Consider the following 56,064-nt stretch of genomic DNA (forward strand, 5'->3'; position numbering starts at 1 on the left):
AGCAGGACCACCGGGAGCGCCCGGTCGCGGGTGGCGAGGTCGCGGGGGTGCAGCGCGAGCGGGCTGAGGATGATGCCGTCGGTGAAGCGGGCGTCGAAGCCGTGCAGCGCGGCCAGCTCGCGCTCGCGGACGCCGCCGGTCTGGTGCAGGAGGACGGTCTGGCCGCGCTTGTCGGCCTCGGTCATCACATGCTTGGCCAGCTCGGAGAAGTAGGCGACGTCCAGCTCGGGCACAGCCAGGGTGATCATGCCGGTGCGGCCCTGGCGGAGCTGGCGGCCCGCGATGTTGACGCGGTAGCCGAGGGCGTCGATCGCCTCCCGCACCACTTCGCGGGTGCGGTCCGACACATGCTCGTAGTCGTTGATCACGTTGGAGACGGTCTTGGGCGAGACACCCGCGTACTCCGCCACGTCCTTGATCCTGGGTCTGGCCGCCACGCTGTTCATTCCTTCCGTCTGCCGTCCGCGATCGTACCGAGCATCACGAATCGGTTTCGGGCCGGATCTGGCACCGCCCCGGATATTTACAACGATGTAATCGCCATGGTGCCATGAGCCCCGCACGACAGCAGCAGCCCCCGGAGGCAAGGAGCACCATGCCCGTCCCGCACCACCAGGACCTGCCGCGGCCCGAATATCCGAGGCCGCAGTTCGCCCGTGAGGCCTGGCTCAATCTCAACGGTGAGTGGCAGTTCGAGACCGACCGCGCCGACACCGGCCTCGAACGAGGGCTGCGCGAGCGCGATCTGTCCGGGCGGATCACCGTGCCGTTCTGCCCGGAGTCGGAGCTGTCGGGGATCGGCGACACCGACTTCCTGGAGGCGGTCTGGTACCGCCGGACCGTGACCGTCCCGGCCGGGTGGACGGACGCCCGGGTGCTCCTGCACTTCGGCGCCGTGGACCACGACACGACCGTGTGGGCCGACGGCGTGGAGGTGGCGCGGCACCGCGGCGGCTTCACCCCGTTCACCGCGGACCTGAGCGAGGTCGCCGCGCCGGGGCGCGAGGTGACGCTCGTCGTACGGGCCCGGGACACCCGGCACGGCCCGCAGGCCCGCGGCAAGCAGGCCACCTGGTACGCCAACACGCACTGCCACTACACCCGCACGACCGGCATCTGGCAGACGGTGTGGCTGGAGCCGGTGCCGCGCACCGTCGCCCTCAAGCGCCCGCGCATCACGCCCGACCTGGCCTCCGGCTCGTTCTTCCTGGAGCTGCCGCTGACCGGCAGCGCGCCGGGCCACCGGGTCCGCGCGACCCTCAGCGACGCGCAGGGCACGGTCGTCACCGCCGAGGCCCGCGCCGACCTCGACCTCACCCCGCGCCTGGCGCTCACCCTGCCCGCGAACCGGCTGCGCGTGTGGGCGCCGCGGGACCCGCACCTGTACGACCTCACCTTCGAGGTCCTCGACGCGGAGGGCGGTGTGGTGGACCGCGTCACCTCCTACGCCGGTCTGCGCTCGGTCTCCATCGACGGCAAGCGGCTCCTGCTCAACGGCGAACCCGTCTTCCAGCGGCTCGTGCTCGACCAGGGCTACTACCCGGACGGGCTGATGACCGCGCCGAGCGACGCCGCCCTCGTCCGCGACATCGAGCTGGGTCTCGCCGCCGGGTTCAACGGGGCGCGCCTGCACCAGAAGGTCTTCGAGGAGCGGTTCCTGTACCACGCGGACCGGCTCGGCTATCTGGTGTGGGGCGAGTTCGGCGACTGGGGCTGCGAGGTCGGCGTCCGCGACGACAACCAGCGGCCCGACGCCTCCTACGTCGCCCAGTGGCTGGAAGCCGTGGAGCGCGACTACTCGCACCCGTCGGTCATCGGCTGGTGCCCGCTCAACGAGACGTACCAGCACCTGCACGACCGCATCACCCAGCTCGACGACGTGACGCAGGCGATGTTCCTGGCCACCAAGCAGGCCGACGGAACGCGCCCGGTCATCGACGCCTCCGGCTACGCCCACCGCGTCCCGCACACCGATGTCTACGACTCGCACAACTACGAGCAGGACCCGGCCGAGTTCGCGAAGATCATGGCCGGTCTCGCCGAGAACAAGCCGTTCGTGAACGCGGGGCCCGACGGCCGCCCGTGGTCCGTGCCGTACGCCGGGCAGCCGTACTTCTGCAGCGAGTTCGGCGGCATCTGGTGGGACGCGCAGGCCGCCGCCGAGGTGTCGGGCGAGGCGCGCGACGAGTCGTGGGGCTACGGCGAACGACCGCGCAGCGCCGAGGAGTTCGTGGAGCGGTTCATCGGCCTGACGGGCGTGCTGCTCGACGACCCGGACATGTTCGGTTACTGCTACACGCAGCTCACGGACGTCTTCCAGGAGCGCAACGGCGTCTACGCCTTCGACCGCACCGAGAAGGTCGACACCACGCTGCTGCGCGACGCCCAGCTCCGCCCCGCGGCCTTCGAGGGCCCGCGCTGACTTCGTCGTACCTGTTGTTTACATCGATGTATGTTCCGAGGTGACGGCGGCGGCCGGACGACGCCGCCGTTGCCCGGGGAAGGAGCCAGATGACCGGCACACCCGCACCCGTCGGTCGCCCCGCACTCACCAGACGACGCGCGCTGACGGCTGCGCTCGCCGCCGGGGCGACGGTCCTCGGCGCCGGAGCGCTCAGCGGCTGCGGCAGCGCGCTGGCGGCCGACGAGTCGACCGTCCGCCTGTGGGACCTGTTCAGCGGGGCCGACGGCGGCCTGCTCAACGACATGGTGAAGAAGGCGCGGCCCGACATGCCGGGCACCCGCATCGAGCGCACCGTTCTGGAGTGGGGCACCCCGTACTACACGAAGCTCGCCATGGCCTCGGCGGGCGGACGCGGCCCCGATGTCGCCGTCTCGCACATGTCGCGGCTCGCGGGGTACGCGCCCACCGGGCTCGTCGACCCGTGGGACCTGGACGTCCTCGCCGAGTACGGCGTGCGGCGCGAGGACTTCACCGACGCGGTGTGGTCCCGTACGCAGTACGAGGGGAAGACGTACGCGATCCCCCTCGACACCCACCCCTTCATCACGTTCTTCCACCCGGAGCCGGTGAAGAAGGCCGGGCTGCTGAAGGCGGACGGCTCGCTGGACGCGGACGCGTTCTCCTCGCCGGACAAGTTCCTCGCGGCGAGCAAGGAGCTGGCGAAGGCGTCGGGGAAGCAGGGCGTCGCCTTCGGGTACGTCAATGACACCGCGCAGGGCTGGCGGCTGTTCTACGGCCTGTACAAGCAGACCGGTGGCGTCTTCGAGGTGCCGCAGGGCGGCCCGGCCGAGGTGGACGTGGACCGGATGGCGGAGGTCATCTCGTTCATGGCCAAGCTGGTCGACGGCCGCGTCAACCCCAAGCGGCTCGACTACAACGCGGGCATGGCGGCGTTCAACAACAAGCAGACCGCGATGATCCTCTCCGGCGAGTGGGAGCTGGGCACGTTCCGGGGCGCGGACGAGAAGGTGGGCGCCGCCCCGTTCCCCACCGTCTTCGGCACCCCGGCCGTCTACGCCGACTCGCACTCCTTCGTGCTCCCGCACCACCCCAGCCCCGACACCGCACACCGTCGTCGTACGCACCGCGCGGTGGCCGCGCTCCTGAAGGCCGGACAGATCTGGGGAACGGCGGGCCACATCCCGGCCTACGTGCCGGTCACCAAGACCCAGGAGTACGCGGAGCTGCTGCCGCAGGCCCACTACAAGGCAGCGGCCGATCACGTCGTCCTCGACCCGGCGGCCTGGTTCGCCGGAGCCGGGTCCGACTTCCAGAACGCCATGTCGCAGGTGCTCCAGCAGGCCCTGCTCGACGGACTCGCCCCCGACCGTGCGGCGCGCGCGATGGTGCGGCGCCTGAACACCTTCCTCGCCAAGCCCAGCCCGGCCTGACCGGCCGCGCCCCTAGGAGGCACGACGATGTCCTCTTCTCCCCATGCCTCACCCCGGCCAGGGGTTCCCGCGGTGCGCCGGCTGCTTCCCCCCGGCCTGCTCTTCGCGCTGCCCTTCCTTCTCCTGTTCGCCGTGTTCATGCTCTGGCCGCTCGGCCAGGGGCTCTGGATGTCCCTCACGGACCGGGCCCTGTCCGCGCACACCCCGTCGTTCATCGGCGTCGACAACTTCACCGAGGCGTTCCAGGACGCCGAGATGTGGAAGGCGCTCTGGCACACGGTCCTTTTCACGCTCATCTCGACGGTCCCGCTGGTCGTGGTGGCGCTCGGGATGGCGCTGCTTGTCCACACCGGGGTGCCGGGCCAGTGGGTGTGGCGGCTGGCGTTCTTCGCCCCGTACCTGCTGCCCGTGGGCGTCGTCGGCCTGCTGTGGATCTGGCTGTACCAGCCCGACCTCGGCCTCTACAACCACCTCCTGGACAAGCTCGGTCTCGACGGGGTCGCCTGGCTGAGCAACGAGTCGGTGGCCATCTGGGCCATCGCCCTCGCCACCCTGTGGTGGACGGTCGGCTTCAACTTCCTGCTGTACCTGGCCGCGCTCCAGTCGATCCCCGACCACCTCTACGAGGCCGCGGCGATCGACGGCGCGGGCGCGTGGCGCCGCCTGTTCTCGATCACGCTGCCGCAGCTCAGCCGGATCACCGTGGTGATCACCGTGCTCCAGCTCCTGGCGTCCCTGAAGGTCTTCGACCAGGTCTACCTGCTCACCAAGGGCGGCCCGAACAACTCGACGCGGCCCATCGTGGAGTACGTCTACGACGTCGGCTTCACCGGTTACCGGCTCGGTTACGCCTCGGCGATCAGCTACATCTTCTTCGCCCTCGTCGTCCTCGCCTCCGCCGCCCAGTTCTTCGCACTCCGCCGCCGGGAGAAGTGACCATGACCGCAACCGACGCACCGGCCCGTTCGACCACCGAGCCGCACGTGCGCAGGCCCATCACCCCGCCGAGACCGCCGCGGCGCACCGAGCGCTCGCGCACGAACCTGACGCTCGGCGAGAGCCGCGTCGCCCGTGTGCTCGCGCTCGCCGTCCTCACGGTCGGCGCCCTGATCTGGCTCCTGCCGATGGCGTGGGCGCTGCTCACGGCGTTCAAGACCGAGCAGGACGCGAGCGACCCGCTGCACTGGCTGTGGCCGGAGCACGGGTTCACCTTCGACGGGTTCAGCGCCGTGTGGGAGCGTGGCGACCTGCCGCTGTGGATGCTGAACAGCCTCATCATCTCGGCTGCCGTCACCGTGATCACCGTGCTCGTCTCCGCGATGGCCGGCTACGCGTTCTCGCGCACGGTGTTCGCCGGGCGCCGCTGGCTGTTCGTGCTCACCATCGCGGCCGTCCTGGTGCCGCCGCAGATCCTGATCGTGCCGTGGTTCCAGCAGATGCTGACGCTGCACCTGCTCGACACGTACGCGGCGGTGATCCTGCCGCAGACGGTCGCGCCCGTGATGGTGTTCATCCTGAAGAAGCACTTCGACTCGCTGCCCAAGGAGTTGGAGGAGGCGGCCAGGATCGACGGCGCCGGGCACTGGCGGATCTTCTGGTCGGTGCTGCTCCCGCTGTCGCGGCCGATGCTCGCCGCCGTCGCGATCTTCGTGTTCATCGGCGCGTGGAACAACTTCCTGTGGCCGTTCGTGTCGACCTCCGACCCGTCGCTGATGACGCTGCCCGTCGGCATCACCACGGTGAAGGACGCGTACGGCATCCAGTACGCCCAGTCGATGGCGTCGGCCGTGCTCGCCGCGCTGCCGCTCGTGGTCGTGTTCCTCTTCTTCCAGCGGCACATCGTGAAGTCGGTGGCGACCACCGGTCTCGGTGGCCAGTGAGCAACAACGCGGGTGTGCCTGGGCCCCGTTGACAGCCCCGCACCCCTTCCCTACCGTCCTGAGAGCCGTGAGACTTACATCGATGTAAGGAGCCGCTCATGCGCATCCGGCCCCGTACCGCTCTGGTCACCGCACTTCTGGCGCTGCTCGTCGGACTGGTCTGCGCGCCGCAGGCCGGCGCGGCGAGACCGGCGCCCGAAGCGGCGGCGGCCGCCTCGGGTACCTTCCGGAACCCGCTGAACACCGGACCCGACCCGTATCTGGCCTACGCGAACGGGGCCTACCACCTCACCACCACCCAGGGCGACAGCATCAGGATGTGGCGCTCGCCGTCCCTGGCCACACTCCTCGACGCCGACCCGATCACGGTGTGGACGGACACCGACGCCTCGCGCAACCAGCACATCTGGGCGCCGGAGTTCTACCGCTTCGGCTCCCGCTGGTACCTCTACTACACCGCCGACGACGGCACCGACGACCATCACCGCCTGTTCGTCCTGGAGTCGGAGCGCGACGACCCGGCGGGCCCGTACCACTTCAAGGCGAAGCTCGCCCCGCCCAACCACGGAGACGACTTCGCCATCGACCCGGGCATCCTCCAGCACAACGGCCGCCTGTATCTCGCGTACAGCGGCATCAACCCGTACCAGCACAACGGGCTCAACATCGCGCCGATGTCGAACCCGTACACCGTCTCGGGCGACGCGGTCGCGATCAACGCGGCCGGGGGCTGCCCCGAGGTCCGCGAGGGCCCCGAGTTCCTCCACCGCAACGGACGTACGTGGATGACGTACTCCACGTGTGACACGGGCAAGCCCGACTACCAGGTCTGGCAGATGTCCCTGGCCGACGGCGCGGACCCGCTCGTGCCCGGCAACTGGGCGCAGCGCTCGGGGCCGGTGTTCTCGCGCGCCGACGACCGCGGCGTCTTCGGCCCCGGCCACCACGCCTTCTTCAAGTCGCCCGACGGCACCCAGGACTGGCTGATCTACCACGCCAAGACCACGTCGGTGAACACGTACTCCGACCGCACGACCCGCGCCCAGAAGATCACCTGGAACGCGGACGGCAGCCCGGACCTCGGGGCGCCGCTCGCCATGGGCGCGACCCAGGATTTGCCCTCCGGCGACCCCGGCTCGGGCAACCACTGGATCAATGACGACGGCCGCTCCAGCGGCGCCGGTTCGGTCGCGTACACCGGCACCTGGAACGCGGGGACCGGCTGCGCCGCCCAGTGCTTCTGGGGCGACGACCACTGGAGCGACCGGGCGGGCAACACCGCCACGTTCACCTTCACCGGCACCCGGATCGCCCTGCTCTCCGTGCGCGACACCGGCAACGGGATCGCGGCGATCAGCGTCGACGGCGGCCCTGAGCGGCGGGTCGACTTCTACGGCGCGATCCGCACCGGGGAGACGCTGCAGTACCTCAGCCCGCGCCTGGCCAACGGCAGCCACACGCTGAAGGTCCGGGTGACGGGTGAGCGGAACGGGTCGTCCAAAGCGGCGTTCGTGAGCGTGGACCGGGCCGAGGTCTACACGGACTGACACCCCGGCGATCGCACAGCCGAGCGACCACACAACCGTTTGAGTGGACGCGCCGGGCGCCCGTCACCCGGGGCCCGGCGCGGCAGTTGGGGTTCATGGACGCGCCCCGGCGACCCGTCGGGCGTGTGCGTCCTGAGCGGCGGCCACGGCACTGTGCGGGTGTGTTCGACGTGGCCGCCGCTTATGAGACGTTACGGTGCTCAGCCGCGCACGGGCTGGAGCTCCCGGTCCTCGTCCCCGGCGGGCCGGGGCCCGGCCAGGGACTTCTGGAGCTTCTCGCCCTCCACGTCGACGTTCGGCAGGGCCTTGTCCAGCCAGCGCGGCAGCCACCAGGCGGCCTTGCCGAGCAGCGCCATGACCGCGGGCACGATCGCCATGCGGACCACGAACGCGTCGAAGAGGACGGCGACGGCGAGGCCGAAGCCCATCATCTTGATCATGTCGTTGTCCTCCATGATAAAGCCGGAGAAGACGCTGATCATGATGACCGCCGCGGCGCCGACGACCCGGCCGCCGTGCCGGAACCCGGTCACGATGGCCTCGCCGGGGCGCGCCCCGTGGACGTACGCCTCGCGCATCCGGGTCACGAGGAAGACCTCGTAGTCCATGGCGAGACCGAAGACCACGCCGATCATGAAGATCGGCATCATCGACATGATCGGTCCCGGCTGGTCGACGCCGACCAGGCCCGCGAGCCAGCCCCACTGGAAGACCGCGACCACGGCGCCGAGCGCCGCCGCCACCGACAGGAGGAAGCCGAGCGCCGCCTTGAGCGGGACCAGGACCGAGCGGAACACCAGCATCAGGAGCAGGAACGCCAGGCCGACGACGAGCAGCAGGTACGGCACGAGCGCGTCGTTCAGGGTCTGCGAGAAGTCGATCGTCATGGCCGTCTGACCGGTGACCAGGACCTCGGAGTCGGTGTCCGCTCCCCAGCCCTCGGCCTGCGAGCGGATCTCCTTGACCAGTTCCTCGGTCCTGTGGTCGCTGGGTCCGCTCGACGGGACGACGGACATGATGGCGGTGTCGCCCGCCTCGTTGACCTGGGCGGGAGCGACCGCCGCGACACCGTCGACCTTGGCGAGCGAGGCGCCGACCGTCTTGGCGGCGGCCTCCGCGCCCTTGCCGTCGACGGTCACCATCAGCGGGCCGTTGAACCCGGCGCCGAACGACTCGGACAGCATGTCGTACGCCTTGCGCCTGTGTGCTGTCCCAGCCGGACGCTCCAGGCTGGTGGCCGGGACGGCGACGGTGCCGAGGCCGATCACGGCGACGAGCAGGACGGTCAGCGGGCGGCGCATGACGAAGCGGGACCAGCGGGTGCCCAGGTTCGGCTTGCCCTCGGGCGTGTCCGGCGCCGGGACGGCGGCCTCGCGGTCCTTGCGGCGCAGCACCTTCTTGCCCGCGAAGCCGAGCAGCGCCGGAATCATGGTGAGCGCGATGAGGACGGAGATGGCGACGGTCGCCGCGGCGGCCAGGCCCATCTTCGTCAGGAGCGGGATGTTCACGACGGACAGCCCCGCGAGGGCGACGATCACGGTGAGACCGGCGAAGACGACCGCGGAGCCGGCCGTGCCGACCGCGCGGCCCGCCGCCTCCTCGCGTTCGCGGCCCTCGGCTATCTCGGCGCGGTAGCGGCTCACGATGAACAGGGCGTAGTCGATGCCGACCGCGAGGCCGATCATCGTCGCGAGGGTGGACGTGGTGGAGGACAGCTCCAGGACGCTGCCGAGCGCCGTGATGCCGGAGATGCCGATGCCGACACCGATGATCGCTGTGAGCAGCGGCATCCCCGCGGCGACCAGCGAGCCGAAGGTGATGAGCAGGACGACCGCGGAGATCGCGATGCCGATGAGTTCGGCGCTGCCGCCCATCTCCTGCTCGGCCTCGACGGCGTCGCCGCCCGCCTCGACGGTGAAGCCCTCGGCGCGGGCGTCGTCGATGGCCTTGGTCAGCGCCTCGTGCGACGCGTCCGTCAGCTCGGTCGAGGGGACCTTGTACGCCACGGAGGCGTAGGCGGTCGAGCCGTCCTTGCTGACGGCGTTCGCCTTGTACGGGTCGGCGACGGAGGAGACGTCGGCACCCTTGCCGAGCGCGGTCACCAGCTTCCCGACGTCGGTCTTGGGCGCCGGGTCGGTCAGCTTCTCGCCCTGCGGGGCGCGGATGACGACGCGGGCCGTCGCGCCCTCGGCACCGGCCGCCGGGAACTTCTCGTCGAGCAGGTCGAACGCCTTCTGCGCCTCGGTGCCCGGCATCGCGAAGGTGTCGGCGGGCGGGGCAGGGGCGGCCGACGACGCGAAGCCGATCCCGCCGAGCAGCAGCACCCACAGCAGCGCCACATAGCGGCGGCGCCGGAAGGACAGCCGTCCGAGTTTGTACAAGAACGTAGCCACGGCGAAAGGGGCTCCCGTCGGGGTCGTGGGGCAGGATCGCTTCCATCGTCTCCGCTGCCCCGGGCCGTCGGGTAAGCCTCTGAGCCGGAGTACGGACCCGCGTTCGCGGTAGCGGCCGGCGGCGCGTGTCATACCCGGGGAGGAGTGATGTGTGGTGTGTGTAGAACCCCGGGAGCAGGCGTATGTACACCGCACAACCCGGATACGCAGGCAGAACACGTGTCAGTCAGGTATCCGCCTTCAGGTACCTGCTTTGACATACCTATGACCTCATACCTACCTTGAACCCATGCCCACCTCCCGTGCCGCCCGCAAGGACGTCGACCGCGTCGCCTCCGCGCTCGCGGTGTCCCTGCCGACGCTGCACAGGACCCTGGACCGCCGGATCCTCGGGGACTTCCCGCACGACCGGCTGCCCGAGGCGCAGATCGCGCTGCTCCGCCTGGTCGCGGAGCGGGACGGCATCACCGTGCGCGAGGCGGCGCACGAGCTGCTGATGCAGCCGAACAACGTCAGCGCGCTGGTCTCCCACCTCACCCGCGCCGGGCTCCTGGAGCGCCGCGGCGACGCCGCCGACCGGCGCGTGGCCCATCTGCACACCACCGCCGTGGCCCGGGAGCGGATCGCCGAGGCCGAGGGGATCGCCCGCCGCCACCTCGCGGCGGCGCTGCGCCATCTGACCGGCGGTGAGCTGGACGCGCTCGGCTCCGCCCTGGGTGCGCTGAACTCACTCGACACACATCTGCGGCCGACCGCGGGCTGACGCCCGCCGGTCCGCCGCGCCCGCGCCCTGCTCCCGTCACATCTGTGCCGGGGCGGGGCGCTTTCCGTGCCCCTCTTTCTTCATTCACCCTCGTCCCAGACAAGGCACACGTATGTCGTCCCCCTCTCTCCCCTCTGTCGCCCCCTCCCCCGCCCCGGTGTCCGCGCCACCGGACCCGGCGAGCACAGCGCCCTCGGGGCGGCGCGCCAACCCGTGGCTGACGCTGATCGCCGTAGCCTTCGGCCTGTTCATGGTCGGGCTCGACGGCTCGGTCGTCTCCATCGCGAACCCGGCGATCGGCCGCGACCTGAACGCCTCCACCGCGGGCCTGCAGTGGGTGACCAACTCCTACCTGCTCGCGCTCGCCGCCGCGCTGATCCTCGGCGGCAAGCTCGGTGACCGGTTCGGCCGGCGCACCGTGTACCTCGTCGGCGTCGCGGGCTTCACCGTGGCGTCGGTCGCCATCGGCCTGTCGGGCTCCATCGAGCTGGTCATCGCCTTCCGCGCCGCGCAGGGCTTCTTCGGCGCGCTGCTCATGCCGAACACGCTCGGCCTGCTGCGCGCGGTCTTCCCGCCGCGCAAGTTCGGCATGGCCGTCGGCATCTGGGCCATGGTCTCCTCGGTCTCCACGGCGCTCGGCCCGATCGTGGGCGGCCTGCTCGTCGAGCACGTCAACTGGGAGTCCGTCTTCTACATCAACGCGCCTGTCGGCATCGTCGCCATCATCGTCAGCGCGCTCGTGCTGCCGCAGAGCAGGAACGCGGCGGCGGCCGGGGAGAAGTTCGACGTCGTCGGTGTCGTGCTGCTCGCGCTCGGCATGCTGGTCGTGGTGTTCGGCGTGGTCAAGGGCGAGACCTGGGGCTGGAGTTCGGCGGGCACCCTCGGCGCGATCGTCGCCGGTGTGGCGCTGCTCGTCCTGTTCGGCTGGTACGAGTCCCGCGTCGCGCACCCGCTGCTTCCGATGCGGCTGTTCCGCAGCCCGGCGGTGACCGTCGGCACGGTCGTCACCGCGCTCAACTTCTTCGTCCTGCTCGGCGGCATCTTCTTCGTGATGCTGTACCTGCAGAACATGCGCGGGTTCTCCCCCGTCGAGGCGGGTGTCCGCACGCTGCCGCTGAGCCTCGCCTCTGTCGTCGCCTCGCCGCTGGGCGCCGCGCTCACCGACCGGTTCGGGCCGCGCCTCACGATGCCGCTCGGCATGGTGCTCCAGGGCGCGGCGTCGTTCCTGATGCTGACATGGTCGGCGGATTCGGGGTACGGGGCGCTGTGGCCGCCGTTCGTCGCGCTCGGCCTCGGTGTCGGCATGGTGATGTCGGCGTCGTCCGCCGCGATCGTGGGCAACGCGCCGGTCGAGGACGCGGGTGTCGCCGGTGGCTTGCAGGCGACCGCGCTCCAGGTGGGCGGCGCGCTCGGCACGTCCGTGCTCGTGTCGCTGATCAGCAGCCGGGTCGGCTCGACGCTCGGCTCGGAGCTGACTTCGGCGGGCGTGCCCGAGCGGGCCGCCGGGCAGCTCGCCGAGGCGAAGGACGCGGTGGCGATGGGCGCGGCGCCAGTCGCGGAGTCGATGCCCGCGCAGCTCAGGGCGGCGGTGGTCGAGGGCAGCCACGCGGCGTTCATGTCCGGCGTGCACGTGGCGGTCCTGGTGATGGGTGTGCTGTGCGCGCTTGGCGCGGTGGCGTCGGCGGCGGTGCTGCGGAGGCAGGGCGCCCCGCGCCACTGACCGGGGCTCAGAGCTGTTCCCGTACCCACCCGGGATCGGGGTTCGTGTGCGGGCGGTCCGCGACGAAGACGGTCGGCACCGTCTCGTTGCCGTCGTTGACCGCCCGCACGGCAGCCGCGCCCGCCGGGTCCCGCCAGATGTTCACCCAGTGCAGCCGGCGGGCCCGGCGGCCCAGTCGCAGTCGGAGCCGCATGCAGTACGCGCAGCCAGGGCGCCAGTAGACGACGGGGCGCCCGTCGGCCGCGCTGCGCCGCCGCGCCTCGTCCGAGCCGACCGACCTCGGGAAGATCAACGGCGAGCAGACCCCCGCGAGCACCAGGAACACCAGCGCGTACGCCACGGCCGGCCCGGTGTCTCCCCGCAGGGCCGGGCCGGTCGCGGCGAGGGCGCCGCAGAGCACGAGAATCATTGGCAGGATCAGGGCGCGCCTCATGATCCGCAGACTACGCGGCGGCCACCGGCCGCTCCGAGGCCCGGGGCGTCGCCTGCGGCGCTTTGCGCAGGGACGCGATGCCGATGAACACCATCGAGAAGATCCCGGTCAGGGCGAAGGCCGTGAAGCCCCAGTCGCCGTTGCCGGAGGCGAGGAGCTGGCCGCCGAGCCAGGGGCCGAAGACCGCGCCGAAGCGGCCCATGCCGGAGGTCCAGCCGACCGCCGTCGCCCGGCTCTCGGGCGCGGAGCGGATCGACACCGTCGCGTAGATCATGGTCTGGGCGCTGTTGAGGAAGACTCCGGCGAGGAAGACCACCACGAACGTGAGCGCGAGCGCCATGTGGATGCTCAGCAGGTAGACGCTGACGGCGGTGAGCAGGAACCAGATCGCGGAGATGCGCGGGGCGCCGAAGCGGTCGGCGGCGCGGCCCGCGACGAGCATGCCGACGATGCCGCCGAGGTTGAAGACGACGACGAACTGGAGCGAGGAGCCCAGGTCGTAGCCCTCGGCGCGCATCAGTGTGGGGAGCCAGGTCGCGACGCCGTAGACGAGGAGCAGACCGCCGAACGAGGCCAGCCAGTACAGCAGCGTCTGCACCCACTGGTGCGCGCGGAACAGGTCGGTCAGTGCGTCCCAGCGGCCCGCGCCCTCCGGCCGCCGCTCCTTCACGGCGGGCAGCTCCACGTCGTACGCGGTGGACAGGCGCCGCGCCTCCTCGGTGCGGCCCCGTGCGACGAGGAAGCTCAGGGACTCCGGCATGATCTTGGCGATCACCGGCACGAACAGCAGCGGAACGACGCAGAACCAGAACGCCGCGCGCCAGCCGAGCGGTTCGACCACCCAGGTCGCCACGTACGCGGAGAGGATGCCGCCCGCGTGGTGCGCGGTCATCAGGCCGCCGACGATCAGGGCGCCACGTCCGCGCGGCGCGTAGTCGGAGACCATCGTGATCGCGGTGGGGAGCAGACCGCCGAGCCCGATGCCCGCGAGGGTGCGGCCGAGGCCGAAGGCGGCGACGTTCGGGGCGAGCGCGCACAGTCCGGAGGCGAGCGAGAAGACGGTGACGCAGACGGCCATCATCTTCTTGCGACCGATCCGGTCGGAGACCGTGCCGGCCGTCAGGGCGCCGATCAGCATGCCGAAGGTGGCGTAGCTGCCCAGGTCACCGGCCTGGTCGGGGTCGAGGCCGAGCGCCTTCGACTCCAGCATGTGCGGCAGCACGGAGCCGTAGATGAACATGTCGAGGCCGTCGAAGAGGACGGCGAGCCAGCACAGGGCGAAGACCAGCCGGGCCATTCTCACGCCGCGGCGGGCGGCGGTGGGCGGGGTGGCGGAGGAGGACATCGTTGTTCCTCTCGTCAGGGTGGGGAGTCCCTGGAGCGATATGTGTGAGCGGCACGCTAGAAACGCGTGCCGCCCTTCGTCAACACTTTTGTTGACAATCTCAGGAACAGTCGAGGTTCAGACCCCTGCGGCGGGCCCCGCGGGCGGCTCCACGGGCGGCGTTCCGTGCGTGTGGAACGACTGGATCGTCTTCAGACCCCACGCCTGCCCCTTGGCGCGCTCCGCCTCGGTCCACGTGATCAGCGGCCAGTCGGGCGCGAGGACGAGGCGGGTGAGCGGGTTGCACAGCTCGATGCGGTTGCCGCCGGGCTCGTAGACGTAGAGGAAGAACGTCTGCTGGATGGCGTGCTTGTGCGGGCCCGTCTCGATGAAGACGCCGGAGTCGATGGCGAGGTCGGCGGCGCGCAGGATGTCCTCGCGGGTGTCGGTGGCGAAGGCGATGTGGTGCAGGCGGCCCTCGCTGCCGGTCCAGTCCTCGGTGTAGACGACGTCGTACGACTTGTTGCTGAAGGTCAGCCAGCGGGCCGCGATCCGGCCCGTGTCGAGGCGGATCTGCTCGGTGGGCCGGGCGCCGAGCACGTGCTGCTGGAACTCGGCGTTGGCGAGCACGTCGGCGGCGAGGAAGTTGACGTGGTCGAGGCGGCGCACGCCGACACCCCGGTTGGGCTTGGCCTGCGGCTGGTTCTTCAACGCCGGCCGCAACCCGTCGGGAGCGGTGTAGTGCTCGCTCTCCCAGTACAGGGCGTGCTCGTGGCCGTCCGGGTCGGTGGTGACGTACAGCTTGCCGAGGCCGGGTTCGTCCTCGGCCCATCGGCCGCTGCCGCCCGCGTCCTCCACCGCCGCCACCCGGCGCCGCAACGCCTCCTCGCTGGAGGTGCGCAGGGCGAGCCGGCCGAGTCCCGGCTGGTCCCGGGCGGTGAGGACGAGGCTGTGGTGCTCGTAGTCGTCGAAGGTCCGCAGGTAGACCGTGTCGCCGTCCTGGCCGTTGACCGTGAGGCCGAGGAAGTCGGTGAAGAAGGCGACGCTGGCGTCCAGGTCCGGGGTGAACAGCTGGGCGTGGCCGACGTGGGCGATGTCGCCGAGGGGCGGAGTCATCGGGGACCTCCTGAAGGGGGCGCGGGAGCGGGGCGGGGGAAGACGGTGCCGTCGAAGATCTTGCGGGCGGTGCGGACGACGGCGGTGCGGCGGGCGCGGGGCAGTCCGTCGGGTCCTGTGGTGAGGCTGCTCTCGATGTCGGTGAAGCCGGTGGGGTGCTCGATGCGCACGCGGTCCGTGGCGGGAGGCCGGGCGAGGCCCGCGGCGACGCCCTTCTCCAGGAGCAGCCCCGCGGCCACGCTCGCGGCACCGAGGACGCCGATCGAGGTGTGGCAGCGTACGGGGATGAAGGTGCGGGTGGTGACGGCGCCGCCGTGCCGGGGCGGGGCGAGCAGGGTCACCTTGGGCACGGTGGTGGCGGAGACGTCGCCGAGACCCATCAACTCCCCGGCTGCGAGCCGGAGTCGCCGGATGCGGTCGGCGAGTTCCGCGTTCGCCTCCAGCTCCTCCGGGTCCTCGTAGCCCGTGACGCCCAGGGACCGGGCGTCGGCGAGGACGGTCGGCATCCCGTTGTCCACGCACGTCACCTCGATACCGGTGACGGTGTCGCGGGCGTGGCCGGTGGGCAGCAAGGGGGCACTGCCCGGCGGGAACTCGATGACCACGGCTGCGGCCGTGCCGGGGACTCCGGAGATCTCCGTGCCCCCGCTGTGGTCGACGCGCCCGCCCGGGGTCGGGAACGTCGCCGTGGCGAGGTCCCCGGAGTTGACCATGCGGATGCGGACGGCGGTCTCTTCGGAACCGGCGTCGATCAGTCCGCGTTCGACGGCGAACGGCCCGACGCCCGCGAGCAGGTTCCCGCAGTTCTGCCGGTCCGACACCTCCGCCTTGTCGACACCGACCTGGAGGAACAGGTAGTCGACATCGGCGGATTCGGGGTTCCGCGAGGGCGCGACGACCGCGACCTTGCTGGTCAGAGGGTGCGCCCCGCCGAGGCCGTCGATCTGGCGGGGATCGGGGCTGCCCATGATCCGCAGGAGCAGGTCGTCGCGGGTGGCCGGATCGGCGGGGAGGTCCTCGGCCAGGAAGTAGGCGCCCTTGGAGGTGCCGCCGCGCAGGAGCATGCAGCGCACCTCGGTGGGCGCGGTCACGAACCCGCCCCCGTGTGCTCGTCGTAGGTGCGGTACTCCACGCCGAGGTCGGCCAGCGTCTTGCGCAACCCGTAGCGGTCGAGGCCGAGTTGCCCCTCGACGAAGGCGGCGCGCGTGGCGGCCTCCTTCTCCTCGCGCGCCTGCGACGTGCGCGCCGCCTCGGCCGCGCCCTCCCGGGGCACGACCACGACCCCGTCGTCGTCGGCGACGATCACGTCACCGGGCCGGATGATCTGGCCGCCGATCACGACGGGCACGTTGACGCTGCCGCCGGTCGCCTTCACCGTGCCCTGTGCGGAGACGGCGGCCGACCAGGCGGGGAAGCCCATTTCGCGCAGTTCGGCGGTGTCGCGGATACCCGCGTTGGTGACGATGCCGCGGACGCCGCGCTGCTTGAGGGCGGTGGCGAACAGTTCGCCGAACATGCCGTCCGTGGACGGGGAGGTGGTGGTGACGACGAGGAGGTCGCCCTCGCCGCACTGCTCGACCGCCGCGTGGATCATGAGGTTGTCGCCGGGCCAGGACAGGACGGTGACGGCGGTTCCGGCGACCCGGGTGTCCTGCTGGTTGGGGCGCAGGTGGTGGCCGAGGAGACCGGTGCGGCCCATCGCCTCGTGGACGGTGGCGACGCCGTACCGGGCGAGCGCCGCGACCTCCTCGCGGGTGGCCTTGGGCGGGTCGGTGACGATGACGCCGGGCATCAGGCGAGCTCCTTCGCGATCTGCGGGTACGGGCGCATGTACGCCTCGGCCATGGTCCGGTGGGCGAGGCCGAGGTTCGGGCCCGCGTTGCGCTTGAGCTGCACGCCTCGGCGTACGGCCAAGTCGGTGTAGTAGTCCCAGAGGTGTTTCTGCGCGGCCAGGCACTCCATGGCGCGGCGCTTGGTCTCCCACACCTCGGTGATGTCGAGGAGGACCTCGGGCCGGAAGCCGCTCATCTCGGGCTGGTGCGGCTCGAAGTAGAAGACGGGCGGGGCGCCGATGATCTCGCCCTCGCCGGGGTAGCCGATGGCCTGCGCGAGGACGCGGGCCTCCAGGGCCATGCGGTTGGCGGCCGGGTGGTCGCCGTTGTACGGGTCCTCGACCGGATGCGTGAGGACGACGTCCGGCTGGGTTTCGCGGTAGACGGTGACGAGCCGGTCGGTCAGCTCGGCGCTCGGGACGAGCGGGTAGTCGCCGGCGTCGAAGAACCGGACCCCGGCGCCGAGTGCGGCGGCGGCGCGCTCGGCCTCGTCGCGGCGCAGCGCCTTGATCTCGTCGAGCTTCCTGCCCTCGCGCCAGGCCTTGGCGGACTCGCCGCGCTCGCCGAACGTGAGGCAGGCGATGGTGACCTTCTCGCCCCGGGAGGCGGCCAGGGCGATGGCGCCACCGGCCCGCCACACGAAGTCCCCCGCGTGGGCGGTGATCACCAGTGTCGAGCGTGGTGGCGTGGCGGGCGGGTTGCCTTGGGTCATGCTGCGTCTCCTTGACTGCGGGGGACGCGCCCGCCCTGGCGGCGTCAGCCGGCGCGCAAGGCGTCGATCACGCTGCCCAGGTGGGCGCGGACGGCCCGTTCGGCCGCCTCCGGGTCCCTGGCGCGGATCGCCTCGATCACCGCCAGGTGCTCACTCAAGGACTGCTGCGGACGCCCCGGGCGCAGCGCCAACTGGAAGCGGTGGCGCACCAGTTGCGCGTTGAGCCGTTCCAGGAGGCCGACGGCCGTGTGCTGGCCGGAGATGTCCCGGATGCGGGCGTGCAGGTCGTGGTTGAGGTCGGAGTAGGAGAGCGGATCGCCGTCGGCGACCGCCTTGGACATGGCCTCGCCCAGCGCGGTCAGCTCGTCGAGCTGGGCGTCGGTGGCGTCCTTCGCCGCCTTGGCCGCGCACAGCCCTTCGAGCACCATCCGGCACTCCGTGATCTCCACGGCCTCCTCGACCGTGACCACCCGCACACGCGATCCGCGGTTGCGGATCCGCTCGACAAGGCCCTCGCCCGCGAGGTCGAGCAGCGCCGCCCTGATGCTGGCGCGGGTGACGTCGTACTGCTCGGCGAGTTCGTTCTCCACCAGCCGCTGGGCCGGTGCCATCTCGCCGCGCAGGATCGCCGTCCTGAGCCGCTCCAGCGCGTACTGCTTGGCCTGCTCTCCGGAGCCTGGACGGGCTTCCTTCGGCATCTGCCCTCCCTGAGTGAGTGCCTGTCGACGCTAAATCTAGGCCAACAAGATTGTCAACGATTTTGTTTGCAGAATCTCGGCGGCCCCAAGGGCCCCACCGGCCGCTTCCGCGCCGCACACATCCGGCCGTTCACACCGCGGACGGGCCCGGTTCACCCACCGACCCCTTCCGTCTCACGCCAAGATCACACGATGCTGCCGTCATGTTCCCCGCATGGTCCCGGCTTGTTCCCGACATGAAGGAGCTACTCGTGGTCCGCTCCCGGACACCCCTGGCCGTCCTCGCCACCGCCGTCGCCGCGCTCGCCGCGACCGCCACCGCCCCGGCCGGGGCCGCCGCCCCGCTGCCCGCCGTGACTCCGCGCGCGGAGACGGCCGCCCTGCACGACGACGCGGCGGGCGGCGACGCCGACGCCGACGACCCCGCCATCTGGCGGAACGACATGGACCCGGACCGCAGCCTCGTCATCGCCACCGCCAAACAGGGCGGCCTGCGCGTGTACGACCTCGACGCGCGCGAGGTGCAGTCGATACCCGCGCCCGCCGCGCCGGGCCCGGACCACGCGCCCGGCCGCTTCAACAACGTCGACCTGGTGGACAGCGCCCGCCTGCCCGACCTCGCCGTCACCACGGACCGCGGCGGCGACCGGCTGCGCGTCTACCGCATCGACCGCGACCGCCCCGGCGGCCCGCTGAAGGACGTCACCGACCCGCAGGCGCCCCGCGTCTTCTCCGCCTCCCAGGAGGAGGTCGACGAGCAGCGCACCGCGTACGGCCTCGCCACCTGGACCGACAAGAGGACAGGGCGCTCGTACGCGCTCGTCAGCCGGCGCGAGCGGACCCGCCTCGCCCTCCTCGAACTGACCGCGCACCGCAACGGCACCGTCGGCTACCGCCCCGTACGCACCCTCGACCTGCCCTCCGCCTTCCGCCTCCCGGACGGGACGTCGTGGTCACCGTGCGCCGAGCCCGGCGAACTGCCGCAGGTGGAGGGCATGGTGGTGGACCCGGCGAACGGCACGCTGTACGCGGGCCAGGAGGACATCGGGATCTGGCGGCTGCGCGCCGACCTCACCGGCACGCCGGAACTGGTCGACAAGGTGCGCGAGTACGGGGTGCCCGGCACCTACGACGAGGCGACCGAGGAGTGCGCCCCCGGCACCGACCCCGGCTTCGGCGGCACGCACCTCACCGCCGACGTCGAGGGCCTCACCCTCGTCACCGAGAAGGACGGCGACGGGCTGCTGCTCGCCTCCAGCCAGGGCGACAACACCTTCGCGGCGTACGACCGGGAGGTGTCCGACGCCAACGAGTACGAGGGCGGCTTCCGCGTCACCCCGGCCTCGGCGGCGCTCGACGGCTCCGAGGAGTGCGACGGCGCCGCCGCGCTGAACGCCCCGCTCGGCCGCCGCTACCCGTACGGCCTCCTCGTCGTCCAGGACGGCCACGACGCGCCGGGCGACCCGGACCGCCCCTCCACCAACTTCAAGTTCGTGGACCTGGGCAAGGTCACGGCCGCGATCGACGACTAGAGCCGGCCGGGCGGCTCGCCCCAGGGCTCTTCGAGAGCGGACCGCAGCGCCGCCACCGCCGCCGCGCCGATCCGCTCGGCGAGCCGCTCCTCCAGGCGCTCCAGCGCGCGGCGCGCCCGCTCGTGGGCGCGCCGCCCCTCGGCGGTGCGGCGAATGAGCCGCTGCCGCGCCGACGACGGGTCCGGCACCTGTTCGAGCAGCCCGGCGGCGACGAGCGCGTGCACGGCCTGATGGACGGTCTGCCGCGTCACACCCATCCGCCGGGCCAGCTCGGCGACGGTGGTGCCGTCCTCGTCGAGCTGCGCGAAGAGCTGCACCTGCGGCGGCGTCACCGCGGGCCCGCCGTCGCCGCCCACCTCGGCGAGCAGCCCCTCCTCGAACCAGCGCCTGGCCTCGCCGAGCAGCTGCGGCAGATCACGCCGGTCACCTCCGACCCCGGTCATCGTCTTGCCTTCTTCCTCATCGAGATGTCAGGCTACCTGACGTACATCGTCAGGCGGCCTGACACAGCGCGGGCCGGCACGTGAAGGCGGTCCCCACATGACCATCGAGTTCGCGACACGCTACCGGGACGCGTCCCGCATCCCGCCCGAGCCGGGAAAGCCGTACTTCATCGAGAAGGGCGAGGGCGACCGGGCCCATCTCTTCGGCGACCTGATCACCGTCTACGCGGGCCGCGAGCAGACCGAGAACACCTTCAACTTCTTCACCTGCGAAGGCCCCAAGGGCGACATCATCCCGGCACACCTGCACGCCGACACGTATGAGGTCTTCTACGTCACCCACGGCGCGGTCCGCCTGTTCGTCGAGGACACCGAGGGCGAGCAGACCGAACGGCTCCTCACCCCGGGCGACTTCGGCTTCGTACCGAAGAACTGCCCGCACGCCTACCGCATGGAGCGCCACCACACACAGATCGTGGGCGTCGCCGCCGGACCCGGCGGCACCTTCGAGCGGTTCTTCGAGAGCCTCGGCACCCCGGCGGAGGAACACGGCCTGCCGAAGCGGCCCTTCATCCCCGAGCCGCACAAGTTCGGCACCGTGCCGCAGGAGTACGACGTGCGGTTCCTGCCCGACCAGCAGTGGCGGACCTCGTGACACCGGCCGAGGTACGGGCGCTCATCGCCGCGCCGCACCCGGACGTCGCACCGCTGCCCGATGCGGCGGAGCGCGGGTCCGGCACACGTGTGCTGCGAGGTGTGCCGTACGGGGTCGTCGAGGGCGGCCGGCCGCTGGAGCTCGACCTGTGGCTGCCCGCTCCGGAGGCCGGGCGCCGCCCCGCTCCCCTGGTCCTGTTCCTGCACGGCGGCGCGTGGCGGCGCGGGCGCAGGGACGACATGGGGGTGCGTACCCGGGCCTGGGAGCCGGGCCCGTTCGAGCGGATCGCGGCGGCCGGGCTCGCCGTCGCCTGCGTCGACTACCGGCTGAGCGGCGAGGCCGTGTTCCCGGCCCCACTGGACGACGTGCGCGCCGCGTCGCGCTGGCTTGGGCTGCGCGCGGAGGAGCTGGACATCGACCCGGCACGGGTCGTGGTCTGGGGCGAGTCCGCGGGCGGCCACCTGGCGTCGCTCCTCGCGCTCACCCACACGGAGCCGCCGCTCGCCGGGGCGGTCGTCTGGTACGGGCCCTCGGACCTGCAGACGCCGCGGCCGCCGTTCGACCCCGCCGATCCGGCGTCGATGGAGGCGCTGCTGCTCGGCGCGGCCCCCGCCGCCGTCCCGGGCCTGGCCGCCGCGGCGAGCCCCGTCCGCCGCGCGCACGCGGGCGCGCCACCGTTCCTGATCGTCCACGGCGAGGCCGACACGATGGTGCCCTGCGGGCACGGCCGGGACCTGGCGGCGGCGCTGCGCGCGGCGGGCGCGGAGGCCGGGCTGCGGACCGTGGCCGGGGCGGAGCACGGCTGGATCGGCGTCGGGGAGGACGAGGTGGAGCGGATCTTCCGGGTCTCACTGGAGTTCGCGCGCGCGGCCACCTGATCTTCGTCTCTGTACCGGGCGCTCAAGTGCTGGCAGATTGGGGTGCTCCAGCACAGGACCCCGATGGCCCCCGATGGCCCCCGATGACGAGGTGCACGCATGAGCCCGCAGTTCGGCGACTACCAGTACGAGATCTACCTCGACGGACTGCGGGGCGTCGTCCCCACCATGCCGATGGAGTACGACGCCCTCGAAGCACGGGCGCGGGCGGCGCTGCCCGAGTCCGTGTGGTCGTACGTGGCCGGGGGCGCGGGCGACGAGCACACGCAGCGGGCGAACGTCGAGGCGTTCCGGCGGTACGGGCTCGTGCCGCGCATGATGGTCGGCGCGGACCGGCGGGACCTGTCGGTCGACCTGTTCGGGCTGCGGCTGCCCTCGCCACTGTTCATGGCGCCGGTCGGCGTGATCGGGCTGTGCGCGCAGGACGGGCACGGCGATCTGGCGACGGCGCGGGCCGCGGCGCGCACGGGCGTGCCCATGGTCGCCTCGACGCTGTCGGTGGACCCGCTGGAGGACGTGGCCGCCCAGTTCGGCGACACCCCGGGCTTCTTCCAGCTCTACACGCCGACCGACCGGGAGCTCGCCGAGAGCCTGGTCAAGCGGGCCGAGGCCGCGGGCTACAAGGGCATCGTCGTCACGCTCGACACCTTCATCACCGGCTGGCGCCCGCGCGACCTGTCGACGTCCAACTTCCCGCAGCTGCGCGGCCACTGCCTCGCCAACTACACCTCCGACCCGCGCTTCCGGGAGCTGGTCCCCGGCAGCGACCCGACGGCCACCGTCTCCACCTGGGTCGGCCTCTTCGGCAAGCCGCTCACCTGGGACGACCTGCCCTGGCTGCGCTCCCTCACCGACCTGCCGCTGCTCCTCAAGGGCATCTGCCACCCGGAGGACGTGCGCCGGGCCCGCGACGGCGGCGTCGACGGCATCTACTGCTCCAACCACGGCGGCCGCCAGGCCAACGGCGGCCTCCCCGCGCTCGACGCCCTGCCCGGCGTCGTCGAGGCCGCCGACGGCCTCCCGGTCCTCTTCGACTCCGGCGTCCGCTCCGGCACGGACGTGATCAAGGCGCTGGCGCTCGGCGCGACGGCGGTCGGCGTCGGACGCCCGTACGCGTACGGGCTCGCCGTCGGCGGGGAGGACGGCCTGGTCCACGTCCTGCGCACGCTGCTCGCGGAGGCGGACCTCCTGATGGCGGTGGACGGCTATCCGACCCTCGCGGACCTGACACCGGAGACGCTGGTCAGAGTGGCCGGGGCCTGAGAGAGCCTGTCTTCGGACCCCCTCCCCCGGCCGCCGCTGGGAGCTGTCCTCAGCGCACCGACGCCCGGCGCGTCAGCCGACCGCTCCCCTCAACTGCGCGAGCAGCTCCGTCGCCGCGGGCCAGCCGAACTCGCCGGAGGCGAACCGTACGCCCATCCCGCGCAGGCGGCGCACGCTGTCCTGGTAGGCGGGGTGCAGGGCCAGCTGCTCGTTCACGCAGGGGGCGGCGGCGACGGGGGTGCCCGCGCCGTACGCCTCGCAGAGCGTCGCCACGGCGAGGGTGTCGGCGATGCCCGCCGCCCACTTGTTGACCGTGTTGAACGTGGCGGGCGCGGCCACGATCGCGTCCGCCGGCGGGAACGGGCGCGGTGTCGCGGGCGAGCGCCACGCGGACCGCACCGGACGCCCCGTCAGCTCCTCCACGGCGGCCCGGTCGAAGAAGCCGCCGAGGGCGGTCGGCGTCGCGATCACGCCGACCTCCCAGCCCGCGACCCTCGCCTCGCCGATCAGCCCCCCGACACCGTCGGCGACCCCGGCCGCGCTGACGACCACGTACAGGAACGGCTCAGCCATGGTGGGCCCCCTCGATCAGCGCGGCGAGGCACTCCGCGGCCTTGTGCAATCCCGCGTCGTCCGGGGTGACGGGTTCGTCGAGGTAGACGTCGCGGCGCAGCTCCAGCATCAGGGCGTGCACGCGCGGGTCCTCGGTGTAGTGGCGCAGGGGTACGTAGGCCCCGGCGAAAGGCGTGTTCAGGCCGACATCGCCGAGCGGCGCGAACGCCTCGCGGGCCAGGGAGAGCAGCGCGTCCGGCGTGTGGAACGGGTCCGTGCCCAGGCAGACGGCGGGGCGCGGGTCCGCGCCGTGCAGTTCGTAGGGCAGGGCCCGGCTCGGATAGGAGTGGACGTCGATGATCACGGCCCGGCCCGTCGCCGCGAGGCGGTCATCGACGGCCCGGGTCATCGCCTCCGCGTAGGGGTGGAAGTACGTGGCGAGGAGTTCGGCCTCGTCGGCGGGCGGCTCGGGGCGCAGGGGCGCGCGCTGGGTGGTGCGGGTGTACACGGCGCCCATGCCGACCGCACGCATCTCCTCCCGCTCGTCGGAAAACCGCTCGGGGTCGACGACGAGGCGCGAGCGTTCGTTCACGAACCGCCACGGGGTGACGGCGGCGGCGCGCGCGGCGTGCTCGGCGATGTCCTGGGTACGGGCGTCGGTGATGAGGTCGAGTTCGCGCTCCAGGGCGGTGTCGTCGAGCAGGAGCCCGGCCCGTACGCCGGCGGGGACGGTACGGGAGCCGTGCGGCACGTGGAGGAGGACGGGCGAGGCGGGATCACCGGGCAGGAGCCGGTGGGCGGGACGGTCCATGGCCCTACTCTCCCCCGTCCCCCGGACGGCGTCAGAAGCCGGGGTCGCAGCAGCCGTCCTTCCTCATGTGGCGGCTCACCTCCAGCCAATGGCCGGGGTGCGCGCCCGCGATGACCGGTTCGAAGGCCCCTACGAGGTCGGCCTGCCGGAACAGGAGTCCGCCGCGCAGGACGGCCGTCGTACGGACCAGGTCGTCGAAGTCGGTGAACGGGTCTCCGTCGACGAAGGTGAGGTCGGCGAGCCTGCCCTCCTCGACCGTCCCCAGGTCGGCGTCGGCGCCGAAGACCCGGGCGGGCAGGACGGTCGCGGTGCGCAGGGCCCGCGCCGGGGTGAGACCGCCGCGGTGCAGGGCACGCAGGGCGAGGTGGAGGTGGAGGCCGACCGGGACGAGGGGCTGGTCGGTGCCGAGGGCGACCAGTCCGCCTTCGGCCAGGATCCGCCGGTAGATGTCGGTCTCGCGCCGCAGCGTGGCGAGTTGGGCGTCCGTGGGCGGGGTCGCCGCCAGCTGGTCCACGACGACCGTGTCCCACGGCGGCATCAGCGCCGTGACGCGCGGGTCGTCCGCGAGGGCGGGGTCCGCGCCGAGCAGCGGCGCCGCCGTGAACGGGGTCGCGATGAGGTGGAAGTCCGCCCGGGTGTAGATCTCCCGCACGTCGTCGTACGACCGGCCGCCCGCCGTCGTGGCGTGCCCGAACTCCAGGCGTTGCGTGGCCTGCAGATGGGTCGTCAGGTCCTGGCCGAGCTGGACCCCGGGGGTGCAGAGGTGGCTTCCGCTGCGTACGCCGAGGCGCTCGTGCGCGAAGCGCGCCGCCTCCTTCATCACCCAGCCCGGCGCCCGGACGTACGTCTTCACGAAGTCCCAGTCGAGCGCGGCGGCCCGGTCGAGGGAGCGGCGCAGGCCCGCGCGGGTGCGGTGGGCGCGGCCCATGCTGTAGGCGACGCGGGCCCCGTCGAGGAGTTCGCCGGTGGCGAGGAGGCGGGGGCCGGCGAGCGCCCCGGCGTTCACGGCCTCCCGGATGCGGGCCTGTTCGTAGGCGAAGCCGCCGAGGGAGACGGCGGTGGTGATGCCGTAGGCGAGTTGCAGGACGGTCTGGCGGCCGCCGTAGGTGGACTGCCAGGGGTGGGTGTGGGTGTCCCAGAGGCCGGGCAGGACGGTGCGGTCGGAGGCGTCGATCCGGTGGGCGGCGGGGCGCCGGGCTCCTGCGCGGTGCGGGGCGACGCCGACGATCCGTCCCCGCTCGACAGTGATGTCGACGTCGTCGCGCACGCCGTACCCCGTCCCGTCCCAGAGGCGGCCCGCGTGCACGACGGTGTCGGCGGGGCGCGGGCGGCGCTGGTCGAGCGGGACGCGTACGGTGCGGGCGGTGCCGCGCTCCACGTCCAGGAGGCGGAGCCGCCCCGCCGACAGGTAGAGCAGGCGGCGGCTGTCGGCGGCCCAGCTCGGGTGGTCGGCGGCCTCCTCGGTGACCTGGCGGGGCGGTCCGTCCGGGGTGCCGTCGGGGCGGACGGGAAGCAGCCACAGGGCGGACTCGACGACGACGGCCATGGTCCGGCCGTCGGGGGACCAGACGGGCCCGGAGTCGTACCGGTCGGCGATCGACACGTGCGGGGCGACGGCGTGCGGCGCCGCGGTGCCGGTGGCCGTGTCGACGACACGGATCAGGTTGTAGCCCTCGCGGAAGCGCTGGTTGAGGCGGCCCCGGTCGCACAGGGCGACGTACCGGCTGTCGGGCGACCAGGAGGGCCGGCCGGGCAGTCCGCCGCCGCCGAGCGGTGGAGCGAGGACCCGCTCGGTGTCCGCCGCGAGGTCGCGGACGACGAGGTTCCCCGACATGTCGAGGCAGGCGAGGCACGTGCCGTCCGGTGAGAGGGCGGGGAAGACGCGTCCGCCCTCCGCCAGGACGGTCTCCTTGCCGGTGGCGAGGTCGTGGCGGCGCACGGCGAGCAGGCCCGTGCGGTCGTCCGCGTAGAGGAGCGCTTTGCCGTCGGGGGTCCAGGTGGGGGCGAGGAGGTAGCGCGTGGCGGGGGCGCGGACGATGCGGCGGGGTGCTTTGCCACCCGAAGTGGCGCCCACGTAGAGGGAGTTGAGGGCGACGAAGGCGACGGAGCGGCCGTCGGGCGACAGGGCGGGCAGATGCGGGGCGCGCACCGGGTGCACTCCCCCGGCCTCGAAGTCGTACCGCTTGACGCGGTAGCGGGGCCGGTCGGCGGTGTGGCGGGCGAGGAAAGGGATGCGTTCGGCGTCCCCGGGCCGGTCGGGGTGTACGAGGCGGAACGCGCCGTCGACGGTGAGCAGCAGGGTGTCGTCGCCGGTCCAGCGCGGCGGTACCGGTGCGAGGTCGCCGCCGACCTCGACCGGCTTGCCGTCGACCACGAGGGTGCAGCTCGCGGCGGGTGCCGGAGTGGTACGGAGGTGGGCGAGGCGGCCGCGCGGAGACAGCGCCGGGGTCATGACCTGCGCGCCGGATCCGTCGACGCGCTCGACGGCGACGGGTCTTGTGCCGTCCGCGGCGACGGAGGCGATGGTGGCGGCCTGCAAGGTGCCGCCGGTGGCGGGCACGACACCGCGGACGAAGAGGACCCGCGCCCCGTCCGGCGACCATGTGGGGTCGAAGTCCTCCCAGGCGCCGCTCTGCCCGGGCCCCGACTGGCCGGGCCGACCGGTCAGCCGGGTCAGCTTTCCGTCCCGCACATCGACGACCCAGATCCGGTACGGGCTCCCGGCGACCGGATCGCCCCCGCGCTCGGAGGCGAACGCGACGCGGGTGCCGTCCGGCGACCAGGCGGGCCCGCGATCGTCCCAGGGCCCGTCGGTGAGCTGCCGCGGCGCGGACCCGTCGGCGTCGAGCAGCCAGAGGTGGAACCCGCCGCCCCGGTACGCGCAGACGACGATCCGCTCCCCGTCCGGGCTGAACTGCGGCCGGGTCGGCTCCAGTTCGGGCGTCGTGAGCGCGGTCGCGGGCCCGCCGCCGCGCGGAACCGACCACAGCACGTTCTGCACCTCCGCGACGAGCCGGTCGCCGGACGGGGCGAGGGTGGCGGCGCCGTTCGTGGCACCGGTGAACGCCAGCGTGGCGGCGCGCGCACCGACCGCCGCGACCGGCACCGGAACGCCCACCCCACTCGCGGCGACGGCACCCGCGGTGACGGTACCGGTCTGAAGGAAGCGGCGACGCGAGAGATACGGGGTGTCCATGGGGCTCCCTGGGCGCGAAACGGGAGGGGCTCTCAGCAACATCGGGAGGGGCTCTCAGCAACATAGGGGGCGCGGGTGCGGGGCGGGGCGTTCGGCGCGAGGTCGGCTGAAACGCGTGGGGGCCGCAGGGCTGGTGGGGGCCGCAGGGCTGGTGGCGGCCCGGGGTGATGGCGCCGGGGAATATGCCGGGCGCACCCCCGGTTGACGACCCCGAACGACGAGGAGGCAATCGTGGAGCAGAAGTACTACACGCACGGGACGGCCGCCGAGCGGTGGGAGCGGGCGCGGATGTTCTTCGACGCGAAGGAGTTCAGCAAGGCCGCCGACATCCTGGACGGCCTCGTCGAGGAGGTCCCGGAGCAGGTCGGTCCGCGGCTGCTGCTCGCCCGTTCGTACTACCACTCGGCCCAGCTCCGGCGCGCCGAGGACCAGCTGCGGATCGTCGTCGAGCGCGACCCGGTCGAGCACTACGCCCGGCTGATGCTCGGACGGACCCTGGAGCGCCAGGGCCGGGACGCGGAGGCGGCGCCGCACCTGCGGATGGCGGGCGCCCTCGCCGGTGACTTCCCGCAGGATCCGCAGGACTGAGCCGGGTCCCTGGAGCCGCAGCACGCAGCGACGTACCGCTGTGAGCTGCGGCTCCTGCCATGCGGCCGCTCGGTTAGCCTGGTCGGACGATGAACCGCACCGATCAGCCCACCCCCACCCCCGCCCCCGCCCACGACGCCCGGCTCATGAGCACGCCCTGGGGCGAGCTGCGGCTCACCCGCTACCCGGCGGACCCCCGCGACCCCCTGCGCGCCTGGGACGCCGCCGACTCCTACCTGCTGAAGCACCTCGCGGAGAGCGGCACGGAGCTGTCCGGCACGGTCGTGGTGGTCGGTGACCGGTGGGGCGCGATCGGCACGGCGCTCGCCCAGGTGGACGGCTGCGCGCCGACGCTGATCTCGGACTCGTACCTCGGGCAGCGCGCGACCGGGGAGAACCTGGCCCGCGCGGGAGCGGACGACGCCGGGGTCCGGCTGCTGACCACCCAGGACACCCCGCCGGGGCGCGTGGACGTCCTGCTCGTCCGCGTACCCAAGAGCCTCGCCCTCCTGGAGGACCAGCTGCACCGGCTGCGGCCCGCACTGCACGAGGGCACCGTGGTCGTCGGCACCGGCATGGTCAAGGAGATCCACACCTCGACGCTGACCCTGTTCGAGCGGATCATCGGCCCGACCCGCACCTCCCTCGCCGAGAAGAAGGCGCGGCTCGTCTTCAGCACCCCGGACCTGACCACCCTCTCCCCGGGGCCCAACCCGTGGCCGCGCTCCTATCAACTCCCGGCCGAAATCAGGCAGTTGGCGGGCCGCACCGTCGTCAACCACGCGGGCGTGTTCTGCGCCGAGCGCCTGGACATCGGAACCCGGTTCTTCCTCCAGCACCTGCCGCGCGCCACCGGCGCCGCCCGCATCGTCGACCTCGGGTGCGGCAACGGCGTCGTCGGGACGAGCGCCGCGCTCACCGCCCCGGACGCGGAGATCCTGTTCACCGACGAGTCGCACCAGGCGGTGGCGTCGGCCGGGGCGACGTACGCGCGCAACTGCGCCGACCGCCCCGGCAAGGCCGACTTCCGCGTCGGCGACGGACTCGCGGACGTGCCCCGCGCGAGCGTGGACCTGGTCCTCAACAACCCGCCGTTCCACTCCCACCAGGCGACGACGGACGCGACGGCATGGCGCATGTTCCGCCAGGCCCACGCGGCACTGCGCCCCGGCGGCGAACTGTGGGTCGTCGGCAACCGCCACCTCGGCTACCACCTGAAGCTGCGCCGCCTCTTCGGCACCAGTGAACTCGTCGCGAGCGACCCGAAATTCGTGGTCCTGAAGGCGGTACGGCGCTAACGAGGTCGTGAGCGGATACATTCGGGGCGTGCTGGCCTGAGCGTTCGGCTGGTGGCCCTCGGTAGCCCTCGTCGACCTGCGCCTTCACCTGCGAGTGCAGACGGAACTGCTCGGCGATGCCCTCGCTGCGCATCGCAGCCACCGAAACGTGCATGGGACATACCCATGAAGGCGGGATGGGACAGCCGAGCCGGGCCTCATAGCCACCGCATGGCTGCCTCGACGCTGTCGTCGATGCTGGTGTTGAAGGCGATAGCGGCGCCCGGTGCATGCCGCCGGACCAGGTTCACGACTTGCTCGAAGAACGTCAGTAGAGGTTCAGGCTTGCGTATCCCACCCCCGATGACTACGACGTCCCAGTCTCGTTCGGACAGCGCCGCGACCACCATGGACTCGGCTGATGCGTCCGGCGCGATCAGCGTCATGGAAGCATCGACGGCATGTTCGCCAAGACGGTCCAGTTCCTTGTCCAGGACCGCGCGCACGGCGTCCCCGTCCATACCAGGCACTGCGTGCGGGTCGAAACCAAGAATGAGAGCAGAAGGCATGCTCTGCATGACGATCGGCTGCCCGTGCCGGTTCCCGTTGAATGAAGCTGCCATCTGGGTAGCGACGTGGGCGACGCCTCCGCGTGAGCCGGGAACTTCGCTCACATCCTTGTAAGACGCCAGGACGCTTGTGGGAACGGATCCCTCCGGGCCACGATGCCCCCATGAAGGGTGATCTTTTCGCGAGTGAGTACATGGTGCAGGCCGCTGTCGCGCCCGGCATGACCGTCCAGAACGCCAAGTCGATCCGTTACGTGGTCGACGGCGAGATGCTGGCGCGGCAGGGATCGATGATCGCCTACCGGGGGAATCTGCAGTTCGAGCGGAAGGGCCAGGGCGTCGGCGGCATGCTGAAGCGGGCCGTCACCGGCGAGGGCCTGGCCCTGATGAAGGTGAAGGGCCAGGGCGAGGCGTGGTTCGCGCAGGAGGCGCAGAACGTCTTCGTCGTCGACATCGAGCCCGGCGACGTGTTCACGGTCAACGGCCGCAACGTCCTGTGCTTCGACCCCACCCTGTCGTACGAGATCAAGACGGTGAAGGGCGCGGGCATGACCGGTGGCGGCCTGTTCAACAGCGTCTTCACCGGCCACGGCAGGCTCGGCCTGGTCTGCGAGGGCAACCCGCTCGTCCTGCCGGTCTCGCCGCAGCAGCCGGTCTACGTCGACACGGACGCGGTGGTCGGCTGGAGCGCCGGCCTGCGCACCTCCCTGCACCGCTCCCAGTCCGTCGGCTCGATGCTCCGCGGCGGCTCCGGCGAGGCGGTTCAGCTGATGCTGGAGGGCGAGGGCTTCGTGGTGGTCCGCCCGAGCGAGGCCACGGCGCAGAAACCGCAGCAGCATTAATGGGCTGACAAAGGTTGCGGGCGGTGCTTACGATGCCGGCGATGAAGAACTTCTCCTTGGCTGAACCGGCTGGATTGGGGGAACCGTCCGCGCAAGGTGAGTGCTGATGGCACCTCACTTCGCGGACGGGATCCCGTCCCACCTGCTGATGTGGCAGCGCGTACGCGAGTACGCCGTGCCTCCGTCCATGATCGAGACTTCGGCCGCACGGCGTGCGGCCGGTGACTGGGCGGGGGCCTGCGCCGCCGCCCGCGTCGATGTCGCCCTCGATCCGCGCGCCGTACGCGTCCGTCACGGCACCGATCTCTTCCAGCGCGTCCGCGCGGATCTGCGTCGCCTCGCGCCCGATCTGCTGCGCTGGCACATGCCCAGGATCGCCCCCGACGGGCGCCTGCGGCCCGGCCTGACCCTCTCCCTCGCCCGGTACGAGCGATCCGGCGCCGGGCCGCTGCATCTGGTGGTGCGTACGCCTCCGGCCTGGGCCGACGGCGGCCAGCGCATGACGCTGGCCCTGTGGGAGGGGGACGCGCGCGAGAGCGCCGCCGCGCTCCATCCGCACCCCCACCCCGACCGGCGTTTCCGGCTCGACCTGCACCGGCACCTCTGGGACGCCGGCCGCAGCGGTGAGCTGGCGCGCAGGTCCGCGGCGGGCTGGGCCGCCGAGGCGGAGGTGCTGCTGCGGGCCGAGGGCCGGTGTCCGCGCGGGGCGTTCGCCGTACGGCTCGCCGCGCGCGAGCACGCGGTGTTCGCACTCGTCGCCCCTGACGACAGCCATGTCCCGACGCTCCGTCCCCTGCCCGGTCCGCCGGTCACGCCGGTCACGGGGCTACCCCTGCTGCCGGAGGCGGCGGCCAGGCCGCTGCCGGACGCCGAACTGCTCCGGGCGGGCCTGATCGCGGCGGAGCGTCTGCATCCCCTGGTCGCCGCGGCGCTGGTGCCTCCCGGCGAGGCAGGGACTGCTGTCCCCGGTCCCGGGCCCGAGCCGGGTGATCCGCACCGGGTGGAGTGCCGGGGCGAGGTCCACCGGATCGCGCTGCGGGACGAGGTGCTCACGGCGATCGACCACGATCCCGGGCAACTGCGCCGGGAGGAGCTGCTTGTGGCGCTCGGCGGCCCCGGGCTGCCCTGCCTGCGGGCGATCGACGCGGCGCACCGCAGCCCTGAGGCGTTGCCCGCCGTCCGCGAACGCCTCCTGCACGGGGACGTCGCCGGGGCGCTCGCCGTGGTCGAGGGGCTGCTGGGCCGCGCCGCGCTCCTCCGTGACGGCCCGCTCCGCGACGCCCTGACGGCAGCGGCGACCCGCCACACCGAAGCGGCCCTCTTCCGCGCGGGCCTCCCCTCCCTCGCCGAACCCCGCCGCCGCCCCTGGCCATGGCACACCCCCCGCACCAAACAATCCGGCCGCGCCCACCCGCGCTCAGCACTGTCCTGCTGAACACACCCTGAGCCGCGCCCCGCCCAGGAAATGCCGCACGAAGTGCGCATGTCAGGGGCGCGGGGAACTGCGCGCCCAGCCCCCACGGACCGGCAACCGAAAACCCTGCCACCAACCACCGCCCACCCGTCAAAACCCTCCCGCACAGGTGATGCCCCATGACCACGACCACCGCCCCCCAACTGGCCCTGGCCAACGACCTCCTGGCCCTCCTGAGAAGCACCCGCACGGAACCCCGCCCCGACGAACAGCTGGAGGCCTTGACCCTCGCCGTCGCCGCCGACCTCCCCGTACTCCTGTGGGGCGAACCGGGCATCGGCAAAACGGCGGCGCTGACACAACTGGCCGAGTCACTCGACCTCCCGCTGACCACCGTGATCGCCAGCGTCCACGAACCGTCGGACTTCTCCGGCCTGCCCATCATCGGCGACAACCCCGCGGAGCAGGGCGTACCGATGGCACCCCCGCAGTGGGCGGTACACCTCGTACGGGCCGGCCGGGGCCTGCTCTTCCTGGACGAACTCTCCACCGCCACCCCGGCGGTCCAGGCCGCACTGCTCAGGGTCGTCCTGGAGCGACGGGTGGGCACCCTGCAACTGCCCCCGGGCGTACGGATCGTGGCGGCGGCCAACCCGCGGGCGTCGGCGGCGGACGGCTGGGAGCTGAGCCCGCCGCTGGCGAACCGGTTCGTGCATCTGCACTGGGTGCACGACCGGGACGTGGTGGTGCGCGGCCTGGGCGGCGTCTGGCCGAGGGCCGCACTCCCCACCCTGGCACCGGACCGCCTGGCGGAGGCCGTCGCGTTCGCCCGCCGTGTGGTCTGCGGCTTCCTGGAGGCGCGGCCGACGCTGATCCACCGGCTGCCGACCACGGAGACACGGCGGGGCAGCGCCTGGCCCTCACCCCGCAGCTGGGAGGCGGCCATGACGCTGCTCGCCTTCGGCACGGCGGCCGACGTGTCGCGCGACGTCCTTGCACTCCTCGTACGGGGCGCCGTGGGCGACGGGCCGGGGCTCGAACTCCTCGCCCACCTCGACCGGCTGGACCTCCCGGACCCGGAGACGCTCCTGGCCGATCCGGCCGCGGCCGAGCTGCCCGCGCGCGGCGATCTGCGGCAGGCGGCGCTGGAGGCGGTGGTGGCCGCCGTCGGGGCGCGGCCGGAGCGGGAGCGCTGGGAGGCCGGCTGGGCGGTCCTCGTCCGCGCCCTGGAGACCGGCGCCCCCGACCTGCTCGTAGCCCCGGCCGCGACGCTGGCCGCGCTGCGCCGCGACGACTGGGAGGTACCGGAGGCGGTGGAGCGCCTGACCGGGGTCGTGGGCATCGCCCGCCGGTCGGACCGGTCCGTGGCCCGGGCGTCGGAGCCCCGCCGATGACCGGCCCTCGTAGCGGTGCGCCCGTGGCCCCTCTCCCGCTGGACATGGAGAAGCTGCTGTCCGCCCGGCTGCACGCGGTGAAGGTGCGGCCCTATCTGGCGGACGCCCTCTTCGCCCTGCACGTGATCGAGGACCGGGCCGTGCCGACCATGGCGGTGGACGCGTACTGGCGCTGCTACGTCTCGCCCGCATTCGTGGCGCGGACCCCGGTGGAGGAGCTGGCGGGCGTCTGGGTGCACGAGGTCTCCCACCTCCTGCGCGACCATCACGGGCGCGGCGACCGGTACGCGCGGGAACACGGCGACCAGGGCGCGGGCGCGCGGCTGCGGCACAACATCGCCGCCGACTTCGAGATCAACGACGACATCTACGGCGACGGGCTGCTCCGGCCCGAGGGCGCCGTCGTGCCGTCCCTCCTCGACCTGCCGGACGGTCTCCTGATGGAGGAGTACCTGCGCATGTCGTCGATGTCCGGGCTGACCACGGACCTGGCGTGGCTGGACTGCGGCAGCGCCGCCGACGGCCGTGAGCGGCCCTGGGAGCTGGGGCCCGACGGCGCGCACGGGCTGAGCAGGCAGCAGCGGGACCGGGTCAGGTTCCGGGTCGCGGAGGGGATCAGGGGGCGGCCGGGCGACGCGCCGCAGGGGTGGCGCCGCTGGGCGGACACGGCGTTCCAGCCGCCGCAGCCCTGGCGGCAGTTGCTCGGCGCGGCGGTCCGTTCGGCGGCGGCCGCGCCGGGCCCCGGCGACAACCACAGCTACCGGCGCCCGTCCCGGCGTTCGGCGAGCGTCCCCGGCGTGCTGCTGCCGAGTCTGCGCCGCACGCCGCCCCGGGTGTGCGTGGTGATCGACACGTCGGGGTCGGTGAGCGACGCGGAACTCGGCAGCGCGCTGCTCGAGGTGGCCGCGATCACGCGCGCGGTGGGCGGGCGGCGCGATCTGGTGTCGGTGGTCTCCTGCGACGCGGCCGCCGGGATCGCCGTTCCGATCTGTCGCGCCGAGAGCCTGGAGCTGATCGGCGGGGGCGGGACCGACCTGCGCTCCGGTTTCGCCCGCGCGCTGCGCTCCCGGCCCCGTCCGGACGTGGTCGTCGCCCTGACGGACGGGCAGACTCCCTGGCCGTCCGCGCCGCCGCCCTGCCGCACGGTCGTCGGCCTCTTCCCCCGGCCCGCCGGCGCGGTGGACGAGGACGACCCCGACTACGTCCCCGACGCTCCGCCGGCCTGGGCGCGTGTCGTCACGATCGGCTGAGGAGCGCCGGGGGCGGGCACCCGCTTACGCGCTCTCGTCCCGGTAGGTCTCCAGGAGCCGCAGCCACACCTCGCTCACCGTCGGGTACGACGGCACCGCGTGCCACAGCCGGTCGATCGGGACCTCGCCGGCGACGGCGATCGTCGCGGAGTGGATGAGTTCGCCGACGCCGGGGCCGACGAAGGTGACGCCGAGCAGGATCTCGCAGTCGAGGTCGACGATCATGCGGGCGCGGCCGGTGTAGCCCTCGGCGTAGAGGCCCGCCCCGGCGACGTTCGCCATGTCGTAGTCGACGGCGCGGACGCGGTGGCCCGCCTGCTCGGCCTCGGCGAGGGTGAGGCCCGCGCTCGCCGCCTCCGGGTCGGTGAAGACGACCTGGGGGACGGCGGAGATGTCGGCGGTGGCGACGTGGGCGCCCCAGCGATCGGTCTCCAGGAGCGGCACCCCGGCGGCCCGCGCGGTGATCGCGGCGCCCGCGATGCGGGCCTGGTACTTGCCCTGGTGGGTGAGGAGGGCACGGTGGTTGGCGTCGCCGACCGCGTAGAGCCAGTCGTGGCCCTCGACGCGCAGGGTGTCGTCGACGCTCAGCCACGAGCCGGGCTTCAGGTCCACGGTCTCCAGGCCGATGTCCTCGGTGCGCGGGGCGCGGCCGGTCGCGAAGAGGATCTCGTCGGCTTCCAGGGTCGAGTCGTCGTCGAGGGTGACCGTGACCGTGGCGCCCTCGCGGTGCACGGCCTTCACCGAGACACCCGTACGGACGTCCGCGCCCGCCTCGCGCAGCGCGTCCGCGACCAGCTCCCCGGCGAACGGTTCCATCCGGTTCAGCAGGCTGTCGCCGCGTACGAGCATCGTGACCTGGGAGCCGAGCGCCTGCCAGGCCGTGGCCATCTCGGTGGCGACGACGCCGCCGCCGACCACGACGAGGCGGCCGGGCGCGTGGTCGGCGCTGGTGGCCTCACGGCTGGTCCAGGGCTTGGCGTCGGCGAGACCTGGCAGATCGGGGAGGGCGGCACGGGTGCCGGTGCACACGGCCACGGCGTGGCGCGCGGTGAGCGTGGTGACCGTGCCGTCCTCGGCGGTGACCGTGACGCGGCGCGGTCCGGCGAGGCGGCCGTGGCCGCGGTAGAGGTCGACACCGATGGACTCCAGCCAGCCGACCTGGCCGTCGTCCTTCCAGTGGGAGGTGAAGTAGTCGCGATGGGCGAGCACGGCCGAGGTGTCGAGGGGGCCCTGCGCCGACTGGCGCAGTCCCGGTACGCGGCGGGCGTCCGCGCGGGCGATCACCGGGCGGAGAAGGGCCTTGCTGGGCATGCACGCCCAGTAGGAGCACTCGCCGCCCACGAGCTCGCTCTCCACGATCGCGGCGCTGAGCCCGCCCGCCCGTGCCCGGTCCGCGACGTTCTCGCCGACCGGTCCCGCCCCCACCACAACAACGTCGTACTCGATAGCTTCCGTCATACCGTCAGTGTGACGGTAGGTGTGCCGGTGAGCCACATGGGTACGTGCGCGGAATACGTCCGCGTGCCGGACCGTTGTGCCGAGCGGCTTTGCCCCTTGCGGCTTCGCCCCGAAATCCCCAGGAAGCAGGAAGAGGGAACACCATGAGCAGCACCACCGTGGAGCTGACCAAGGACAACTTCGATCAGATGGTCACGGAGAACGAGTTCCTGCTGATCGACTTCTGGGCGTCCTGGTGCGGGCCGTGCAAGCAGTTCGCGCCGGTCTACGAGAAGTCGGCCGAGGCCAACCCCGACCTCGTCTTCGGCAAGGTCGACACGGAGGCGCAGCCGGAGCTGGCCGCCGCGTTCGGTATCCAGTCGATCCCCACGCTGATGATCGTCCGTGACCAGGTGGCTGTGTTCGCGCAGCCCGGCGCGCTGCCGCAGGAGGCCCTGGACGACGTGATCGGCCAGGCCCGGCGGCTCGACATGGACGAGGTCCGCAAGTCCGTCGCCGAGCAGCAGGCCAAGGCGGCCCAGGAGGGCCAGCAGCCCGAGCAGGGCTGAAGCGGCGGAGAGGAGAAGGGGCGGTCGTCCACGGCGACCGCCCCTTCTTCATGCGGAGTCGCGGGATGCGCCGTCACGCCTCATGTGGAGGCGCGGGGTGCGCCGTCGCGCCTCATGCGCGGTCGCGCCTCATGTGGAGGCGCGGGGCACCGCCGTCGCGCCCAGCACGTCCCGTGTCTCCGGCCGTGCCGCCGGGTCCCGCACCAGGCCGTCGACGAGTTCGGCCAGTTCCTCGCCCGACGGCAGATCGATCCGTACGGTGCTGAGGCGCGGGCGCAGCAGGCGGCCGAGCATCAGGTCGTCGGCGCCGATGACGGCGACGTCGCCGGGGATGTCGGCGCCCGCGTCCTGGAGCGCGCGCATCAGGAGCATCGCGTACTCGTCGTTGTAGCCGAACACGGCGCGCAGGCCCAGGTCGCGCAGGTGTGCGGCGACGCGGGCCGCGTCCTCCTCCTCGTAGGCGAGCGGCAGGGGCACGACCTCGGCGCCGGTCTCCTGGACGCCCGCGAGGCGGGGCAGGGCGAACACGCCGAGCCCCTGTTCCCCGGGCACGACCACGCCGATGCGGGTGTGGCCGCGCTCCCGGAGGTGGGTGCCGGCGGCGCGGCCGACCTCGCGGTGGTCCATGATCAGCGCGTGGGCGCCCTCGACCGGTTCGGGGCCGAGCGTGATGACGGCCCGCGCCCCCGACCGGCGCAGCAGGTCGACGCCGCCCGCGCCCATGGCGGCCGGGGCGAGCACGGCGACGGGGCGCAGCTCGGCCCAGGCGCGGGCCGCCTCCTCGCCGCCGAGGCCGACGCTCCCGTACTGCACGACGGTGTAGTCGAGGCGGCTGAGCGCCCATTGGAGCGCGTTGAGGAAGCCGCTGTAGAGCGGGCCGACGGGCACGTCGGGGGTCGGCATCAGGACGATGCGGGTGTGCCCGGCGCGCAGGCTGCGGGCGGCGGCGTGCGGGACATAGCCGAGCTCCTTCGCGGCCTCGTGGACGCGGCGGCGGGTGGGTTCGCTGATGCGGACGGCGCTGGTGTTGTTCAGGACATAGCTGACCGTGGCGCGCGAGACACCGGCCAGACGTGCGACGTCGGCGCTGGTCGGCACGGTGCCCCGGACGGCCTTGACCGGGGCGGCGGGGGCGGCGGGACGGGGCGGCGGGACGGGTTGCTGCTCGGGTATCTGCACCATGACCCCCGGCATCTTTCCAGACGGCTCCGGCGGCCCCGCGGCTACCTCGTCGCCAGCGTGCTCCACAGCTCGGGCTGCTCGAAGCCGAGGGCCCACAGCACGGTGTTCGCCACCTTGTGTTTGCGCAGAACGGGCAGGTGGGCGGCGGTGCCGCGGGCGTCCTGGTACCAGACGACGCGCTCGGTCCTCCCGTCCTTGTACGTGAAGTGCGGCGTGCTTGACGCCTTGTCGAGCGCGTAGGGCGCCTTGACCTTGCGGCGCAGCGCCTCGGCCTCCTTCGTCGTGACGGCCTTCGCGCGCGCCTTGCTGCCGACGGCCCAGTCCCAGCCGTACGCCGGAAGCCCCAACTCCACTTTCTCGGGCGGGACTTCGGCGGTCGCGCGGGTCAGGATCTCGTCGTACCAGGCGGGCGAGGTGAGCGGGCCGGGTGCGCCCTGGGCGTGGTGCAGGTTGTACGCCATGACGCGCAGCCGGTCGGCGGCGGCGCCGAGCTTCTTGTAGTCCCAGACGCGGCCGCTGATGCGGGTCTTGGGGGTGACGGTGACGAAGCACTGTTTGCGCAGGGCGTGCAGTTTCGCACACAGGTCGGTGACGAAGGCGGCGTAGCCGTCGCGCACGGCCTCGTAGGTGGCGTCCGGGGTCGGCGCGATCGTCTCGTAGTCGACGTCGAGGCCGTCGTAGGCGCGGCTGCGCACGACGGCGAGCAGCGCCTCGACGTGGGCCGCGCGCTGCTCGGGACGGGTCAGGACGGCGGCCAGGACACCCGGCCCGACCTGGTCGTTGACGGTCGGGACGACCTGGACGCCCTTGGCGCGCAGGCCGTCGATGACGCGCCGCTCCCCCGCGCCCTGGTAGCCGTCCACGCGGGTCGCGGACTTCATGGCGTACCAGAAGGGGCTGACGGTGCGGAGCTGCGCGGCGTGCGCGAGCGCGTCCTGGTAGGCGGCTTCCTGGTCCCAGTAGGGCAGCCAGGCGGAGACGGTGCGCGGGGGCGGCGGCGCCGAGCGGACGGGGGCGGCGGCGCTCAGGGTGAGCAGCACGCCCAGGACGGTGACGACGCCTCGGTAAGTGCCTGCGTATATGTGTCGTGCCATGAGGTGAGCCTCCGGCCCGCCCGGCGCACCCGCCGCGCGGATTGCGCCGTCCAGGCTCTAACGTGACCCGCGTGACTGCCTTTACGGATGACAACGCCATCGGGGAGAACCCCGGCCGCCACGGCCCCACGGCCACGGTGGAGGCCGAGCCGCGCCAGGTCGGGCGGGTGCGGACCGAGTACGCGCCGGAGCACGACGGGGACCCGGACCCGGGTGAGATCGTCTGGACGTGGGTGCCCTACGAGGAGAACGACGGGCGCGGCAAGGACCGTCCTGTGCTCGTCGTCGCGCGCGAGGCGGCGGGCACGCTGCTCGCCGTGCAGCTGTCCAGCAAGCGCCACGACGACGACCGCGAGTGGGTCGCGATCGGCGCGGGGCCCTGGGACCGGAGCGGCCGCGACTCGTGGGTGAACGTGGACCGCGTACTGCGTGTGCACGAGCGCGGGATGCGCCGCGAGGCGTGCGCCCTGGACCGGGGCCGCTTCAACCTGGTCGTCCTGCGGCTGCGCGAGCGCTACGGCTGGAACTGATCCCTCCTCCTCCCTCCCCCGGCCATGTCCGCGCCGCCCAGGCTTTACCGGCGGCGCCCCGGGGCACTCTTGTGCGGACCGCCGCGAGCGTCTTGGGTGGTACGAGCGTCGCCCGGGACGGCTCCGCGCCGGACCGACATGACGGCGTGGTCGCCACCGGCGACCATGGAGTCCACGAGGACTGGAGGCCCGACATGGGTGAGGGAGACTGTACGGCGCTCGGTGAGCGGATCACCGAGGCCGGGACGGAGGCCCTGGTACAGGGCATCTGTTTCAAGACCGGACCGCCCCGCACGGTGGGTGTGGAGCTGGAGTGGATCGTCCACGAGCCGGGGCGCCCACGGCTCCTGCTGCCCCCCGAACGGCTCGACGCGGCGTACGCCGCACTGCGCGCCCTGCCGCTGCGCTCGGCGCTCACCGTGGAACCCGGCGGCCAGCTGGAGCTGAGCTCGCTCCCCGCCGCCTCGCTGATGGAATGCGTCTCGGCCATGCGGGCCGATCTGACCGCCGTCCGCGCCGCGCTCCGCGGCCACGGACTCGTCCTGTCCGGCCACGGCACCGATCCGTGGCGCCCCCCGCGACGCGTGTTGCGTGAACCCCGTTACGACGCCCTGGAGGCGTCCCTCGACCGTGCCGGTCCGGCCGGGCGGTCGATGATGTGCTCCTCCGCCTCCGTGCAGGTGTGCCTGGACGCGGGGCACGAGGAGCCGGGCCCGCTCGGCTTCGGCAGGCGCTGGCGTCTGGCGCATCTGCTCGGCCCCGTCCTGGTCGCCGCGTTCGCCAACTCGCCGGTGCTGTCCGGCACGCCGACGGGCTGGCGCTCCACGCGGCAACTGCTGTGGGACCGCATCGCGGTGGGCCGCTCCGGCGCGCCGCCGCTGGAGGGTGAGCCGCGCGCGGCCTGGGCGCGGCACGTCCTGGACGCGCCCGTGATGTGCGTGCGCACGGAGAGCGGCCCGTGGCACGTCCCGGAGGCCGTGTCGTTCCGGGACTGGATCAGAGGCGCCCGGGGCGCGGGGCCCCGGCCGCCGACCCGTTCCGACCTCGACTACCACCTGACCACGCTGTTCCCGCCGGTGCGCCCGCGCGGCCACCTCGAACTGCGGATGATCGACGCGCAGCCGGGCGACGACGGGTGGCTCCTGCCGCTCGCCGTCACGACCGCGCTGTTCGACGATCCGCAGGCGGCCGAGACCGCGTACCGCGCCGTCAAGCCGCTCGCGGAGCGCGCGGGCGCGACCCCCGCGCCGCACAATCCGCTGTGGCGGGACGCGGCCCGGCTCGGCCTCGCCGACCCCGAGCTGCGCGAGGCCGCGGCGGCCTGCTTCACGACGGCGCTGGACGCGCTGCCGAGACTCGGCGCCGACACCCGCGTCCTTGAGACGGTCGCGGACTTCACGCACCGCCAGGTGCTGCGGGGCCGGTGTCCCGCCGACGACGTGCTCGACCTGCTGTCCGATCCCGCTCCGGGGAGGTCCGTCCACTCATGACCATCGAGGAGAACGTCACCACGGATCCGGAGGCGTTGCGCCGTCGCGCGGCGGACGCCCTGCTGACCGCGCGCCGTCGCACCACGCTCCTCACCAGCTGTGTCGAGGAGCCCGAACTCACCGCGCAGCACTCGCCGTTGATGTCGCCGCTGGTGTGGGACCTCGCCCACATAGGCAACCAGGAGGAGCAGTGGCTGCTGCGGGCGGTCGCGGGCCGCGAGGCGATACGGCCCGAGATCGACCCGCTGTACGACGCCTTCGAGCACCCGCGCTCCGAGCGGCCCCGGCTGCCGTTGCTGGCGCCGCAGGAGGCGCGCGGTTACGCGGCGGAGGTGCGCGGCCGGGCGCTCGACATCCTGGACGGGGCGTCGTTCGAGGCGGACGGCGCGGAGCGGCTGACCCGGTCGGGGTTCGCCTTCGGGATGATCGCCCAGCACGAGCAGCAGCACGACGAGACCATGCTGATCACGCACCAGCTGCGGACCGGCGCCGCCGCGCTCACCGCGCCCGGCCCGGAGCCCCTGTCCGAGCCGTTCGACGGCCCGGCCGAGGTCCTCGTCCCCGGCGGCCCGTTCACCATGGGCACGACGGCCGAGCCGTGGGCGCTGGACAACGAACGCCCCGCGCACGCCAGGTTCGTCCCGGCGTTCCACATCGACACGGTGCCGGTGACGAACGGCAAGTACCTGGAGTTCATCGCCGACGGCGGCTACCGCGACCCCCGCTGGTGGGCGCGGGACGGCTGGGCCATGGTCCAGGAGGGCGGCTTCGAGGCGCCCCGGTTCTGGCGGCGCGAGGCGGGCCAGTGGCTGCGCCGCCGGTTCGGGGTGACGGAGGTGGTCCCGCCGGACGAGCCGGTGCTGCACGTGTCCTGGTACGAGGCCGACGCCTACGCCCGCTGGGCGGGGCGCCGTCTGCCGAGCGAGGAGGAGTGGGAGAAGGCCGCCCGCTTCGACCCCGTCTCGGGCCGCTCGCTGCGCTACCCGTGGGGCGACGCCGACCCGACGCCCGAGCGGGCCAACCTGGGCCAGCGCCATCTGCGCCCGGCCCCGGCGGGCAGCTACCCGCTCGGCCGGTCCCCGCTGGGGGTGCGGCAGTTGATCGGTGACGTCTGGGAGTGGACGGCGAGCGACTTCCTGCCCTACCCCGGCTTCGTCGCCTACCCCTACCGCGAGTACTCGGAGGTGTTCTTCGGCCCCGACCACAAGGTGCTGCGCGGCGGCTCGTTCGCGGTCGACGCGGTCGCCTGCCGGGGCACGTTCCGCAACTGGGACCTGCCCGTGCGGCGGCAGATCTTCGCGGGGTTCCGCACGGCCCGCGACGCCGAGGCCCGGGAGGCCGCCTGATGTGCCGCCACCTGGCCTACCTCGGGCCGCCTGTCCCGCTCGGCGAGGTGCTCGACGCGCCGCCGCACAGCCTGTTCCAGCAGTCGTGGGCGCCGCGCAGACAGCGCCACGGCACGGTCAACGCCGACGGTTTCGGTGTCGGCTGGTACGCGGACGGCGACCCGGTCCCCGCCCGCTACCGCCGGGCCGGACCCATCTGGGCCGACCCGTCCTACGTCGACCTGGCCCGCGTGGTCCGCTCGGGCGCGCTGCTCGCGGCGGTCAGGGACGCCACCGTCGCGGGCCCCGACCAGGAGGCCGCGGCGGCGCCGTACGCCTCGGGGCCGTGGCTGTTCAGCCACAACGGCGCGGTGCCCGGCTGGCCGCGCTCGCTGACCCCGCTGGTGCCGGCGCTGCCCGCCGCCGATCTGCTCTCCATGGAGGCCCGCTGCGACGCGGCGTTCCTGTGGGCGCTGATACTGCGCCGATTGCGCGGGGGTGCCGCCGAGATCGATGCGGCGCAGGCGCTGGCCGACACCGTCCTGGAGGTCGCCGGGATCACCCCCGGCGCCCGCCTCAACTTCCTGCTCTCCAACGGCGAGACGATCGCCGCGACCGCCTGGGGCGACACCCTCTGGTACCTGTCCGAGCCGGGGCGGCGCACCGTCGTCGCCTCGGAGCCGTACGACGACGACCCGCGCTGGACCGAGGTGCCCGACCGCACGCTGCTCGCGGCGAGCCGCACCGACGTCCTCCTGACCCCGCTCAAGGAGCCTCCCGCGTGAGCCCGTACGCACTGACCCGCACCCTTCCCGAGGACGCCACCGGCGCCGCCCTGCGCGCCGACGTCCTGCACGGCCTGTCCGCAACGCCGAAGACGCTGCCGCCGAAGTGGTTCTACGACGCGCGCGGCAGCGATCTCTTCGACGAGATCACCACCCTGCCCGAGTACTACCCGACCCGCGCCGAACGCGAGATCCTCCTCGCCCGCGCCCCGGAGATCGCCGCGGCGACCGGGGCGCGGACCCTGGTCGAGCTGGGTTCGGGCTCCTCCGACAAGACCCGCCACCTCCTGGACTCGTTTCCGGAGCTGACGCACTACGTGCCCGTGGACGTGAGCGAGAGCGCGCTGCGGGGAGCGGCGAAACTGCTGCTCGCCGAGCACCCCGCGCTCGCCGTCCATGCCCTCGTCGCGGACTTCACACGCACGCTGGAGCTGCCCACGACACCCGGGCCGCGTCTGGTGGCGTTCCTCGGCGGCACGATCGGCAACCTGCTGCCCGAGGAGCGCGCCGCGTTCCTCACCTCCGTACGGGGTCTGCTCTCCCCCGGTGACTTCTTCCTGCTCGGGACCGACCTGGTCAAGGACGAGGCGACGCTGGTCGCCGCCTACGACGACGCGGCGGGCGTCACCGCCGCGTTCGACAAGAACGTCCTGAGCGTGGTCAACCGCGAGCTCGGAGCCGACTTCGACCCCGACGCCTTCCGGCACGTGGCCGTGTGGGACGCCGAGCGCGAGTGGATCGAGATGCGGCTGCGCTCGGCCGTCGCGCAGACCGTGAAGATCCCCGCGCTCGACATCGCGGTGACCTTCGCGGCGGGCGAGGACCTGCGCACGGAGGTGTCGGCGAAGTTCCGGCGCGAGGGGGTACGTGGTGAACTCGCTTCCGCCGGGCTTGAGTTGACCGAGTGGTGGACGGACGCGGAGGGCCGGTTCGCCCTGTCACTGAGCACCGTGCCCGCCACCTGAGACGCGGGAGCCCACATGGTCACTCGGCGCTGTCGTCCAGGCGGCGGGTGATCTCCTGTGCGGCCTTCTTCGCCTCGGTGGCCGGGTCCGCGCCCGACAGGACCCGGGACATGTAGGACTTGATGGGGTTGTCGGCGGCCTCCACGTTCGCCCAGAGCGGGGACGCGGGGGTCGCCTTGCCGTGCGCGGCGCCGACCGCCATCGCGGCGACGCCCGGCTCGCCGCTGACGGCGTCGGCCAGGGTCGTCTTGTTCGGCACATAGTTCATCGTCTTGGCAAGCTCGGTGTTCCACTTCTCGCCTGCCAGCTCCTTCACCACGTCGATCGCGCCCGACCGGTCGTCGGTGTTGCCCGGCACGACGAGGTCCGAGCCGCCGGTGAAGACGGCGCCCGCGCGCGCGGCAGTCTTGCCGGGAATCGGGAAGTAGCCGAGCCGGCCCTTGAGCTCCGGGTTCTTGTCCACGATCTGCTGGGCCGCGCCGGGGACCGAGATGATCTGGGCGATGTCGCCCTTCGCGAACTGGTCGGCCTGGGAGGGGTGTTCCTCGTCGGCGTCCTTGGGGCCGTCGCCGAGCGCCTGGAGCCGCTCGTAGAAGTCCATGGCGCGCAGCGCGGCCGGTGAGTCGAGGGCGCCGGTCCAGGTGCCGGTCGACTCGTTCGCCAGTTCGCCGCCCTCGTCCCAGATGAACCCGGCGAGGCTGTACCAGTCCTGTCCGGCGAGGTAGATGCCCTGGGTCGAGGCGGTGTCGAGGCGGCGCGTCATGTCCAGCCACTCGTCGCGGGTCTTCGGCGGCTTCTTCACGTCCGCCTGCTCGAAGAGGTCCTTGTTGTAGATGACGACGCGGTTGGCGGCGTACCAGGGGATGCCGAACTGGCGGGAGTTGTCGACGCCGGGCTCGGCGAGGCCGGGCAGCCAGTCCTGCATGCCGAGGTCGCGGGCGGACTCCAGGGACAGGTCGAGCAGGCCGCCCTGGTCGATGTACTGCGGCACCTGGGTGTTGCCGACCTCGATGACGTCGGGGGCCCCGTCGCCGCCCTTCTCCTTCTTCAGGGCGGCGGAGACCTTCTCGCCGATGCCGGTCCATTCCTGGACGCGGACGTCGAGGCGGAGGTCGGTGTGGTCGGCCTCGAACTGCTTGGTGAAGCGCTCGACGAACGCGTCCGAGGCGCTGTTGCGCATCAGCCACACGGTGACCGTGCGCCGCTCGGGGTCGCCGCCCGGCAGGACGCCGCACGCGCTGACGAGCGTGCCGGTCACGACGACGAGGGAACAGAGGGACAGCACGCCACGGCGGGATCTCACGGGGGGTCACTTTCTGCCTGCGAACAGGTCGGATCGCCCGACGTGGGGGGAGGAGCAGTCAGCTCGTACGGGTATGTGGCTGGATTTTGGTATGTACCAATGAGGCGGTCAAGGGTTACCGGAAAGTAAGTCGCAGCGGCGCGGAAGCCGTGGATCCGGCTCGCGCGGCGTCCGCCCTCTCGCGCGCACGGGCACCCTGGGGCACGGTGGAGACATGTCGAATCACACCTATCGCGTCACGGAGATCGTCGGCACCTCCCACGAGGGTGTCGACCAGGCGATCCGCAACGGGATCGCACGCGCCTCACAGACCCTGCGCAACCTCGACTGGTTCGAGGTCACCCAGGTCCGCGGCCAGATCGTCGACGGCGACGTCGAGCACTACCAGGTGGGCCTCAAGGTGGGCTTCCGCCTCGAGGACGACGTCTGACGGCGCCCGCCGGGCGCTCAGGTCCGCCCCTCGCGCTCCTGGGCGTCCTTCAGCGCCGCCGACGTGCTCGCCCAGCGGGCCCGTACGACGGGGAAACCGGCGCGCTCCGCGTCGTCGCAGACCAGCTCGTCGTCGTCGACGAGCATGTGGACGGTGCGGCCGCGCGCCAGGCGGCGCAGCACGTCGAGCTTGGTGCGGCGGGCGGGCCTGCGATCGTCGTCGCGCCGCATCATCAGCCTCGCGGCCGGCAGGCCCTGGGCCGCGAGCCACGCCTCGGTGTCGGCGCGGCAGCGCTCGGGGCGCCCGGTGAGGTACACGATCTCGCACTCGCGCGCGCTGTCCAGGACCAGGGCGACGCCCTCGGCGAGCGGCGGGTCGGCGGGCGCCGCGGCGAAGAACGCGTTCCAGTCCCGTGGTCTGCGCTCCAGGAATTCCTGCCGGTGGGCGGTGTCGGCGAGCGTGCCGTCCAGATCGAAGACGGCCAGCGGCCGTGCGTCCCGGGTCATGAGCGCACCTTACGGCGCACCTCCGGGAATCCCTGCGGAGCCACCGTGTTGGAACGAACGTGACCACCGTGATCGAGACGACCCGCTTCTCCGTCCTGGACCGCTCCCGGATCCGGGAGGGCTCCACGGCCCCGCAGGCGCTGCGCGACACCGTCGCGCTCGCCCAGGACCTGGAGCGCCTCGGCTACCACCGCGTGTGGGTCGCCGAGCACCACGGCGTGCCCGGGGTCGCGGGGTCCGCGCCGACCGTCCTCGCTGCGGCCGTCGCGGCGGCGACCCGCACGATCCGGGTCGGCACCGGCGGTGTCATGCTGCCCAACCACCGGCCGCTCGTCGTCGCCGAGCAGTTCGGGGTCCTGGAGTCGCTGTTCCCGGGCCGGATCGACATGGGGATCGGCCGCTCCGTCGGGTTCACCGACGGCGTCCGCAAGGCGCTGGGCCGTGAGAAGGACGCCGCCGACGCGGACGGCTTCGCCGGGCAGCTCGACGAGCTCCTCGCCTTCTTCACCGGCACATCCCCGACCCACGCCCACGCCCGCCCGAGCGAGGGCCTCACCGTGCCGCCGTATCTCCTGGCCATGGGCGAGGGCGCCTCGATCGCGGCCCGCGCGGGCCTGCCCATGGTCATCGGCGACCTCCGCGACCGGGAGAGGATGCTGAGCGGCATCGACCGCTACCGCGCCGAGTTCCGCCCCTCGCCCTGGGCCGAGGAGCCGTACGTGGTGATCTCCGGGACGGTCGCCGTGGCCGGCAGCGAACCGGAGGCCCGCCGCCTGCTCGTCCCCGAGGCGTGGTCGATGGCGTACTCCCGCACCCACGGCACCTTCCCGCCGCTGCCGCCCGCCGAGCGGATCACCGGCCTGGAGATGACCGCCAAGGAACGCGAGCTGTACGAGTCCGGGCTGCGCGGCCACATCGCGGGCACCGAACAGCAGGTCGCGGACGCTCTTGAGCGCGTCATCAAGGAGAGTGGCGCCCAGGAAGTCCTGGTCACGACCAGCACGTACGACCGGGAGGACCTCCTGGAGTCCTACCGGCGCCTCGCCCGGGTCGCGCGGCTGAGCCCGGCGGGGCCTTCGTCCGGCCAGTGATCGTGGGGGTGCGCGGGACGGATATTCTTGTGGACATGCCACCAGCCGCCCGCCGTACAGCACGCCAGACAGACCTGCTCGAACGGCTGGTGACGCTCCTCGTCGCGGAGGGATTCGCCTCCTTCACCCTCGACGACCTGGCGGAGCGGCTCCGCTGCTCGAAGACGACGCTGTACCAGCTCGCGCGGAGCAAGCAGGGCCTGGTGCGCGAGGCGGTGAAGCACTACTTCAAGAACGCGACGGCCGCGGTCGAGAAGCAGGTCGCCGACACCTCCGCCCCGGCCGAGCGGGTGGTCGCCTACCTCACGGCGGTCGCGGAGCAACTGCGGCCGCTGTCGCGGCAGTTCCTCGACGACATGGCCGACTTCGACGCCACGCGCGAGGTCTACGAGGCCAACACGCGGCTCGCCGCCGACCGGATCCGGCAGCTCATCACGGAGGGCGTCACGGCGGGCGCCTTCCGCGAGGTGCACGCGGCGTTCGTGGGCGAGGTCGCCGCCGCCACCATGCAGGCGATCCAGCGCGGCGAGGTGACCCACCGCACCGGGCTCAGCGACTCCGAGGCCTACGCGGAGCTGGCCTCCCTCATCGTCCACGCCGTCGCTTCCTGACGCCGCTCCCGGCGCACGGGCGGGGCGCTCAGGGCGCCCGGCGCGGCCTTGGCGAGGGCGCGGCTGATCACCAGGCGCTGGATCTGGTTGGTGCCCTCGAAGATCTGCATGACCTTGGCCTCGCGCAGGTACCGCTCGACGGGGTACCGGCTCGACCAGCCGTCCTCGCCGAGCAGGTCCACGGCGCCGCCGGTGACCTTCATGGCCTGGTCGGTGGCGACCAGCTTGGCGATGGACGCCTCCTGCCCGAAGGTGAGGCCCTGGTCCTTGCGGCGGGCGGCGGCGAGCGTGGTGGCGCGGGCGGCGGCGACCGACGCGGCCAGGTCCGCGAGCGCGAAGGCCGGGCCCTGCTGGGCGATGAGCGGCTGCCCGTCGGACTCGTGGTCGCGGGCGTAGTCGACCGCCTCGTCCAGGGCCGCCTGCGCGAGCCCCGTGGCGACGGCGGCGATGCCCATGCGGCCGCAGTCGAGCGCCGCGAGGGCGATCTGCAGGCCCTGCCCCTCGCTGCCGATGCGCCGCTCGACGGGAATGCGGACGTCGTCGAAGCGCATGGACGCGGTGGCCGAGCCGGTGAGGCCCATCTTCCGCTCGGGCGGGTCGGCGCTCAGACCGGGTGTGCCGGCGGGGACGAGGAAGCAGGAGATGCCGTGCGAGCGGTCGTCGGAGGTGCGGGCCATCACGGTGTAGAAGTCGGCGTGGCCACCGTGCGTCGTCCAGGCCTTCACGCCGTTCAGCACGTAGTGGTCGCCGTCGAGGACGGCGCGGGTGCGCATCGAGGCCGGGTCGGAGCCCGCCTCGGGCTCGGAGAGGCAGTAGGCGCCGAGGAGGTCGCCGCCGAGCATGTCGGGGAGCCAGCGGCGGCGCTGCTGCTCGGTGCCGAAGACGGCGAGCGGGAAGCAGGACATGGCGTGCACGGAGACGCCGACGCCGACGCTCGCCCAGGCGGACGCCACCTCTTCGAGCGCCTGCAGGTACACCTCGTAGCTCTGGCCGCCGCCCCCGTACTCCCTGCCGTAGGCAAGGCCGAGCAGTCCGGCGCGGCCCAGCGAGCGGAAGGCGTCCCGGGGAAAGGCGCTCGCGGCCTCCGCCTCGGCGGCGTGCGGGGCGAGCACATCGGCGGCCAGTTCCCGGACGCGGCCGATCAGCTCGACGGCGCCGGGGCCGGGCAGCGCACGGTCAGCGGGCATGGCTTCTCCCTCCACTCGATGATACGGAGAATAGCACCACAGTATCAATATCGGTACTGGAATCCGCCTTCGGCGACGCCGTGTCCGGTCTCCGGAGCGCGGCGGCCTAGAATCGTGTGATTTGCCCGCTCCCCTCCGTCCGATCCATCCGGCCTGCCCCACGCACCCCAGGAGCCGCGTCCATGTCGTTGCCGCCGTCCTCGTCCGACCCCCGCCACGACGGCTTCGTCCGGGTCCGCGGGGCCCGCGAGCACAACCTCAAGGGCGTCGACGTGGACGTCCCGCGCGACGTCCTCGCGGTCTTCACGGGGGTGTCGGGCTCGGGCAAGTCGTCGCTCGCGTTCGGCACGATCTACGCGGAGGCGCAGCGCCGCTACTTCGAGTCGGTCGCCCCGTACGCGCGCCGCCTCATCCACCAGGTCGGCGCCCCGAAGGTCGGTGCGATCAGCGGGCTGCCCCCGGCGGTGTCCCTGCAACAGAGCCGCTCGGCGCCCACGTCCCGCTCGTCCGTCGGCACGGTCACCACGCTCTCCAACTCCCTGCGCATGCTCTTCTCGCGGGCCGGCGCCTACCCGCCGGGCGCGGAGCGGCTCGACTCCGACTCCTTCTCGCCCAACACGGCCGCGGGCGCCTGCCCGCACTGCCACGGCCTGGGCCAGGTGCACCGCACCACCGAGGAGCTGCTGGTCCCCGACCCGTCCCTGTCGATCCGGGAGGGCGCGATCGCCGCGTGGCCGGGCGCCTGGCAGGGCAAGAACCTGCGCGACGTCCTCGACGCCCTCGGGTACGACGTGGACCGCCCCTGGCGGGACCTCGCGCAGGAGGACCGCGACTGGATCCTGTTCACCGACGAGCAGCCCGTCGTCACCGTGCACCCGGTACGGGACGCGGACCGCATCCAGCGCCCGTACCAGGGCACGTACATGAGCGCGAACCGGTACGTGCTGAAGACGTTCGCCGACTCCAAGTCCCAGGCGCTGCGCGCGAAGGCGGAGAAGTTCCTGAGCAGCGAGGCGTGCCCGGTGTGCGGCGGCGCGCGGCTGCGGGCGGAGGCCCTGGCCGTGACGTTCGGCGGCCGGACCATCGCCGACCTCGCCCGGCTGCCGCTGACGGAGCTTGCGGAGATCCTTGCGGCGCACGAGGGCGACTCCGAGACGGCCCGGGTGCTCACGGACGACCTGCGGGCCCGTATCGCGACCATCACCGAACTGGGCCTCGGCTACCTGAGCCCCGACCGCGCGACCCCGACTCTCTCGTCAGGTGAGCTGCAACGGCTGCGCCTCGCCACGCAGTTGCGGTCGGGCCTGTTCGGCGTCGTGTACGTCCTCGACGAGCCGTCCGCCGGGCTGCACCCAGCCGACACGGAGTCCCTTCTCACCGTCCTGGACCGGCTCAAGGCGGCGGGCAACTCGGTGTTCGTCGTCGAGCACCAGCTGGACGTCGTGCGGCACGCCGACTGGCTCGTCGACGTCGGCCCGCTGGCCGGCGAGCACGGCGGGCAGGTGCTGCACAGCGGACCGGTGGCGGAGCTGCGCGGGGTCGCGTCCTCGGCGACCGCACGCTTCTTGTTCGACGACGGACCGAAGGGCGGGCGGCGGGTCCGCGAGCCGCGCGGCTGGCTGAAGGTCGGACCGGTGACCCGGCACAACCTCCAGGGCGTGACGGCAGAGCTGCCCGTGGGTGCGTTCACCGCTGTCACCGGTGTCTCCGGGTCCGGCAAGTCGACGCTGATCGGCGCGATCACGGAGGACCTGCCGGGCGTCGGGCGGCTCGTGGTCGTCGACCAGAAGCCGATCGGGCGCACTCCGCGCTCCAACCTGGCCACGTACACCGGGCTCTTCGACGTCGTGCGCAAGGTGTTCGCTCGGACCGACGCGGCGAAGGAGCGCGGCTACGGCGTCGGCCGCTTCTCCTTCAACGTCGCGGGCGGCCGGTGCGAGACCTGCCAGGGCGAGGGCTTCGTCAGCGTCGAGCTCCTCTTCCTGCCGAGCACGTACGCGCCGTGCCCGGACTGCGGCGGGGCGCGCTACAACCCGCGGACGCTCGACGTGACCTACCAGGGGCGGAACATCGCCGAGGTGCTCGACCTGACCGTGGAGTCCGCCGCCGAGTTCTTCGCCGAGGACGACGCGGCCAAGGCGGTCCTCCGCTCCCTGCGCACCCTGCTCGACGTGGGGCTCGGCTACCTGCGGCTCGGCCAGCCCGCCACGGAACTCTCCGGCGGCGAGGCGCAGCGCATCAAGCTGGCGAGTGAGTTGCAGCGGGCGCGGCGCGGGCACACCCTCTATCTCCTCGACGAGCCCACCACCGGGTTGCACCCGGCCGATGTGGAGGTGCTCCTGCGGCAGCTGCACGGGCTCGTCGAGGCGGGGCACTCCGTGGTGGTGGTGGAGCATGACATGGCCGTTGTCGCCGGGGCGGACTGGGTGGTGGACATGGGGCCCGGTGGGGGTGGGGCGGGTGGGGTTGTGGTGGCCGCCGGGCCGCCTGCGGTGGTCGCCGCTGAATCCTTGAGCCGCACGGCTCCTTATCTTCAGCGTCTGCTGGGCTCGTGAGCGTTCACGACTGCAGGTGCTGCGTGGCTGGTCGCGCCCCGCGGCGGAGCCGCTAGTCGATACAGCCCCGCGCCCCTTGGCGGAGTTTTCCTTTCGCCAGCTTGCCCGTGGGGGTCCGTGGGAGAGCGGGCACGAACTCCAGTTCTCTCGGCACCTTGTAGTGGGCGATGCGGGTGCGTACGTATGCGGTCAGTTCAGCGGCCAACTCCGGTCCGGGAACGGCTCCTTCGGCCGGTTGCACGTACGCCCGTACCGCCTCGCCCATCTCCTCGTCCGGCACCCCGATGACCGCGACGTCGGCGACGGACGGGTGGAGCACCAGGCAGTCCTCGATCTCCTGCGGGTAGATGTTGACGCCGCCGGAGATGATCGTGAAGGCGCGGCGGTCGGTGAGGAAGAGGTAGCCGTCGTCGTCGACATGGCCGATGTCGCCCGTGGTCGTCCAGTTCGGGTGGACGGGGTGCTGGGCCTCGCGGGTGCGGTCGTCGTCGTGGTGGTAGCGGAACGGCAGCTCGTCCCGTTCGAAGTAGACGATGCCCGTCTCCCCCGGCGGCAGCGGTTTCCCCTCCTCGTCGCAGATCCGCAGTTCGCCGAGGAGCCCGGCGCGGCCGACGGAGCCGGGTTTGCGCAGCCACTCGTCGGGGCCGATGAAGGTGATGCCGTTGCCCTCGGTCGCCGCGTAGTACTCGTACAGGACGGGCCCCCACCAGTCCATCATGCGCCGCTTGACCTCCACCGGGCACGGCGCGGCGGCGTGGACGGCGACCTTCAGCGACGAGGTGTCGTAGCGCTCGCGCACCGCGTCGGGCAGCTTGAGCATGCGCACGAACATCGTCGGGACCCACTGGCTGTGCGTGACCCGGTGGCGCTCGATCGCCGCCAGCGCACCTTCCGCGTCGAAGGAGTGCATGAGGACGACGGTGCCGCCCGTCGCCGTGACCGTGTGGCAGAACCGCAGCGGCGCCGCGTGGTACAGCGGCGCCGGGCACAGGTAGACGCTGTCCTCGCCGAAGCCGTACATGGGCTGGAAGAGGAGCTGGTACGTGGAGGGGTCGGTGCGGATGTCGCCCTCGGGCAGCGCCGGTTGCACCCCCTTGGGGCGGCCCGTCGTGCCGGACGAGTAGAGCATGTCGGTGCCGCGCGGCTGGTGCGCGGGCGGCTCGGGTGACGCGGCGGCGAGGGCGGCGGCGTACGTCCCGTCGTCGAAGCCGAGGCGGTGCGTCACCTCGGACACCAACTCAGCGACTGCTGAGCTCAGTTCACTGAGTGCGGCATCGGCGACGATCAGGGCCCGCGCCCCGCAGTCCCGCACAATGTAGGCGGCTTCCTCGGCGGTCAGATGATGGTTGACGGCGGTGAGGTAGAGCCCGGAGCGGACTGCCGCCCAGTACACCTCCATGACACGCGGGTCGTTGTCGGACAGCAGAGCGAGGTGGTCGCCTCTGCGCAGGCCCGCCGTGCGCAGATGGTCGGCGAGGCGGAGGGAGTTCTCCTCCAGCGCGCCATAGGTGAGGGTGGTGCCGCCGTCTGCCGTGACGACGGCCGGCCTGGCTCGGTCGTACGCTCCCGGGTACATGGACGCGACGGTACCGCCCCGGCATGACGCTTCGTCAGGCCCCTGCGACGGGTGCCTGGGACGATGACGGGGCCGGGAGAGCACCAGCTCCCGGCCCCGCCCACCCCGCGCTCTTCGCGGGACGCCTTCCATGGACTCAGCGGCTGACCTTGCGGTTCGCGCGCAGCCACTCCTTGTTCATGCTGGTGATGGAGAACAGCGGGATGCCCTTCGGACAGGCCGTCGCGCACTCACCGGCGAGCGTGCAGCCGCCGAAGCCCTCCTCGTCCATCTGCGCCACCATGTCCAGGACGCGGGTCTCGCGCTCGGGCGCGCCCTGCGGCAGGACGTTCAGGTGGTTGATCTTGGCGGAGGTGAAGAGCATCGCCGCGCCGTTGGGGCAGGCGGCGACGCAGGCGCCGCAGCCGATGCACTCGGCGTTCTCGAAGGCGAAGTCCGCGTCCGGCTTGGGCACCGGGGTGGAGTGGGCCTCGGGGGCGGCGCCGGTCGGGGCCGTGATGTAGCCGCCGGACTGGATGATCCGGTCGAAGGCCGAACGGTCGACGACGAGGTCCTTGATGACGGGGAACGCGGAGGCGCGCCACGGCTCGATGTCGATCGTGTCGCCGTCCTTGAACGACCGCATGTGGAGCTGGCAGGTGGTGGTGCGCTCCGGACCGTGCGCGTCGCCGTTGATGACGAGCGAGCACGCGCCGCAGATGCCCTCGCGGCAGTCGTGGTCGAAGGCGACGGGGTCCTCGCCCTTGACGATGAGCTCCTCGTTGAGGGTGTCGAGCATCTCCAGGAACGACATGTCCTGGGAGATCCCGTCCACCTCGTACGTGGACATGGCGCCTTCGGCGTCGGCGTTCTTCTGGCGCCAGACGCGCAGGGTGAGCTTCATGCGTAGCTCCGCTGAGTGGGGTGGACGTACTCGAAGACGAGGTCTTCCTTGTGCAGGACGGGGGCGTCGCCGGTGCCGGTGAACTCCCAGGCGGCGGCGTAGGAGAACTCCTCGTCGCGGCGTTCGGCCTCACCGTCCGGGGTCTGCGACTCCTCGCGGAAGTGGCCACCGCAGGACTCGGCGCGGTGCAGCGCGTCGAGGCACATCAGCTCGGCCAGCTCGATGTAGTCGACGATGCGGTTGGCCTTCTCCAGGGACTGGTTGAACTCCTCACCGGTCCCCGGGACCTTGATGCGGCGCCAGAACTCCTCACGGATCTGCGGGATGCGCTCAAGGGCCTTGCGCAGACCGGTCTCGGTCCGTGCCATGCCGCAGAACTCCCACATCAGCTCGCCGAGTTCGCGGTGGAAGGAGTCAGGGGTGCGGTCCCCGTCGACGGCGAGCAGCTTCGCGAGCCGCTCCTCGGTCTCGCGCACGACCTCGACGGTCGCGGGGTGCGCGGCGTCCACGTTCTCCGTGTGCGGGTTCTTCGCTAGGTAGTCGTTGATGGTGGCGGGGAGGACGAAGTAGCCGTCGGCGAGCCCCTGCATCAGCGCGGAGGCGCCGAGCCGGTTGGCGCCGTGGTCGGAGAAGTTGGCCTCACCGATCGCGAAGAGGCCGGGAATGGTGGTCTGGAGGTCGTAGTCGACCCACAGGCCGCCCATCGTGTAGTGCACGGCCGGGTAGATCCGCATGGGCACCTTGTACGGATCCTCGTCGGTGATCCGCTGGTACATGTCGAAGAGGTTGCCGTACTTGGCCTCGACGGCCTTGCGGCCCATGCGCGCGATGGCGTCGGCGAAGTCCAGGTACACACCCTGTCCGCCGGGCCCGACCCCCCTCCCCTCGTCGCACACGTTCTTCGCGGCGCGGGAGGCGATGTCGCGGGGGACGAGGTTGCCGAAGGAGGGGTAGATGCGCTCCAGGTAGTAGTCGCGCTCGTCCTCGGGGATCTTGTTGGCCGGGCGGTCGTCGCCCTTGGCCTTCGGCACCCAGATCCGCCCGTCGTTGCGCAGCGACTCGCTCATCAGCGTCAGCTTCGACTGGTGGTCGCCGGTGCGCGGGATGCAGGTGGGGTGGATCTGCGTGAAGCAGGGGTTGGCGAAGTACGCGCCGCGCCGGTGCGCCCGCCAGATGGCGGTCGCGTTGGAGTTCATGGCGTTGGTGGAGAGGTAGAAGACGTTGCCGTAGCCGCCGGAGGCGAGGACGACGGCGTCCGCGAAATACGTGTCGATCTTCCCGGTGACGAGATCGCGGGCGACGATGCCGCGCGCCTTCCCGTCGACGATGACGAGGTCGAGCATCTCGGTACGAGGATGAAGCTCGATGTTCCCGGCGGCGACCTGGCGGCTGAGTGCCTGGTAGGCGCCGAGCAGGAGCTGCTGCCCGGTCTGGCCACGGGCGTAGAAGGTGCGCGACACCTGGACGCCGCCGAAGGACCGGGTGTCGAGGAGACCCCCGTACTCGCGGGCGAACGGGACGCCCTGCGCGACGCACTGGTCGATGATCTCGACGGAGATCTGCGCGAGCCGGTGGACGTTCGACTCGCGGGCGCGGAAGTCGCCGCCC

At 72.5% G+C, this 56,064-nt stretch carries 50 protein-coding genes (2 of these 50 only partly in view); 27 read left to right on the plus strand and 23 right to left on the minus strand.

Translation table 11 applies throughout. The annotated features are described in order from the left end of the window. Window positions 1-446, minus strand: partial view of a LacI family DNA-binding transcriptional regulator gene (locus N5I75_RS13960; RefSeq protein ID WP_476677381.1) — the start only. It extends 577 nt beyond the left edge of the window; only the first 446 of its 1,023 coding nucleotides appear in the window; its start codon is at window positions 444-446; the stop codon falls past the left edge of the window. Window positions 447-595: 149 nt separating this feature from the next. Here N5I75_RS13960 and N5I75_RS13965 point away from each other — a divergent pair, with 149 nt between their 5' ends. From N5I75_RS13965 to N5I75_RS13985, 5 genes are all read left to right on the plus strand, one after another. Continuing rightward, window positions 596-2,422 (plus strand): glycoside hydrolase family 2 protein, encoded by a 1,827-nt coding sequence (locus N5I75_RS13965; protein WP_476677383.1) that lies wholly within the window; start codon window positions 596-598, stop codon window positions 2,420-2,422. Window positions 2,423-2,511: 89 nt separating this feature from the next. Next, the gene (locus N5I75_RS13970) at window positions 2,512-3,855 is read left to right on the plus strand and encodes an extracellular solute-binding protein (protein ID WP_476677385.1); all 1,344 of its coding nucleotides are present in this window, start codon (window positions 2,512-2,514) and stop codon (window positions 3,853-3,855) included. A gap of 27 nt (window positions 3,856-3,882) precedes the next feature. Beyond that, window positions 3,883-4,791 carry a carbohydrate ABC transporter permease gene (locus N5I75_RS13975; RefSeq protein ID WP_476677387.1) on the plus strand — a complete coding sequence of 303 codons (909 nt, stop codon included), beginning with the start codon at window positions 3,883-3,885 and terminating at the stop codon, window positions 4,789-4,791. 2 nt (window positions 4,792-4,793) lie between these two features. Further along, on the plus strand, window positions 4,794-5,735 hold the full coding sequence (locus tag N5I75_RS13980) for a carbohydrate ABC transporter permease (protein ID WP_476677389.1): 942 nt from the start codon (window positions 4,794-4,796) through the stop codon (window positions 5,733-5,735). 98 nt (window positions 5,736-5,833) lie between these two features. Then, entirely contained in the window at window positions 5,834-7,282 is a 1,449-nt protein-coding gene (locus tag N5I75_RS13985) for a glycoside hydrolase family 43 protein (protein WP_476677391.1), read from the plus strand. Between the two features lie 200 nt (window positions 7,283-7,482). Here N5I75_RS13985 and N5I75_RS13990 read toward each other — a convergent pair whose 3' ends face one another. Then, window positions 7,483-9,675: an MMPL family transporter gene (locus tag N5I75_RS13990; RefSeq protein WP_476677392.1), complete on the minus strand. Its 2,193-nt coding sequence runs from the start codon at window positions 9,673-9,675 to the stop codon at window positions 7,483-7,485. Window positions 9,676-9,964: 289 nt separating this feature from the next. Here N5I75_RS13990 and N5I75_RS13995 point away from each other — a divergent pair, with 289 nt between their 5' ends. Both N5I75_RS13995 and N5I75_RS14000 read left to right on the plus strand, forming a co-directional pair. Then, a complete protein-coding gene (locus N5I75_RS13995) occupies window positions 9,965-10,438 on the plus strand; it encodes a MarR family winged helix-turn-helix transcriptional regulator (protein WP_476677394.1) in 474 nt (157 codons plus the stop codon). A gap of 112 nt (window positions 10,439-10,550) precedes the next feature. After that, window positions 10,551-12,158 carry a DHA2 family efflux MFS transporter permease subunit gene (locus tag N5I75_RS14000; RefSeq protein WP_476677396.1) on the plus strand — a complete coding sequence of 536 codons (1,608 nt, stop codon included), beginning with the start codon at window positions 10,551-10,553 and terminating at the stop codon, window positions 12,156-12,158. 7 nt (window positions 12,159-12,165) lie between these two features. On the opposite strand, the gene N5I75_RS14005 is transcribed toward N5I75_RS14000, so the two are convergent. From N5I75_RS14005 to N5I75_RS14035, 7 genes are all read right to left on the minus strand, one after another. Next, the gene (locus tag N5I75_RS14005) at window positions 12,166-12,591 is read right to left on the minus strand and encodes a glutaredoxin domain-containing protein (RefSeq protein WP_476677397.1); all 426 of its coding nucleotides are present in this window, start codon (window positions 12,589-12,591) and stop codon (window positions 12,166-12,168) included. A gap of 10 nt (window positions 12,592-12,601) precedes the next feature. After that, on the minus strand, window positions 12,602-13,936 hold the full coding sequence (locus N5I75_RS14010) for an MFS transporter (RefSeq protein WP_476677399.1): 1,335 nt from the start codon (window positions 13,934-13,936) through the stop codon (window positions 12,602-12,604). Window positions 13,937-14,053: 117 nt separating this feature from the next. Continuing rightward, complete coding sequence (locus N5I75_RS14015; RefSeq protein WP_476677401.1) at window positions 14,054-15,031, minus strand: catechol 2,3-dioxygenase; 978 nt, start codon at window positions 15,029-15,031, stop codon at window positions 14,054-14,056. After that, the gene (locus N5I75_RS14020) at window positions 15,028-16,122 is read right to left on the minus strand and encodes a 4-oxalomesaconate tautomerase (protein WP_476677403.1); all 1,095 of its coding nucleotides are present in this window, start codon (window positions 16,120-16,122) and stop codon (window positions 15,028-15,030) included. The genes N5I75_RS14015 and N5I75_RS14020 overlap by 4 nt, the downstream gene beginning before the upstream one ends. Beyond that, a complete protein-coding gene (locus N5I75_RS14025; RefSeq protein WP_476677405.1) occupies window positions 16,119-16,823 on the minus strand; it encodes a 4-carboxy-4-hydroxy-2-oxoadipate aldolase/oxaloacetate decarboxylase in 705 nt (234 codons plus the stop codon). The genes N5I75_RS14020 and N5I75_RS14025 overlap by 4 nt, the downstream gene beginning before the upstream one ends. Next, window positions 16,823-17,575: a PIG-L deacetylase family protein gene (locus tag N5I75_RS14030; RefSeq protein ID WP_476677407.1), complete on the minus strand. Its 753-nt coding sequence runs from the start codon at window positions 17,573-17,575 to the stop codon at window positions 16,823-16,825. Before N5I75_RS14030 ends, N5I75_RS14025 begins: the two co-directional genes overlap by 1 nt. A gap of 44 nt (window positions 17,576-17,619) precedes the next feature. Further along, window positions 17,620-18,273, minus strand: a complete 654-nt coding sequence (locus N5I75_RS14035) for a GntR family transcriptional regulator (protein ID WP_476677409.1) — start codon at window positions 18,271-18,273, stop codon at window positions 17,620-17,622. 236 nt (window positions 18,274-18,509) lie between these two features. Here N5I75_RS14035 and N5I75_RS14040 point away from each other — a divergent pair, with 236 nt between their 5' ends. Continuing rightward, window positions 18,510-19,805: a phytase gene (locus N5I75_RS14040; RefSeq protein ID WP_476677410.1), complete on the plus strand. Its 1,296-nt coding sequence runs from the start codon at window positions 18,510-18,512 to the stop codon at window positions 19,803-19,805. On the opposite strand, the gene N5I75_RS14045 is transcribed toward N5I75_RS14040, so the two are convergent. Next, window positions 19,802-20,248, minus strand: a complete 447-nt coding sequence (locus tag N5I75_RS14045) for a MarR family winged helix-turn-helix transcriptional regulator (protein ID WP_476677412.1) — start codon at window positions 20,246-20,248, stop codon at window positions 19,802-19,804. The genes N5I75_RS14040 and N5I75_RS14045 overlap by 4 nt on opposite strands. A gap of 97 nt (window positions 20,249-20,345) precedes the next feature. Between N5I75_RS14045 and N5I75_RS14050 the strand changes: the two genes are divergently transcribed. The 3 genes from N5I75_RS14050 (at window position 20,346) to N5I75_RS14060 (ending at window position 23,044) form a co-directional block, all read left to right on the plus strand. Next, a complete protein-coding gene (locus N5I75_RS14050; protein ID WP_476677414.1) occupies window positions 20,346-20,903 on the plus strand; it encodes a quercetin 2,3-dioxygenase in 558 nt (185 codons plus the stop codon). Beyond that, the gene (locus N5I75_RS14055; RefSeq protein WP_476677416.1) at window positions 20,900-21,781 is read left to right on the plus strand and encodes an alpha/beta hydrolase fold domain-containing protein; all 882 of its coding nucleotides are present in this window, start codon (window positions 20,900-20,902) and stop codon (window positions 21,779-21,781) included. The genes N5I75_RS14050 and N5I75_RS14055 overlap by 4 nt, the downstream gene beginning before the upstream one ends. Window positions 21,782-21,880: 99 nt before the next feature. Beyond that, on the plus strand, window positions 21,881-23,044 hold the full coding sequence (locus N5I75_RS14060) for an alpha-hydroxy-acid oxidizing protein (RefSeq protein WP_476677418.1): 1,164 nt from the start codon (window positions 21,881-21,883) through the stop codon (window positions 23,042-23,044). Window positions 23,045-23,116: 72 nt separating this feature from the next. Here N5I75_RS14060 and N5I75_RS14065 read toward each other — a convergent pair whose 3' ends face one another. The 3 genes from N5I75_RS14065 to N5I75_RS14075 are packed head-to-tail and all read right to left on the minus strand — an operon-like array spanning window position 23,117 to window position 27,603. After that, window positions 23,117-23,617, minus strand: coding sequence for a flavoprotein (locus N5I75_RS14065; protein WP_476677419.1), 501 nt, complete (start codon window positions 23,615-23,617; stop codon window positions 23,117-23,119). Then, window positions 23,610-24,407 (minus strand): N-formylglutamate amidohydrolase, encoded by a 798-nt coding sequence (locus N5I75_RS14070; RefSeq protein WP_476677421.1) that lies wholly within the window; start codon window positions 24,405-24,407, stop codon window positions 23,610-23,612. Before N5I75_RS14070 ends, N5I75_RS14065 begins: the two co-directional genes overlap by 8 nt. Window positions 24,408-24,438: 31 nt before the next feature. Continuing rightward, window positions 24,439-27,603, minus strand: a complete 3,165-nt coding sequence (locus N5I75_RS14075) for an amidohydrolase family protein (RefSeq protein WP_476677423.1) — start codon at window positions 27,601-27,603, stop codon at window positions 24,439-24,441. A 288-nt stretch (window positions 27,604-27,891) separates the two neighbouring features. Here N5I75_RS14075 and N5I75_RS14080 point away from each other — a divergent pair, with 288 nt between their 5' ends. Both N5I75_RS14080 and N5I75_RS14085 read left to right on the plus strand, forming a co-directional pair. After that, window positions 27,892-28,191 carry a tetratricopeptide repeat protein gene (locus tag N5I75_RS14080; RefSeq protein WP_476677895.1) on the plus strand — a complete coding sequence of 100 codons (300 nt, stop codon included), beginning with the start codon at window positions 27,892-27,894 and terminating at the stop codon, window positions 28,189-28,191. 146 nt (window positions 28,192-28,337) lie between these two features. Continuing rightward, the gene (locus N5I75_RS14085; protein ID WP_476677896.1) at window positions 28,338-29,489 is read left to right on the plus strand and encodes a methyltransferase; all 1,152 of its coding nucleotides are present in this window, start codon (window positions 28,338-28,340) and stop codon (window positions 29,487-29,489) included. 197 nt (window positions 29,490-29,686) lie between these two features. Here the strand turns inward: N5I75_RS14085 and N5I75_RS14090 are convergent, their stop codons facing one another. Continuing rightward, window positions 29,687-30,037, minus strand: a complete 351-nt coding sequence (locus N5I75_RS14090) for a hypothetical protein (RefSeq protein ID WP_476677898.1) — start codon at window positions 30,035-30,037, stop codon at window positions 29,687-29,689. A gap of 164 nt (window positions 30,038-30,201) precedes the next feature. Between N5I75_RS14090 and N5I75_RS14095 the strand changes: the two genes are divergently transcribed. From N5I75_RS14095 to N5I75_RS14110, 4 genes are all read left to right on the plus strand, one after another. Then, window positions 30,202-30,879 carry an AIM24 family protein gene (locus tag N5I75_RS14095; protein ID WP_476677425.1) on the plus strand — a complete coding sequence of 226 codons (678 nt, stop codon included), beginning with the start codon at window positions 30,202-30,204 and terminating at the stop codon, window positions 30,877-30,879. 106 nt (window positions 30,880-30,985) lie between these two features. Further along, complete coding sequence (locus N5I75_RS14100) at window positions 30,986-32,314, plus strand: hypothetical protein (RefSeq protein ID WP_476677427.1); 1,329 nt, start codon at window positions 30,986-30,988, stop codon at window positions 32,312-32,314. Between the two features lie 158 nt (window positions 32,315-32,472). Continuing rightward, a complete protein-coding gene (locus N5I75_RS14105; protein WP_476677429.1) occupies window positions 32,473-33,687 on the plus strand; it encodes an AAA family ATPase in 1,215 nt (404 codons plus the stop codon). 44 nt (window positions 33,688-33,731) lie between these two features. Then, window positions 33,732-34,937 (plus strand): vWA domain-containing protein, encoded by a 1,206-nt coding sequence (locus tag N5I75_RS14110; protein WP_476677900.1) that lies wholly within the window; start codon window positions 33,732-33,734, stop codon window positions 34,935-34,937. Window positions 34,938-34,961: 24 nt separating this feature from the next. Here the strand turns inward: N5I75_RS14110 and N5I75_RS14115 are convergent, their stop codons facing one another. Then, window positions 34,962-36,395 (minus strand): dihydrolipoyl dehydrogenase family protein, encoded by a 1,434-nt coding sequence (locus tag N5I75_RS14115; RefSeq protein WP_476677431.1) that lies wholly within the window; start codon window positions 36,393-36,395, stop codon window positions 34,962-34,964. Window positions 36,396-36,538: 143 nt separating this feature from the next. Between N5I75_RS14115 and trxA the strand changes: the two genes are divergently transcribed. After that, window positions 36,539-36,943 carry a thioredoxin gene (trxA, locus tag N5I75_RS14120; RefSeq protein WP_476677432.1) on the plus strand — a complete coding sequence of 135 codons (405 nt, stop codon included), beginning with the start codon at window positions 36,539-36,541 and terminating at the stop codon, window positions 36,941-36,943. 129 nt (window positions 36,944-37,072) lie between these two features. On the opposite strand, the gene N5I75_RS14125 is transcribed toward trxA, so the two are convergent. Together N5I75_RS14125 and N5I75_RS14130 are read right to left on the minus strand one after the other, a co-directional pair. After that, a complete protein-coding gene (locus N5I75_RS14125; protein ID WP_476677434.1) occupies window positions 37,073-38,125 on the minus strand; it encodes a LacI family DNA-binding transcriptional regulator in 1,053 nt (350 codons plus the stop codon). A gap of 41 nt (window positions 38,126-38,166) precedes the next feature. Next, window positions 38,167-39,219 (minus strand): glycosyl hydrolase family 18 protein, encoded by a 1,053-nt coding sequence (locus N5I75_RS14130; RefSeq protein ID WP_476677436.1) that lies wholly within the window; start codon window positions 39,217-39,219, stop codon window positions 38,167-38,169. A gap of 71 nt (window positions 39,220-39,290) precedes the next feature. On the opposite strand from N5I75_RS14130, the gene N5I75_RS14135 reads away from it, so the two are divergent. The 5 genes from N5I75_RS14135 to egtD all read left to right on the plus strand — a co-directional run bounded on the left by N5I75_RS14135 (window position 39,291) and on the right by egtD (window position 44,314). Next, complete coding sequence (locus N5I75_RS14135; protein WP_476677438.1) at window positions 39,291-39,749, plus strand: type II toxin-antitoxin system PemK/MazF family toxin; 459 nt, start codon at window positions 39,291-39,293, stop codon at window positions 39,747-39,749. Window positions 39,750-39,943: 194 nt separating this feature from the next. Then, the gene (gene egtA / locus N5I75_RS14140) at window positions 39,944-41,239 is read left to right on the plus strand and encodes an ergothioneine biosynthesis glutamate--cysteine ligase EgtA (protein ID WP_476677440.1); all 1,296 of its coding nucleotides are present in this window, start codon (window positions 39,944-39,946) and stop codon (window positions 41,237-41,239) included. Beyond that, window positions 41,236-42,585 (plus strand): ergothioneine biosynthesis protein EgtB, encoded by a 1,350-nt coding sequence (gene egtB, locus N5I75_RS14145; protein ID WP_476677441.1) that lies wholly within the window; start codon window positions 41,236-41,238, stop codon window positions 42,583-42,585. The genes egtA and egtB overlap by 4 nt, the downstream gene beginning before the upstream one ends. Further along, window positions 42,585-43,349 carry an ergothioneine biosynthesis protein EgtC gene (gene egtC, locus N5I75_RS14150; protein ID WP_476677443.1) on the plus strand — a complete coding sequence of 255 codons (765 nt, stop codon included), beginning with the start codon at window positions 42,585-42,587 and terminating at the stop codon, window positions 43,347-43,349. The genes egtB and egtC overlap by 1 nt, the downstream gene beginning before the upstream one ends. Continuing rightward, a complete protein-coding gene (gene egtD, locus N5I75_RS14155) occupies window positions 43,346-44,314 on the plus strand; it encodes an L-histidine N(alpha)-methyltransferase (protein WP_476677445.1) in 969 nt (322 codons plus the stop codon). The genes egtC and egtD overlap by 4 nt, the downstream gene beginning before the upstream one ends. A gap of 19 nt (window positions 44,315-44,333) precedes the next feature. Here egtD and N5I75_RS14160 read toward each other — a convergent pair whose 3' ends face one another. Continuing rightward, a complete protein-coding gene (locus N5I75_RS14160; RefSeq protein WP_476677447.1) occupies window positions 44,334-45,617 on the minus strand; it encodes an extracellular solute-binding protein in 1,284 nt (427 codons plus the stop codon). 214 nt (window positions 45,618-45,831) lie between these two features. On the opposite strand from N5I75_RS14160, the gene N5I75_RS14165 reads away from it, so the two are divergent. Further along, window positions 45,832-46,047 (plus strand): dodecin, encoded by a 216-nt coding sequence (locus N5I75_RS14165; RefSeq protein WP_476677448.1) that lies wholly within the window; start codon window positions 45,832-45,834, stop codon window positions 46,045-46,047. A gap of 17 nt (window positions 46,048-46,064) precedes the next feature. Here N5I75_RS14165 and N5I75_RS14170 read toward each other — a convergent pair whose 3' ends face one another. Beyond that, window positions 46,065-46,553 carry a phosphatase domain-containing protein gene (locus tag N5I75_RS14170; protein ID WP_476677450.1) on the minus strand — a complete coding sequence of 163 codons (489 nt, stop codon included), beginning with the start codon at window positions 46,551-46,553 and terminating at the stop codon, window positions 46,065-46,067. 59 nt (window positions 46,554-46,612) lie between these two features. Between N5I75_RS14170 and N5I75_RS14175 the strand changes: the two genes are divergently transcribed. Both N5I75_RS14175 and N5I75_RS14180 read left to right on the plus strand, forming a co-directional pair. Then, window positions 46,613-47,644, plus strand: coding sequence for an LLM class flavin-dependent oxidoreductase (locus N5I75_RS14175; RefSeq protein ID WP_476677452.1), 1,032 nt, complete (start codon window positions 46,613-46,615; stop codon window positions 47,642-47,644). A 35-nt stretch (window positions 47,645-47,679) separates the two neighbouring features. Beyond that, window positions 47,680-48,255, plus strand: coding sequence for a TetR/AcrR family transcriptional regulator (locus N5I75_RS14180; protein WP_476677454.1), 576 nt, complete (start codon window positions 47,680-47,682; stop codon window positions 48,253-48,255). On the opposite strand, the gene N5I75_RS14185 is transcribed toward N5I75_RS14180, so the two are convergent. Next, window positions 48,210-49,442, minus strand: a complete 1,233-nt coding sequence (locus tag N5I75_RS14185; protein ID WP_476677456.1) for an acyl-CoA dehydrogenase family protein — start codon at window positions 49,440-49,442, stop codon at window positions 48,210-48,212. The genes N5I75_RS14180 and N5I75_RS14185 overlap by 46 nt on opposite strands. Window positions 49,443-49,624: 182 nt before the next feature. Here N5I75_RS14185 and N5I75_RS14190 point away from each other — a divergent pair, with 182 nt between their 5' ends. Then, a complete protein-coding gene (locus tag N5I75_RS14190; RefSeq protein ID WP_476677458.1) occupies window positions 49,625-51,997 on the plus strand; it encodes an ATP-binding cassette domain-containing protein in 2,373 nt (790 codons plus the stop codon). Window positions 51,998-52,049: 52 nt separating this feature from the next. On the opposite strand, the gene N5I75_RS14195 is transcribed toward N5I75_RS14190, so the two are convergent. The 3 genes from N5I75_RS14195 to N5I75_RS14205 form a co-directional block, all read right to left on the minus strand. Further along, on the minus strand, window positions 52,050-53,573 hold the full coding sequence (locus N5I75_RS14195) for an acyl-CoA synthetase (protein ID WP_476677460.1): 1,524 nt from the start codon (window positions 53,571-53,573) through the stop codon (window positions 52,050-52,052). A 136-nt stretch (window positions 53,574-53,709) separates the two neighbouring features. Next, window positions 53,710-54,456, minus strand: a complete 747-nt coding sequence (locus N5I75_RS14200) for a succinate dehydrogenase/fumarate reductase iron-sulfur subunit (protein ID WP_476677462.1) — start codon at window positions 54,454-54,456, stop codon at window positions 53,710-53,712. Further along, window positions 54,453-56,064: the 3' portion of a fumarate reductase/succinate dehydrogenase flavoprotein subunit gene (locus N5I75_RS14205; RefSeq protein ID WP_476677463.1), read on the minus strand. 338 nt of this gene lie beyond the right edge of the window; the window shows 1,612 of its 1,950 coding nt (coding positions 339-1,950); the start codon falls outside the window, past its right edge — the gene reads right to left on this strand; its stop codon occupies window positions 54,453-54,455. Before N5I75_RS14205 ends, N5I75_RS14200 begins: the two co-directional genes overlap by 4 nt.

Source organism: Streptomyces sp. R818, assembly GCF_056172735.1.

Bases quoted from the DNA above. Each gene is read 5' to 3' on its own strand.
- egtB (WP_476677441.1), top strand. From the start codon at position 41,236: ATGACCATCGAGGAGAACGTCACCACGGATCCGGAGGCGTTGCGCCGT.
- N5I75_RS14165 (WP_476677448.1), top strand. From the start codon at position 45,832: ATGTCGAATCACACCTATCGCGTCACGGAGATCGTCGGCACCTCCCAC.
- N5I75_RS14190 (WP_476677458.1), top strand. From the start codon at position 49,625: ATGTCGTTGCCGCCGTCCTCGTCCGACCCCCGCCACGACGGCTTCGTC.
- N5I75_RS14075 (WP_476677423.1), bottom strand. From the start codon at position 27,603: ATGGACACCCCGTATCTCTCGCGTCGCCGCTTCCTTCAGACCGGTACC.
- N5I75_RS14060 (WP_476677418.1), top strand. From the start codon at position 21,881: ATGAGCCCGCAGTTCGGCGACTACCAGTACGAGATCTACCTCGACGGA.
- N5I75_RS14130 (WP_476677436.1), bottom strand. From the start codon at position 39,219: ATGGCACGACACATATACGCAGGCACTTACCGAGGCGTCGTCACCGTC.
- N5I75_RS14045 (WP_476677412.1), bottom strand. From the start codon at position 20,248: ATGACCGGGGTCGGAGGTGACCGGCGTGATCTGCCGCAGCTGCTCGGC.
- N5I75_RS13980 (WP_476677389.1), top strand. From the start codon at position 4,794: ATGACCGCAACCGACGCACCGGCCCGTTCGACCACCGAGCCGCACGTG.
- N5I75_RS14090 (WP_476677898.1), bottom strand. From the start codon at position 30,037: ATGCCTTCTGCTCTCATTCTTGGTTTCGACCCGCACGCAGTGCCTGGT.
- N5I75_RS14200 (WP_476677462.1), bottom strand. From the start codon at position 54,456: ATGAAGCTCACCCTGCGCGTCTGGCGCCAGAAGAACGCCGACGCCGAA.
- N5I75_RS14070 (WP_476677421.1), bottom strand. From the start codon at position 24,407: ATGGACCGTCCCGCCCACCGGCTCCTGCCCGGTGATCCCGCCTCGCCC.
- N5I75_RS14025 (WP_476677405.1), bottom strand. From the start codon at position 16,823: ATGCCCGGCGTCATCGTCACCGACCCGCCCAAGGCCACCCGCGAGGAG.
- N5I75_RS14010 (WP_476677399.1), bottom strand. From the start codon at position 13,936: ATGTCCTCCTCCGCCACCCCGCCCACCGCCGCCCGCCGCGGCGTGAGA.
- N5I75_RS14000 (WP_476677396.1), top strand. From the start codon at position 10,551: ATGTCGTCCCCCTCTCTCCCCTCTGTCGCCCCCTCCCCCGCCCCGGTG.
- N5I75_RS13975 (WP_476677387.1), top strand. From the start codon at position 3,883: ATGTCCTCTTCTCCCCATGCCTCACCCCGGCCAGGGGTTCCCGCGGTG.
- N5I75_RS14170 (WP_476677450.1), bottom strand. From the start codon at position 46,553: ATGACCCGGGACGCACGGCCGCTGGCCGTCTTCGATCTGGACGGCACG.
- N5I75_RS14035 (WP_476677409.1), bottom strand. From the start codon at position 18,273: ATGCCGAAGGAAGCCCGTCCAGGCTCCGGAGAGCAGGCCAAGCAGTAC.
- N5I75_RS14065 (WP_476677419.1), bottom strand. From the start codon at position 23,617: ATGGCTGAGCCGTTCCTGTACGTGGTCGTCAGCGCGGCCGGGGTCGCC.
- N5I75_RS14100 (WP_476677427.1), top strand. From the start codon at position 30,986: ATGGCACCTCACTTCGCGGACGGGATCCCGTCCCACCTGCTGATGTGG.
- N5I75_RS14015 (WP_476677401.1), bottom strand. From the start codon at position 15,031: ATGACTCCGCCCCTCGGCGACATCGCCCACGTCGGCCACGCCCAGCTG.
- N5I75_RS14185 (WP_476677456.1), bottom strand. From the start codon at position 49,442: ATGCCCGCTGACCGTGCGCTGCCCGGCCCCGGCGCCGTCGAGCTGATC.
- N5I75_RS14080 (WP_476677895.1), top strand. From the start codon at position 27,892: ATGTTCTTCGACGCGAAGGAGTTCAGCAAGGCCGCCGACATCCTGGAC.
- N5I75_RS13970 (WP_476677385.1), top strand. From the start codon at position 2,512: ATGACCGGCACACCCGCACCCGTCGGTCGCCCCGCACTCACCAGACGA.
- N5I75_RS14030 (WP_476677407.1), bottom strand. From the start codon at position 17,575: ATGACCCAAGGCAACCCGCCCGCCACGCCACCACGCTCGACACTGGTG.
- N5I75_RS14115 (WP_476677431.1), bottom strand. From the start codon at position 36,395: ATGACGGAAGCTATCGAGTACGACGTTGTTGTGGTGGGGGCGGGACCG.
- N5I75_RS14180 (WP_476677454.1), top strand. From the start codon at position 47,680: ATGCCACCAGCCGCCCGCCGTACAGCACGCCAGACAGACCTGCTCGAA.
- N5I75_RS14125 (WP_476677434.1), bottom strand. From the start codon at position 38,125: ATGGTGCAGATACCCGAGCAGCAACCCGTCCCGCCGCCCCGTCCCGCC.
- trxA (WP_476677432.1), top strand. From the start codon at position 36,539: ATGAGCAGCACCACCGTGGAGCTGACCAAGGACAACTTCGATCAGATG.
- egtC (WP_476677443.1), top strand. From the start codon at position 42,585: ATGTGCCGCCACCTGGCCTACCTCGGGCCGCCTGTCCCGCTCGGCGAG.
- N5I75_RS14095 (WP_476677425.1), top strand. From the start codon at position 30,202: ATGAAGGGTGATCTTTTCGCGAGTGAGTACATGGTGCAGGCCGCTGTC.
- N5I75_RS14105 (WP_476677429.1), top strand. From the start codon at position 32,473: ATGACCACGACCACCGCCCCCCAACTGGCCCTGGCCAACGACCTCCTG.
- N5I75_RS14195 (WP_476677460.1), bottom strand. From the start codon at position 53,573: ATGTACCCGGGAGCGTACGACCGAGCCAGGCCGGCCGTCGTCACGGCA.
- N5I75_RS13965 (WP_476677383.1), top strand. From the start codon at position 596: ATGCCCGTCCCGCACCACCAGGACCTGCCGCGGCCCGAATATCCGAGG.
- N5I75_RS13995 (WP_476677394.1), top strand. From the start codon at position 9,965: ATGCCCACCTCCCGTGCCGCCCGCAAGGACGTCGACCGCGTCGCCTCC.
- N5I75_RS13985 (WP_476677391.1), top strand. From the start codon at position 5,834: ATGCGCATCCGGCCCCGTACCGCTCTGGTCACCGCACTTCTGGCGCTG.
- N5I75_RS14040 (WP_476677410.1), top strand. From the start codon at position 18,510: ATGAAGGAGCTACTCGTGGTCCGCTCCCGGACACCCCTGGCCGTCCTC.
- N5I75_RS14050 (WP_476677414.1), top strand. From the start codon at position 20,346: ATGACCATCGAGTTCGCGACACGCTACCGGGACGCGTCCCGCATCCCG.
- N5I75_RS14085 (WP_476677896.1), top strand. From the start codon at position 28,338: ATGAGCACGCCCTGGGGCGAGCTGCGGCTCACCCGCTACCCGGCGGAC.
- N5I75_RS14110 (WP_476677900.1), top strand. From the start codon at position 33,732: ATGGAGAAGCTGCTGTCCGCCCGGCTGCACGCGGTGAAGGTGCGGCCC.
- N5I75_RS14005 (WP_476677397.1), bottom strand. From the start codon at position 12,591: ATGAGGCGCGCCCTGATCCTGCCAATGATTCTCGTGCTCTGCGGCGCC.
- egtA (WP_476677440.1), top strand. From the start codon at position 39,944: ATGGGTGAGGGAGACTGTACGGCGCTCGGTGAGCGGATCACCGAGGCC.